At 64.7% G+C, this 56154-nt stretch carries 57 protein-coding genes (1 of these 57 only partly in view); 20 read left to right on the forward strand and 37 right to left on the reverse strand.

Annotated elements, in window-relative coordinates; translation table 11 throughout:
- Positions 1-40: 40 nt before the first annotated feature.
- The 8 genes from B597_RS23940 to B597_RS23975 form a co-directional block, all read right to left on the reverse strand.
- On the reverse strand, positions 41-2395 hold the full coding sequence (locus tag B597_RS23940) for an efflux RND transporter permease subunit (protein WP_003296852.1): 2355 nt from the start codon (positions 2393-2395) through the stop codon (positions 41-43).
- 16 nt (positions 2396-2411) lie between these two features.
- Positions 2412-3410, reverse strand: coding sequence for a WD40/YVTN/BNR-like repeat-containing protein (locus B597_RS23945; RefSeq protein WP_031323169.1), 999 nt, complete (start codon positions 3408-3410; stop codon positions 2412-2414).
- Between the two features lie 437 nt (positions 3411-3847).
- A complete protein-coding gene (gene pepN / locus B597_RS23950; RefSeq protein ID WP_003296855.1) occupies positions 3848-6508 on the reverse strand; it encodes an aminopeptidase N in 2661 nt (886 codons plus the stop codon).
- Positions 6509-6731: 223 nt separating this feature from the next.
- Positions 6732-7565: a DUF2797 domain-containing protein gene (locus tag B597_RS23955; RefSeq protein WP_024161540.1), complete on the reverse strand. Its 834-nt coding sequence runs from the start codon at positions 7563-7565 to the stop codon at positions 6732-6734.
- On the reverse strand, positions 7565-7843 hold the full coding sequence (locus B597_RS23960) for a YeaC family protein (RefSeq protein ID WP_003296859.1): 279 nt from the start codon (positions 7841-7843) through the stop codon (positions 7565-7567). Before B597_RS23960 ends, B597_RS23955 begins: the two co-directional genes overlap by 1 nt.
- A gap of 630 nt (positions 7844-8473) precedes the next feature.
- Positions 8474-9343, reverse strand: a complete 870-nt coding sequence (locus B597_RS23965) for a rhomboid family intramembrane serine protease (RefSeq protein WP_024161541.1) — start codon at positions 9341-9343, stop codon at positions 8474-8476.
- Positions 9340-10308 (reverse strand): metallophosphoesterase, encoded by a 969-nt coding sequence (locus B597_RS23970; protein ID WP_003296151.1) that lies wholly within the window; start codon positions 10306-10308, stop codon positions 9340-9342. Before B597_RS23970 ends, B597_RS23965 begins: the two co-directional genes overlap by 4 nt.
- Positions 10308-11195: an NAD(+) kinase gene (locus tag B597_RS23975; RefSeq protein WP_003280695.1), complete on the reverse strand. Its 888-nt coding sequence runs from the start codon at positions 11193-11195 to the stop codon at positions 10308-10310. Before B597_RS23975 ends, B597_RS23970 begins: the two co-directional genes overlap by 1 nt.
- Positions 11196-11419: 224 nt before the next feature.
- Here B597_RS23975 and B597_RS23980 point away from each other — a divergent pair, with 224 nt between their 5' ends.
- Positions 11420-12385 (forward strand): DUF1853 family protein, encoded by a 966-nt coding sequence (locus B597_RS23980; protein ID WP_003296150.1) that lies wholly within the window; start codon positions 11420-11422, stop codon positions 12383-12385.
- Positions 12386-12447: 62 nt separating this feature from the next.
- Positions 12448-13665: a chromate efflux transporter gene (gene chrA, locus B597_RS23985; protein ID WP_003296148.1), complete on the forward strand. Its 1218-nt coding sequence runs from the start codon at positions 12448-12450 to the stop codon at positions 13663-13665.
- A 6-nt stretch (positions 13666-13671) separates the two neighbouring features.
- On the opposite strand, the gene B597_RS23990 is transcribed toward chrA, so the two are convergent.
- The gene (locus B597_RS23990; protein WP_003296146.1) at positions 13672-14424 is read right to left on the reverse strand and encodes a sulfite exporter TauE/SafE family protein; all 753 of its coding nucleotides are present in this window, start codon (positions 14422-14424) and stop codon (positions 13672-13674) included.
- Positions 14425-14535: 111 nt separating this feature from the next.
- Here B597_RS23990 and B597_RS23995 point away from each other — a divergent pair, with 111 nt between their 5' ends.
- Complete coding sequence (locus B597_RS23995; RefSeq protein WP_003296144.1) at positions 14536-15492, forward strand: LysR family transcriptional regulator; 957 nt, start codon at positions 14536-14538, stop codon at positions 15490-15492.
- Positions 15493-15598: 106 nt separating this feature from the next.
- On the opposite strand, the gene B597_RS24000 is transcribed toward B597_RS23995, so the two are convergent.
- From B597_RS24000 to B597_RS24020, 5 genes are all read right to left on the reverse strand, one after another.
- The gene (locus tag B597_RS24000; protein ID WP_003296143.1) at positions 15599-15940 is read right to left on the reverse strand and encodes a ribonuclease E inhibitor RraB; all 342 of its coding nucleotides are present in this window, start codon (positions 15938-15940) and stop codon (positions 15599-15601) included.
- 206 nt (positions 15941-16146) lie between these two features.
- Positions 16147-16881: a proteasome-type protease gene (locus B597_RS24005; RefSeq protein ID WP_003296141.1), complete on the reverse strand. Its 735-nt coding sequence runs from the start codon at positions 16879-16881 to the stop codon at positions 16147-16149.
- 93 nt (positions 16882-16974) lie between these two features.
- Positions 16975-17769: a transglutaminase family protein gene (locus tag B597_RS24010; RefSeq protein ID WP_003296140.1), complete on the reverse strand. Its 795-nt coding sequence runs from the start codon at positions 17767-17769 to the stop codon at positions 16975-16977.
- Positions 17766-18716: an alpha-E domain-containing protein gene (locus B597_RS24015; protein ID WP_003296139.1), complete on the reverse strand. Its 951-nt coding sequence runs from the start codon at positions 18714-18716 to the stop codon at positions 17766-17768. Before B597_RS24015 ends, B597_RS24010 begins: the two co-directional genes overlap by 4 nt.
- Positions 18717-20129 carry a circularly permuted type 2 ATP-grasp protein gene (locus tag B597_RS24020; protein ID WP_003296137.1) on the reverse strand — a complete coding sequence of 471 codons (1413 nt, stop codon included), beginning with the start codon at positions 20127-20129 and terminating at the stop codon, positions 18717-18719.
- Between the two features lie 299 nt (positions 20130-20428).
- Here B597_RS24020 and B597_RS24025 point away from each other — a divergent pair, with 299 nt between their 5' ends.
- Complete coding sequence (locus tag B597_RS24025; protein WP_003296136.1) at positions 20429-21304, forward strand: DNA-3-methyladenine glycosylase family protein; 876 nt, start codon at positions 20429-20431, stop codon at positions 21302-21304.
- A gap of 115 nt (positions 21305-21419) precedes the next feature.
- Here B597_RS24025 and B597_RS24030 read toward each other — a convergent pair whose 3' ends face one another.
- The 6 genes from B597_RS24030 to aroC all read right to left on the reverse strand — a co-directional run bounded on the left by B597_RS24030 (position 21420) and on the right by aroC (position 25144).
- The gene (locus B597_RS24030; protein WP_003296135.1) at positions 21420-21611 is read right to left on the reverse strand and encodes a PLDc N-terminal domain-containing protein; all 192 of its coding nucleotides are present in this window, start codon (positions 21609-21611) and stop codon (positions 21420-21422) included.
- A gap of 3 nt (positions 21612-21614) precedes the next feature.
- The gene (locus B597_RS24035; protein ID WP_003296134.1) at positions 21615-21824 is read right to left on the reverse strand and encodes a PLD nuclease N-terminal domain-containing protein; all 210 of its coding nucleotides are present in this window, start codon (positions 21822-21824) and stop codon (positions 21615-21617) included.
- Between the two features lie 70 nt (positions 21825-21894).
- Complete coding sequence (locus B597_RS47225; protein WP_024161542.1) at positions 21895-22071, reverse strand: hypothetical protein; 177 nt, start codon at positions 22069-22071, stop codon at positions 21895-21897.
- Between the two features lies 1 nt (position 22072).
- Positions 22073-22618, reverse strand: coding sequence for a 1,2-dihydroxy-3-keto-5-methylthiopentene dioxygenase (locus B597_RS24040; RefSeq protein ID WP_003296132.1), 546 nt, complete (start codon positions 22616-22618; stop codon positions 22073-22075).
- A 187-nt stretch (positions 22619-22805) separates the two neighbouring features.
- Complete coding sequence (locus tag B597_RS24045) at positions 22806-23978, reverse strand: MFS transporter (RefSeq protein WP_003296130.1); 1173 nt, start codon at positions 23976-23978, stop codon at positions 22806-22808.
- Positions 23979-24052: 74 nt separating this feature from the next.
- Complete coding sequence (gene aroC, locus B597_RS24050; RefSeq protein ID WP_003296128.1) at positions 24053-25144, reverse strand: chorismate synthase; 1092 nt, start codon at positions 25142-25144, stop codon at positions 24053-24055.
- A 156-nt stretch (positions 25145-25300) separates the two neighbouring features.
- Between aroC and B597_RS24055 the strand changes: the two genes are divergently transcribed.
- Together B597_RS24055 and B597_RS24060 are read left to right on the forward strand one after the other, a co-directional pair.
- Positions 25301-26263, forward strand: a complete 963-nt coding sequence (locus B597_RS24055; protein WP_003296127.1) for an alpha/beta hydrolase — start codon at positions 25301-25303, stop codon at positions 26261-26263.
- An 81-nt stretch (positions 26264-26344) separates the two neighbouring features.
- Complete coding sequence (locus tag B597_RS24060) at positions 26345-27124, forward strand: hypothetical protein (RefSeq protein WP_003296125.1); 780 nt, start codon at positions 26345-26347, stop codon at positions 27122-27124.
- Between the two features lie 100 nt (positions 27125-27224).
- Here the strand turns inward: B597_RS24060 and B597_RS24065 are convergent, their stop codons facing one another.
- The 7 genes from B597_RS24065 to B597_RS24095 all read right to left on the reverse strand — a co-directional run bounded on the left by B597_RS24065 (position 27225) and on the right by B597_RS24095 (position 34582).
- Positions 27225-28187 carry a glucokinase gene (locus B597_RS24065; RefSeq protein ID WP_024161543.1) on the reverse strand — a complete coding sequence of 321 codons (963 nt, stop codon included), beginning with the start codon at positions 28185-28187 and terminating at the stop codon, positions 27225-27227.
- Positions 28184-30013, reverse strand: a complete 1830-nt coding sequence (gene edd / locus B597_RS24070) for a phosphogluconate dehydratase (protein WP_003296123.1) — start codon at positions 30011-30013, stop codon at positions 28184-28186. Before edd ends, B597_RS24065 begins: the two co-directional genes overlap by 4 nt.
- 154 nt (positions 30014-30167) lie before the next feature.
- Positions 30168-30929 (reverse strand): SMC-Scp complex subunit ScpB, encoded by a 762-nt coding sequence (gene scpB / locus B597_RS24075; RefSeq protein WP_024161544.1) that lies wholly within the window; start codon positions 30927-30929, stop codon positions 30168-30170.
- A gap of 19 nt (positions 30930-30948) precedes the next feature.
- Positions 30949-31770, reverse strand: a complete 822-nt coding sequence (locus B597_RS24080) for a segregation and condensation protein A (RefSeq protein ID WP_003294259.1) — start codon at positions 31768-31770, stop codon at positions 30949-30951.
- Between the two features lie 30 nt (positions 31771-31800).
- On the reverse strand, positions 31801-33006 hold the full coding sequence (locus tag B597_RS24085; protein WP_192939372.1) for a tryptophan--tRNA ligase: 1206 nt from the start codon (positions 33004-33006) through the stop codon (positions 31801-31803).
- Positions 33007-33078: 72 nt separating this feature from the next.
- Positions 33079-33702 carry an L-threonylcarbamoyladenylate synthase gene (locus tag B597_RS24090; protein ID WP_003294263.1) on the reverse strand — a complete coding sequence of 208 codons (624 nt, stop codon included), beginning with the start codon at positions 33700-33702 and terminating at the stop codon, positions 33079-33081.
- A gap of 13 nt (positions 33703-33715) precedes the next feature.
- Complete coding sequence (locus B597_RS24095; protein ID WP_003294264.1) at positions 33716-34582, reverse strand: PHP domain-containing protein; 867 nt, start codon at positions 34580-34582, stop codon at positions 33716-33718.
- 381 nt (positions 34583-34963) lie between these two features.
- Between B597_RS24095 and B597_RS24100 the strand changes: the two genes are divergently transcribed.
- From B597_RS24100 to B597_RS24120, 5 genes are all read left to right on the forward strand, one after another.
- Positions 34964-35263, forward strand: coding sequence for a YciI family protein (locus tag B597_RS24100; protein WP_003294265.1), 300 nt, complete (start codon positions 34964-34966; stop codon positions 35261-35263).
- A 73-nt stretch (positions 35264-35336) separates the two neighbouring features.
- Positions 35337-35714 (forward strand): SH3 domain-containing protein, encoded by a 378-nt coding sequence (locus B597_RS24105; protein ID WP_003294266.1) that lies wholly within the window; start codon positions 35337-35339, stop codon positions 35712-35714.
- A gap of 13 nt (positions 35715-35727) precedes the next feature.
- Entirely contained in the window at positions 35728-36405 is a 678-nt protein-coding gene (locus B597_RS24110; protein ID WP_003294267.1) for a response regulator transcription factor, read from the forward strand.
- Positions 36406-36550: 145 nt separating this feature from the next.
- Positions 36551-36964 (forward strand): Spy/CpxP family protein refolding chaperone, encoded by a 414-nt coding sequence (locus tag B597_RS24115; RefSeq protein ID WP_003294269.1) that lies wholly within the window; start codon positions 36551-36553, stop codon positions 36962-36964.
- Positions 36965-37060: 96 nt separating this feature from the next.
- Positions 37061-38419, forward strand: coding sequence for a sensor histidine kinase (locus tag B597_RS24120; RefSeq protein ID WP_003294270.1), 1359 nt, complete (start codon positions 37061-37063; stop codon positions 38417-38419).
- Here the strand turns inward: B597_RS24120 and B597_RS24125 are convergent.
- Complete coding sequence (locus B597_RS24125) at positions 38413-38976, reverse strand: NAD(P)H nitroreductase (RefSeq protein WP_003294271.1); 564 nt, start codon at positions 38974-38976, stop codon at positions 38413-38415. The two genes, B597_RS24120 and B597_RS24125, sit on opposite strands and share 7 nt — an antisense overlap.
- Before the next feature lie 84 nt (positions 38977-39060).
- Entirely contained in the window at positions 39061-39432 is a 372-nt protein-coding gene (locus B597_RS24130) for a YkgJ family cysteine cluster protein (RefSeq protein WP_024161545.1), read from the reverse strand.
- Between the two features lie 187 nt (positions 39433-39619).
- Here B597_RS24130 and B597_RS24135 point away from each other — a divergent pair, with 187 nt between their 5' ends.
- A complete protein-coding gene (locus tag B597_RS24135) occupies positions 39620-41071 on the forward strand; it encodes a TrkH family potassium uptake protein (protein ID WP_003294273.1) in 1452 nt (483 codons plus the stop codon).
- Here B597_RS24135 and B597_RS24140 read toward each other — a convergent pair whose 3' ends face one another.
- Together B597_RS24140 and B597_RS24145 are read right to left on the reverse strand one after the other, a co-directional pair.
- Positions 41072-42007 carry a DUF808 domain-containing protein gene (locus B597_RS24140; protein ID WP_003294275.1) on the reverse strand — a complete coding sequence of 312 codons (936 nt, stop codon included), beginning with the start codon at positions 42005-42007 and terminating at the stop codon, positions 41072-41074. It lies immediately after the preceding gene.
- Positions 42008-42085: 78 nt separating this feature from the next.
- Positions 42086-43099, reverse strand: coding sequence for an AraC family transcriptional regulator (locus B597_RS24145; RefSeq protein ID WP_003294277.1), 1014 nt, complete (start codon positions 43097-43099; stop codon positions 42086-42088).
- A 125-nt stretch (positions 43100-43224) separates the two neighbouring features.
- On the opposite strand from B597_RS24145, the gene B597_RS24150 reads away from it, so the two are divergent.
- The 4 genes from B597_RS24150 to B597_RS24165 all read left to right on the forward strand — a co-directional run bounded on the left by B597_RS24150 (position 43225) and on the right by B597_RS24165 (position 47020).
- Positions 43225-43542 (forward strand): Mpo1-like protein, encoded by a 318-nt coding sequence (locus tag B597_RS24150; RefSeq protein WP_003294279.1) that lies wholly within the window; start codon positions 43225-43227, stop codon positions 43540-43542.
- A gap of 251 nt (positions 43543-43793) precedes the next feature.
- On the forward strand, positions 43794-45182 hold the full coding sequence (locus tag B597_RS24155; protein ID WP_003294280.1) for an adenylate/guanylate cyclase domain-containing protein: 1389 nt from the start codon (positions 43794-43796) through the stop codon (positions 45180-45182).
- A gap of 81 nt (positions 45183-45263) precedes the next feature.
- Positions 45264-46022: a helix-turn-helix transcriptional regulator gene (locus B597_RS24160; RefSeq protein ID WP_003294281.1), complete on the forward strand. Its 759-nt coding sequence runs from the start codon at positions 45264-45266 to the stop codon at positions 46020-46022.
- A gap of 119 nt (positions 46023-46141) precedes the next feature.
- Positions 46142-47020 carry a DMT family transporter gene (locus B597_RS24165; RefSeq protein WP_003294282.1) on the forward strand — a complete coding sequence of 293 codons (879 nt, stop codon included), beginning with the start codon at positions 46142-46144 and terminating at the stop codon, positions 47018-47020.
- 3 nt (positions 47021-47023) lie between these two features.
- On the opposite strand, the gene B597_RS24170 is transcribed toward B597_RS24165, so the two are convergent.
- Positions 47024-47305, reverse strand: a complete 282-nt coding sequence (locus B597_RS24170) for an Rdx family protein (protein ID WP_003294284.1) — start codon at positions 47303-47305, stop codon at positions 47024-47026.
- A 70-nt stretch (positions 47306-47375) separates the two neighbouring features.
- Here B597_RS24170 and B597_RS24175 point away from each other — a divergent pair, with 70 nt between their 5' ends.
- Complete coding sequence (locus B597_RS24175; protein WP_003294286.1) at positions 47376-49562, forward strand: patatin-like phospholipase family protein; 2187 nt, start codon at positions 47376-47378, stop codon at positions 49560-49562.
- A 163-nt stretch (positions 49563-49725) separates the two neighbouring features.
- On the opposite strand, the gene B597_RS24180 is transcribed toward B597_RS24175, so the two are convergent.
- The gene (locus tag B597_RS24180; protein ID WP_003294287.1) at positions 49726-50157 is read right to left on the reverse strand and encodes a MarR family transcriptional regulator; all 432 of its coding nucleotides are present in this window, start codon (positions 50155-50157) and stop codon (positions 49726-49728) included.
- Between the two features lie 181 nt (positions 50158-50338).
- Positions 50339-52462: a DNA helicase RecQ gene (gene recQ / locus B597_RS24185; RefSeq protein ID WP_003294288.1), complete on the reverse strand. Its 2124-nt coding sequence runs from the start codon at positions 52460-52462 to the stop codon at positions 50339-50341.
- Positions 52463-52637: 175 nt separating this feature from the next.
- Between recQ and B597_RS24190 the strand changes: the two genes are divergently transcribed.
- The gene (locus tag B597_RS24190; RefSeq protein WP_003294290.1) at positions 52638-53225 is read left to right on the forward strand and encodes a UPF0149 family protein; all 588 of its coding nucleotides are present in this window, start codon (positions 52638-52640) and stop codon (positions 53223-53225) included.
- A 245-nt stretch (positions 53226-53470) separates the two neighbouring features.
- Positions 53471-53890, forward strand: a complete 420-nt coding sequence (locus tag B597_RS24195; protein WP_003294292.1) for a YbaN family protein — start codon at positions 53471-53473, stop codon at positions 53888-53890.
- A 42-nt stretch (positions 53891-53932) separates the two neighbouring features.
- On the opposite strand, the gene B597_RS24200 is transcribed toward B597_RS24195, so the two are convergent.
- The gene (locus B597_RS24200) at positions 53933-54517 is read right to left on the reverse strand and encodes a tRNA-uridine aminocarboxypropyltransferase (protein WP_003294293.1); all 585 of its coding nucleotides are present in this window, start codon (positions 54515-54517) and stop codon (positions 53933-53935) included.
- Positions 54518-54604: 87 nt separating this feature from the next.
- Between B597_RS24200 and B597_RS24205 the strand changes: the two genes are divergently transcribed.
- A complete protein-coding gene (locus B597_RS24205) occupies positions 54605-55276 on the forward strand; it encodes a glutathione S-transferase (protein ID WP_003294295.1) in 672 nt (223 codons plus the stop codon).
- A 15-nt stretch (positions 55277-55291) separates the two neighbouring features.
- Here B597_RS24205 and B597_RS47810 read toward each other — a convergent pair whose 3' ends face one another.
- Both B597_RS47810 and aceK read right to left on the reverse strand, forming a co-directional pair.
- The gene (locus tag B597_RS47810) at positions 55292-55417 is read right to left on the reverse strand and encodes a PA1414 family protein (protein ID WP_256380730.1); all 126 of its coding nucleotides are present in this window, start codon (positions 55415-55417) and stop codon (positions 55292-55294) included.
- A 214-nt stretch (positions 55418-55631) separates the two neighbouring features.
- On the reverse strand, positions 55632-56154 hold the final stretch of the coding sequence (aceK, locus tag B597_RS24210) for a bifunctional isocitrate dehydrogenase kinase/phosphatase (protein WP_003294296.1). It continues 1199 nt past the right edge of the window; 523 of the gene's 1722 nt are visible here — the last part of the coding sequence; its start codon lies beyond the right edge, outside the window; its stop codon occupies positions 55632-55634.

The raw sequence follows: 56154 nt of genomic DNA on the forward strand, positions 1-56154 counted from the left end.
CCGCGACCCCAGGGCCGCGGTTTTCGTTACTGCGTGCTCATCACGCCTGCTGACGCAGCTTCTCCGGCTTGATCAGGAAGCGTGCCAGGGCCGGCAGCAGCCAGATCGCGCCAACCATGTTCCAGAGGAACATGAAGGTCAGCATCAGGCCCATGTCGGCCTGGAACTTGATCGCCGAGAACACCCAGGTGACCACACCGATCGCCAGGCAGATACCGGTGAAGACCACCGCCTTGCCGGTGGATTTCAATGTCTGGTAGTAGGCTTCCTGCAGGGTCATGCCCTGGCGCAGGAAGGTTTCCAGGCGGCTGTAGATATAGATGCCGTAATCGACACCGATGCCCACGCCCAGCGCGATCACCGGCAGCGTGGCGACCTTCACGCCAATACCCATGAAGGCCATCAGCGCGTTACCGAGAATCGACGTCAGCACCAACGGCAGGATCACGCACAGCGTTGCCGCCAGCGAGCGGAAGGTCAGCAGACACATGATGCTCACCGCCAGGTAGACGGCGATCAGCATGGTGGTTTCCGACGCGGCGATGACCTCGTTGGTGGCCGCCTCAATGCCGGCATTGCCCGCCGCCAGCACGAACTCCAACCCTTCGCGATTGTTCTCCTCGGCAAAATCCTTGGCCGCGGCGACCACATGCTCCAGGGTTTCGGCCTTGTGGTCGTTGAGGAACACCAGCACCGGGGCCAGCGAGCAATCGCTGTTGTACATGCCTTCGGCGCGGGCGATGGAATTGTTCAGCACGTGCTGGTTACGCGACAGCGTTTCCCACTTCAGGCTGCCCTCGTTCATGCCCTTGATGCCCTGGCGCGCCACGGTGACCATCGACACCGCCGACTGCACGCCCTCGGTGTTCTGCATCTTCCACATCAGCTCGTCCATGGCGGCCAGCGTGTCGTAGTGCGAGCAGCCTTCCGGCGCGGTCTTGACCATCACCACCAGCACGTCGGAACTGGTCGAGTAGTTGCGGATGACGAAGTCGTTGTCCAGGTTGTAGCGCGAATCCGGGTGCAACTCCGGCGCGCCCTGATCGAGATCGCCGATTTTCAGGTTCTGCCCATACCAGAGCCCCCCGGCCAGTGCCAGCACGGCGACGATGATGGAGATCGGCGCCACGCCCGGGCTGGCAAACTTGGACAGCAGACGCCAGAACGGATGGTCGCGCGAGGCCTCTTCGCGTGCCTGCTTGATCGCCTTCTGGCTGATGCCCATGTAGGAAATCGCCACCGGCAGCAGGATCAGGTTGGTGAGGATGATCACCGCTACGCCCAGCGAAGCGCCAATCGCCAGCTCGCGGATCACGCCGATGTCGATCAGCAGCAGGGTGACGAAGCCCACCGCATCCGACAGCAGCGCCACCATTCCCGGGATGAACAGCTGACGAAATGCCATGCGTGCCGCCGACACCGGGTCCTCGGTATAGCCGGATGCCATTGCGATGCCATTGATCTTCTGCACGCCGTGGGAAATACCGATGGCGAACACCAGGAACGGCACCAGCATCGAATACGGATCGAGCCCGAAGCCCAGGGTGTGCAGCAAGCCGAGCTGCCAGGTCACGGCAATCAGCGTGGTGATCAGCACCGCGATGGTGCTCTTCAGGCAGCGGGTGAACCACAGCAACAGGGCAAAGGTGATGCCGATGGCGACGATGAAGAACAGCGCCACGCCGACCAGCCCGTCGATCAGGTCACCGACCTTCTTGGCGAAGCCGATGATGTGCACCTTCACGTTCGGATTCTGTGCCTGGTACTTCTCGCGGATCTTCTCTTCCAGTTCGTGGGAGAACTGCTGGTAGTCCAGCTTGATCTGTCGGCTCTGGTCTTCCGGGTCCGGGTAGGACTCCAGCAGCGGAACGTCGATGATGCTGGACTTGAAGTTGTTGGCCACCAGGCGGCCGATCTGGCCGGACTTGAGAATGTTGTCGCGCAGGTCATCGAGACTCTCGGGCGAGCCGTCGTAGGTCTGCGGGATCACCTCGCCACCGGCGAAGCCTTCCTCGGTGACCTCGGTCCAGCGCACGCTCGGGCTCCACAGCGACTTCATGTTCGAGCGGTCGACGCCGTGGATGTAGAACACCTCGTCATGGATCTGCCGCAGCGTCTCCATGTATTCCTTGGAGAAGATGTCGCCGTCCACGGCCTCCACGGAAATCCGTACGGTGTTGCCGAGGTTGGCCAGATCGTTCTGGTGCTCGAGCATCTTCTGGATGTATGGATGCCCCAGCGGAATCATCTTCTCGAAGCTGGTCTGCGGCCGAACCTGCGCCGCCTGATAGAAGAGAAACGCGCTGATCAGCAGGCAGAGGATCACCACTGCCGGCCGGTTATTGAAGATCAGGCGTTCGAGGAACGACGCCGGCTTCTGTTGGTGCTTGGTCATGCAGACTCTCCCGGCTTTATTGTTTTGGGGCCAGATCCGCACCCGATGGCGAGGTGATGCGAACACCACCCTGCCCTACCAGGATCAGGTTGCCTTGGGAATCGGAGGTAACGCCCGACAGCGAACGGCGATCGGGACGGCTGTAGAGCTCGAAGCTGCGGCCCTGGTCGGAGCTGGTCAGCACGCTGCCGCCATGCCCGACGACGACGATGCGTCCATCGCCCAGCAGGCTGCCGGCCGCCAGCCCGGACTCCAGCGCCTGGCCATCGCCGTCGCCAAGCTCGATGGTTTCCCAGCTATCGCCAAAGTCGGTGGAGCGGAACAGGTGACCACGCAGGCCGAAGGCAATCACAAAGCCCGGCTCCGAGCCACCGACCACACCGAAGAACGAGCCCTGGTAGGGCGATTCGACGCGTTCCCAGGTTGCGCCCAGATCGGCAGAGCGGAACATGCCGCCCATTTCGCCGACCAGGAACAGCCCGGCGCCTTCGATATGGGCAATGGCATTGAGGTGGAAGCCATCCTCGTTGTCGAGTCGCTCGCTGATGTCGTCCCAGCTCTGGCCACCGTCGACAGTTTCGATCAGCGCGCCATAGGCACCGACGGCGATACCGTGCCGGGTATCTTCGAACCAGACGTCCAGCAGCGGCGCCTCGCGCTCACGGTCCTCGTACTGGACCGACCAGCTTTCGCCACCATCGGCAGTGGCCAGGACCAGCGCATCGTGGCCGACCGCCCAGCCATGCTTGTCATCGACGAAGTCGATGGCGGTCAGCATCTGGCGGGTGGGCACCTTGGCCTGGGTCCAGCTGTCCGCCTGATCGTCGGAATACAGGATGTGCCCGCGATCGCCGGCAACGACCAGTCGATCACCGGCCCGGGTGATATCGAGAAGAAGATTGGAAACCGCCTTGGCCGACTCGATGGAGTAACGAGCCTGGCTGTCGGTGGCAGCCTGAGCGGGTGCCGCAGCTGTCAACAACAGCACCGAAAAGGCGCCACATAGCGAGAGCACGCCGGCAACCGATGAGTGAAAACGCGACGCCTTCGCCTGGCATGGAACCGCGGCGCGGCCGAACAGTGTGCGCCGCTGAACGGGCTCACTCATACATACCCCCTTTATTCTTATTAGGTAAGGCCTGCTGTACAGGCGCAGCCATCCTAGCCAGCTTGCGCAGGCAGGCACAATTGGCCGGACGTTATGAATTGTTAACTCTTACCCAATGATTGACGCGTGATCACCCAGGTTGATGGGCCAATATGGCGGCCCGACTGATTCGGTATGGCGTGGAGGATCGGACGCAGTGTGCCAGAGGATGGTCACGGTGCGGGACAGAGAGTGCCTCGCCCTGCATGCGCTGAAGTAGTTAGCGCTCGCTTGGTGGGCTGAAGCCCACCCTACGATTTGAGGCCGAGGGAAAGGCCGATCGTTTGCGCAATCGGCCTTCGGAGTCAGGCGAGGCTCTTGCTCACCACTTCGTAGACATCGCTGGAAAGCTCGCCCGAAGCCAGGATGCGTTCCAGCTCCGCCTTCATCAGCGCCTGCCGCGCGCTGTCGTACTTGCGCCAGCGGGTCAGCGGCGCCAGCAGGCGCGAGGCGATCTGCGGGTTCAGCGCGTTGAGAGTGATCACCTGATCGGCGAGGAAGCGATAGCCGGCGCCATCGGCGCGATGGAAATTCACCAGGTTCTGGTTGGCGAAGGCACCGATCAGCGCACGTATCTTGTTCGGGTTCTTCAGGGTGAACGCCGGGTGCTGCATTAGCTGCTGCACGCGCTCCAGCCCGCCGGGCAGCGGGCTGCCGGCCTGCACGCTGAACCACTGGTCCATCACCAGCGGGTTGTCCTTGAAGTGCTCGGCAAAGCTCTGCAGCGCCTGGTCGCGCTCGGTCGTGAATGGCGAGTTGACCAGCACGGCGAGTGCAGTAAGGCGCTCGGTCATGTTGTCGGCCTGTTCGAATTGCTCCAGGCAGGCTTCGACGACCTCGGCCTTCTCGCTCAGCATCAGGTACGACAATGCGATGTTCTGCAGCGCGCGACGGGCGAAATGTTCGGCCGAGGCGACATAGGGCGTGCTGCGCGAGGTTTCGCGATTGGCCTGGTAGCGCTGCCACAGCGGCTCGAACAGTGCGTCGGCGATGCGCTGGCGGGCGAATTCGCGCGCGGCATGGATGGCATCGACATCGGCTACCTCACTGATTTCGGTCAGGTAGGCCTCGCCCGGCAGCGAAAGCATCTCGGCGACCATCGCCGCGTCCAGCGCCTCATTCTGCAGCAGGGTGCGCAGCGCCGTTATCAGACGCTCGTCCATCGCCAGCGCCTCGCCGCGCTGATGCTGGCCGATCAGCTCCTGCAACACCTGCACCGACAGCTGCTGGCCCGCTTCCCAACGGTTGAAGCCGTCGGAGTCGTGCTGCATGAGGAACATCAGCTGATCGCGGCTGTACGGGTAATCCAGCTTCACCGGCGCGGAGAAGCCACGCAGCAGCGATGGCTGCGGACGCTCGGCGACATCGACGAAAGTGAAGGTCTGTTCGGCCTCGGTCACCGCCAGCACACGGCTGGTTCCAGCCGCGGAGGCTTCGCCGTCCAGACGCAGTGGCATGTCCGAACCATCGGCGGCGAGCAGGCCCAGCGCCACCGGGATCACGAACGGCACCTTGCTCGGCTGGCCCGGCGTCGGCGGGCAACTCTGGCGGAAGGTCAGGCGATAGGTTTTCGCCGTCTCGTCGTACTGCTCACTGACCGCCAGGCGCGGCGTGCCGGACTGGCTGTACCAGCGCTTGAACTGGGTCAGGTCCGCACCGTTGGCATCCTCCATCGCCTTGACGAAATCGTCGACCGTTACGGCCTGGCCGTCATGCCGTTCGAAGTAGAGGTCGCTGCCCTTGCGGAAGCCTTCTTCGCCCAGCAGCGTCTGGATCATGCGCACCACTTCGGCCCCCTTCTCGTAGACGGTCAGGGTGTAGAAGTTGGAAATCTCGATAAAGGATTCCGGGCGCACCGAGTGGGCCATGGGGCCGGCATCCTCGGCAAACTGGTGGGTGCGCAGATAGGCGACATCCTCGATGCGCTTGACCGTCGCCGAGTTCATGTCGGCGCTGAACTGCGAATCGCGGAAGACAGTGAAGCCTTCCTTGAGCGACAGCTGGAACCAGTCGCGGCAGGTCACGCGATTGCCTGACCAGTTGTGGAAATACTCGTGGGCCACGATCGCCTCGACTCGCTGGTGCGCGGCATCGGTGGCGGTTTCGGCACGGGCCAGTACGGCGCTGGAGTTGAAGATGTTGAGACCCTTGTTCTCCATGGCGCCCATGTTGAAGTCGTTGACCGCGACGATCATGAAGATGTCCAGGTCGTACTCGCGGCCGTAGGCATCCTCGTCCCACTTCATGGACTTCTTCAGGCTGTCCATGGCGTGCTGGCACTTGTCGATATTTTCCGGCTCGACGTAGATGCGCAGCGCCACGTTGCGCCCGCTCATGGTGGTGAAGCTGTCCTCGACGCACCAGAGGTCACCCGCCACCAGCGCGAACAGGTAGGCCGGCTTCTTGAACGGATCTTCCCAGGTCGCCCAGTGGCGCCCGTCATCCTCGCTGCCGCTGGCGATCGGGTTGCCGTTGGACAGCAGCACCGGATAGGCCTTCTGCTCGGCACTGACGGTGGTGGTGAACTTGCTCATCACGTCCGGGCGGTCGAGGTAGTAGGTGATCTTGCGGAAGCCCTCGGCCTCGCACTGGGTACAGAACATGCTGCCGGACTTGTACAGCCCTTCCAGCGCAGTGTTGCTTTCCGGATGGATCACCACCGAGCTGTCGATGACGAAGGCATCGCTGTCCGGCTGCAGGGTCAGGCAATCCTCACTGACCTGGTAGTCGCCCAGGCCGAGTACGCGGTCGTTCAGCGCAATGGACAGCAGCTCGAGTTCCTGCCCGTGCAGTTCCAGCGGCGGCAGCTTGCCGGTCGGGCGCTCCGGATTGCGGCGCATCACCAGTTGGGCATGCACCAGGGTGCGGTCCTCGTACAGTTCGAAGGTCAGATGGGTTTCATCGATCAGGTACTCCGGGGCCTGGTAATCCTTCAGATGAATGACTTTCGGTTGTTCGGTACGCATGGAAACCTCGTCGGCTGAGCTTCAAGCGGCTAGCTTCAAGCGAAATGTGCGATGGATTGCAGCCCCTACGGGCTGCGGATGAGTTCGAGCTTAGCGTCTGTCGCTGCGGACTTGTAGGGTGGAAAACGGCGCAGCCTTTTCAAGCGATATCTCCGGCTGTTCATCCCTGAACCTGCGGTTGGCAGGCGTGGACCATCGGTGGATAAGCGGAGCGTTATCCACCCTACGCCGTAGCGCTGGCGGCGACCTGATAAGCGGTGAACTTGCGGATATTGATCACGCCGGTGTCGAGGATCAGGTACTGCCCCTTGATGCCCTTGAGCGTGCCTTCGACGACGGGCGTCTTCTCCAGATCGAGGCTGACCACCTTGCTCGGGTAGGCCTCGACCGGATAGCGAATTTCCAGCACCTCGGCATCGGCCACCGGCTGGATCGCCTGCAGGCCGTAGCGCTGCTGCAAGCCACGCAGCCCCTCGGCACAGGCATCGAAGATCTGCTCACGCATCGCGATCAGATCAATGGGTTCGGCATCACCCTTGAGCAGTGCACGCCAGTTGGTGCGATCGGCGACCTGGCTGCGCAGCAGGTCTTCGACCATGCCGGACTGCTGGCGCGTGGCGACGCGCATGATCGGCAGTGCCTGGCTCGCGCCCTGGTCGAGCCAGCGCGTCGGCAGCTGGGTGGCGCGGGTGATGCCGACCTTGATCCCCGACGAGTTGGCCAGGTAGACGACGTGATCGGTCATGCAGAAGTCCATGCCCCACTGTGGATCGCGGCAGGTGCCTAAGTCATGGTGGCATTTTTCCGGGCTCATGATGCAGACGTCGCACTGCGGCAGCTTCTTGAAACAGGGATAGCAGTAGCCCTGGCTGAAGCTCTTGTTGGTCTTGCGCCCGCAATGGGTGCAATTGATGGCGCCGAGGTACTCCAGGCGCAGGGTCTTGCCGATCAGCGGATTGACCGGCACCCGCTCGTCATCCAGCCGAAAGGAATATTGCGCCAGCGCCCCCAGCTCAATGGACATTTTGCTCAGCGCGCCGCGTCCGAGTTCCTGCATCAGTGACGCGTTCCGGAGGCCGGTGCGAACAGGCTGGTATCGATCGCTGCCTCGGCCTTCTTGCTCTTGGAACCGCATTCCTGTCCGCCCATGTAGCCGGTGCGTTGCTCTTCAGGAAGGTTCTTCATTTCCCAGGCAATGATCGCCTGCATGCAGGTTTCCTTCTGCTCGGGGGTCAGCTTGCGGCCGTCAGCCCATTTGCCGAGCTCGATGGCCTGCTTGAGGCTCGCGTAGATTTCCGGGGTGATGTTTTCGGCGGTTTGGATAAAGGTCGACATGGCCAGCTCCGAGGGAAACGAGCCGGCATTCTAGCGGAAAAGGCTGCAGGCTCTAAGCGGGAAAGCAGCGAGCGGTGCTGCAGCGAAGATCAGAAGCATCGCCCCGAGGGCGGGCCTCCCACGAAAGCAGCAGAAGCACACCGGACCAGCAAGCGCGCCCACAAAAGCAGCAGGTGCAGGCCGGACCCGTGGGAGGCGCGCCCTCGCGGCGATGGCAGGCCACAAGCCTGCCCGAAGCCAGCAGCGCTGCGGCGGGCAGAGCGTCGCGGACGCCTACCGCCCGCTCGCCTTGCCAGTAGCCCACCAGCATCAGCAACACCGTCAGGAAGACTTACCCCACGAAAGCAGCAGATTCAAACCGGACCCGTGGGAGGCGCGCCCTCGCGGCGATGGCAGGCCACAGGCCTGCCCGAAGCCAGCAGCACTGCCGGCGGGCAGAGCGTCGCGGACGCCTACCGTCCGCTCGCCTTGCCAGGAGCCCGCCAGCATCAGCAACACCGTCAGGAAGACTTACCCCACGAAATTAGCAGATTCAAACCGGACCCGTGGGAGGCGCGCCCTCGCGGCGATGGCAGGTCGCAGGCCTGCCCGAAGCCAGCAGCGCTGCGGCGGGCAGAGCGTCGCGGACGCCTACCGCCCGCTCGCCTTGCGCGCCAGCAGCCCGCCAATAACCCCCGTTACGCATCCGCCGACCAGCCCCCCGACATGCGCGGCATTGGCGATCGCCAGCGCGCCGAAGCTGAGCACTTCGATCACACCGGTCAGGCACACCACCAGCCAAGCCAGCATCAGCACCACCACTCCGGGTGGCAGGCGGTAGGCATCGTTCGGCGCGAGCTTCTGATACAGCCAGCAGTGTCCGAGCAGGCCGTACAGCACGCCGGACAGTCCGCCGAAGATGCCTGGCCCGCCGAACAGGTACTGGGCGAAGTTCGAAACCAGCCCGAACAGCAGCGTCAGCGCCAGGAGCATCCAGGCGCGTTGATGCGACTCGATGCGCCGCCCGAGTTCCCAGTACCACATGCTGTTCATGGCCAGATGCAGGATGCCGAAGTGCACGAAGATCGGCGTGACCAGCCGCCACCATTGCCCTGCCGCAAGGCTCTGCTCCAGCGTGGCGAAATAGGCGTATTCGCCATCGATGCGAAAGTCGACGAAGTTCAGCCAGCGGATCGCCGCGAAGTTCTCGCCGAGCAGGGTGATCGCCGCAGCGACCAGGGTGATCAGCAGCACCGCCGCGGTCAGCGGGCTGGCGCGCAAGGCTGCGACGAAACCGCCGCGCCGGCGGGGCTGCTCGATGACCACACTGTCATCGCCGTGCGGATAACGCGCATACAGGTCGCGCACCTGCTCGACCACCTCGGCCGGCACGCGCAGAACCTGCTGGTCGCCCTCCTCCGAAACCCGGCACGGCACGCGCAGGCGCCGTAACAGGGAGATGAAGCCCGTCAGGTCTTCCGACAGCGGCAGGCGCAGGGCTTCGGCAGCGGACAGGCTCATCGGAATACCGCCTGCACGTCGACCCAGGCGAACTTGGCCGGATCCAGCCGGGTCTCTCGATCCAGCCGGTACGCCACCAGCTTGCCATTCTTCACCGCGCTGTAATCCAGGCAGGCGAGATTGTCACGTATCGGCCCCGGCCGGCCGCGCCGCCAGTAGTGGCCGACGAACAGCAACGGCTCGTCCGGCCCGTACAGGAACAGGCGATTCTTCTGCTGTTGCGAAAGCGGCATGCGTGCCGCGTGGTCCGGTAAGCCGTCAGGCTGGAAAACCACGTCCCCGTAGGTCTGGGGGTTCTCCTCCCAGAACTTGGTACGAAAAAAGGTCCGCACGAAGCCCTCCTCGCTGGTCAGCGTCATGCCCTCCGGCAGCGGCATGTCGGTGCCGCGTAGCAGACGGTCCAGTGCCTGGCAGATGAAGGTCCCCGGCAGACCGGCCTCGCGCAGGAGCGCCGGATTGATGCAGGCGTCGCTCAGCAACGGGCGAAGCCGCGCGATCACGCTGCTGTCCCAGCAAGCGTGGACGACACGGAAGCGCTCGCTCTCGAGAAACAGCGGCATGCCGTAGAACCATTCGCGAAAGGCTTTCCACTCGTCCGGGTAGTGTTCGAACTGCTGAAAGGTTTCCTGCAGCAGCCGGGCGAAACGCGGCGAGTGCTCGCGCACGAAGTCGCGACCGCTGCCCGGCGGGGCCGGCATGTACCAGCCCAGCGCATTGAACTCGTGGTTGCCCATGATGCAGTGGGCCTGCCCGCGGTCGACCATGTCGTAGACCAGGTGCAGCGCCTCGCGGATATGCGGTCCGCGGTCGATGATGTCGCCGAGGAAGATCACCAGCCGGCGAGGATGACGCCAGACGCCGCCCTGGAAATGGTAGCCCAGCGAGTCGAGCAGACGCGCCAGGGCACGGCCGCAGCCATGCACATCGCCGATCAGGTCGTAGCCGCGCTCGGGATCAAGCTGCATCAATCGCCTCCGCCGAGGCGACTGCCCCAGCCAAGCTTGGTCCGGCACACCTCGTAGTAGTTGTGATCCAGTGGGTGGATCAGGTGCAGCTTCTGCGGCTTCTTGCGCACGGTCACGGTATCGCCCGGCGCGCAGGTGAAGTGGTTCTGGCCGTCGCAGGACACCTGCGGATAGATCTGCATGTTCGGCGACACCACGATCTTCAGTTCACTGTTGCCATCGACCACGATCGGGCGGCTCGACAGGGTATGCGGATACATGGGCACGACGACGATGGCGTCCAGACGCGGATGCATGATCGGCCCGCCCGCCGACAGCGAATAGGCGGTGGAACCGGTCGGGGTCGCCACGATCAGGCCGTCGGCCTTCTGGCTGCAGACGAACTGGCCATCGATGTACAGCTCGAATTCGATCATCCGTGTGGACTTACCCGGATGCAGCACCACGTCGTTGAGCGCATCGCCCTCGCCGATCGGCTCGTCGAACCGCCGCGCCTGCGCTTCGAGCAGGAAGCGGTTTTCCAGCGTGTACTGCCCGTTGAGCACCTCGGCGACCTTTTCCTCCAGCTCGTCGGGGCGGATATCGGTGAGAAACCCGAGGCTGCCGCGGTTGATGCCGAGGACCGGCACCCTGTGCTTGGCCATCGCCCGGGCGGCACCCAGCAGGCTGCCGTCGCCACCGACCACGATCACCAGGTCACAGGATTCACCCAGTCGCTGCCGTGACGAGGTCTGCATGCCATGTCCAGGCAGCACCTCGGCGATGTTCTCTTCGAGAATCACATGCAGATGGCGCTCGACGAGAAATCGCTTGAGCCGGCGGATGGTATCCAGCACCTGGGAGCTACCCAGGCGGCCGATGATGCCGATATTGCGGAATTGCTCCATTGACGCTCCCTGGTGTGGCTGGGCAGAAGGTTGCGGGCAGTCGCAACGCTCGAAAGTAACATGCAGCGCGCCGGCGGGGCAGCCGCGATCGCCGGTAAGGGATCTGCGATACGCCTGGGTTTCATGAGCAGGCGTTAGAGCCTCTGGCCGGCACCGGTGTTCGGCGGCAACGGATTATCGGCGAAACGCCGGACCATCGGCAAACGGACGGCTATGCTGCAGCCATGAGCCTTCGCAGTCTTGCCGACCTTCCCGACCGCCTCCTGCATCCGCAGGTGCGCGACCTCGCCTGGACGATGCTCGCGCCACCCTTGCTGAGCGAAGCGCCGCAACGCCAACGCCATCCACTGATTGCTAGTCGCTGGCACAGCGAGCCCGGCCTGCTGGCCGACTGGCTGCTGTGCCAGGATAACGACCCGTCCATCCTCCAGGCCTGGCTGTCACTGCACAGCATCCGGAGGCTGGGCCTGTATTACGAGCGGCTGTGGCAGTACGCACTCTCCCACGCGCCCGACATCCAGTTGCTCGCGGCCAACCTGCCGATCAGGCAAAACGGCAGCACCCTTGGCGAACTGGACCTGCTGTTCGGCGACGATGAGGGTGTGCACCACCTGGAGCTGGCGGTGAAGTTCTACCTCGGGCTCGGGCAAAGTGACGGCAGTCAGCACGCGCACTGGCTTGGCCCGGGAAGCCATGACCGGCTCGACCTCAAGCTCGCCCATATGTGCCAGCACCAGCTACCGCTTTGCAGCCAGCCGGCGACGCTGGCCGTGCTCGCCGAACTCACCGGTCGGCCGGTACAGAGCAGCTTCTGGCTCGGCGGTTACCTGTTCCAGCCCTGGCCACAAGGCTGCTCGCTCCCACTCGGCGCCAATCCAGGTCATCTGCGCGGGCGATGGCTGCGGCAGGCTGACTGGCCACGCTATCAGGCAGAAAAACCCGCAGCGGTCTGGCAGCCCATCGCACGCGCCGCCTGGCTGGCGGCAGCGCGCATCCCGGCTGCGGAGCTATGGGAAGCGCGGCGTTTCAGTGCCTGGCTGGATGCCGGCCCGGCAGCCACGCGAGCGCAGTTGCTGGCCCGTCTCGAACCGGACGCATCCGGCGACTGGCTGGAGCAGGAACGGCTTTTTCTCGTCGCCGATGATTGGCCGCGGAACGGTACTCCGGCGCGGCGCGCGTCATCCGCCTGACACGAATGGCGGCTAGACTTGGCGTCCGACTGTGCCTTTAGACCGACACCGAACGGACGCGCATGCCCATCGAACCACACCGCACCCCTGCAACCAGCCGACTCGCGCCCTGGACGATTTTCCTGGTATTCCTGCGCCTCGGCCTGACTTCATTTGGCGGCCCGGTGGCTCATCTGGGCTATTTCCGCACCGAGTTCGTTGAACGACGCCGCTGGCTGGACGAACGCAGCTACGCCGAACTGGTTGCGCTCTGCCAGTTCCTCCCCGGTCCGGCCAGTAGCCAGGTCGGCCTGGCCATCGGCCTGCTGCAGGGGGGTTACCGCGGCTCGCTGGCGGCGTGGGCCGGCTTCACCCTGCCATCGGCCATTGCGCTGACGCTCTTCGCCCTGGGGCTTGCGCATTGGGGCAGCGCGCTGCCGGGCGGAGTCCTCCAGGGTTTGAAGATCGTCGCCGTAGCGGTGGTTGCCCAGGCCGTCTGGGGCATGGCACGGAACCTGTGTAGCGACGGCCCGCGAATAGCCATCACGCTGGCATCAACGGGTGCCGTGCTGCTGGTTCCTTTCGTCTGGGCTCAGGTCGGCGTCATCGCCGCCGCCGGGCTGATCGGGCTGCTGATATTCCGTCCAGCCAGCGTCGACGCGCCCACCCTGCCGGTTGCCGTAACGGGACGGGCCGCGTTGGCTGCACTGGTGCTGTTCTTCACACTGCTCGCGCTGCTGCCGCTGCTTGCCAGTGGCAGCGACAGCCCGGCCCTGGCTCAATTCGATGCGTTCTTCAGAGCCGGTGCGCTGGTATTCGGTGGCGGTCACGTGGTGCTGCCGCTGTTGCAGGCCGAGGTGGTACCGCCAGGCTGGGTGGACAACGACGTGTTCCTGGCCGGCTACGGCGCGGCCCAGGCCGTACCAGGGCCGCTGTTCACCTTCGCCGCCTTCCTCGGCGCGTCGATGAATGTCATACCCAGCGGCTGGCCGGGTGCGGTGCTCTGTCTGGTAGCGGTGTTCGCGCCTTCGTTCCTGCTGGTGATCGGAGTGCTGCCCTTCTGGGAGCGCCTACGCAGCAACCGGCGTACTCAGGCGGCGCTCGCAGGGATCAATGCCGCCGTGGTCGGGTTGTTGCTGGCAGCACTGTACGATCCGGTCTGGACCAGCGCGATCAGGGCGCCGGAGCATTTCGTCCTTGCTCTGCTGCTGCTTGTCGCATTGATGTACTGGAAGCTCCCGCCCTGGCTCGTGGTCATTGCCGGGGCAACCGGCGGCGGCCTGCTCGGCCTGGCAGGTTGAAATAAATCAGCTTTCCAGCGCCAGCAGCACTGCACTGGCCACCAGAAAACAGCTGAACAGAAGCCGCAACAGACGCTCGGGCAAGGCATGGGCGAGCCGGACACCCAGGCTGATGCTGAGCAGCCCGCCTACCGCAAGCGGCAGTCCAAGCAGCCAGTTGACCTGATGATGCATGGCATAAGTGGCCAGCGTGACACCGGTGCTCGGTGCCGCGAGCGCCAGCGACAGGCCCTGGGCAACCACCTGCGAGGTGCCGAACACACTGGTCAGGATCGGCGTGGCGATGACGGCGCCACCTACGCCGAACAGGCCGCCGAGCGCTCCGGCACCCGCCCCGAGCACGCCGAGCCACGGCCAGGGATGACGCAACTGACCGTCGCCAGGCGCCGGACGCAGGAAAACCCGCAACAGCGTGTACGCCGCCAGCACCAGGAGGAAACCGACGAAAGCCATACGCATGCGCCCGGCATCCAGCGACACGGCAACGGCCGCACCGAAGATCGCGAAGAGGAAACTGGCGCTGGCCAGCGCCGCCGCATGGCGCCAGTCGATGCGATTGCGCTGGTGGTAACGCCAGATGGCGAGCAGCACGTTGGGCACGACCATCACCAGCGCCGTTCCCTGCGCCAATTGCTGGTCAAGACCGAACAGAACGCCCACGACCGGAATCGCGATCAGCCCGCCGCCGATACCGAACAATCCGCCGAGCGTGCCCAGCGCCAGCCCCAGCAGTACGTTCAATCCGATGTCCAGCAGCATCCGCCCGCGCTCCATTTGCAATGAGGCGCTCATGCTACGCGCCCATGGCTAGCATCGATACGCACAGCCGCGCAAAATGGCTTTGCCTATTTCGCACAAGCAGAAACGCAGATGCTGCCAGATCCCCTTTCCACCCAGCTGGGCCTGTTCATCGATGTCTTCGAGTCCGGCAGCTTCTCCGCCGCGGCCCGGCGCCATGGTCTAACGCCCTCGGCCGTGGCACGCCGCATCGATGCGCTGGAGCAGGCGCTCGGCTGTCAGCTGTTCAGTCGCAGCACCCATGCCGTCCGGGCAATGCCTGCGGCACTGGCGTTTGCCGAACGCGCCCGGCGAATCGTTCAGGAACTGCATCTGGCTCGCGCGGAAGCGAGCTCATTGAACAGCGCCCCGGAGGGCCGCATCCGCATCGATGCGCCCGCTCCGTTCGGGCGCCGTCACCTGGCGCCGGCATTGGCCGGATTTCTTCAGGCCTATCCCGGCGTGGACATCCAGCTGCGGCTGATCGACAGCTTCGTCGACCTGCACGGTGAACATCTAGGTGAAGTCGATCTGGTGCTGCGTATCGGCCCGCTAGCCGACACGCGACTGGTCGCCACACCGCTGGCGCCGATGGTGCGCATCGTCTGCGCCAGCCCGGCTTATCTGGAGCGCCGTGGCGTACCGCTGCAGCCCGAAGAGCTGCCCGAGCACGATGGACTGGACTGGGACGCCCTGGGGCCGCCACATGCCTGGCGCTTCGAGCACAACGGCCGCCCGCAACTGCTGCGTCCAGGACGAATGCGGATGGTCGCCAACAATGCCGAAGCGCTGCTGGCCGGGGCGTTGGCAGGGCTCGGCATCGCACATCTGCCCACCTGGCTGATCAGCGATCACCTGCTGCGCGGCGAGCTGCTGCCGCTGTTCTGTGCGGGGGGCCTGCCGCCACCGGAAGCCAGCGGCATCTATGCGCTGCGCCTGACACGCGAGGCCGATTCTCGCAGCCGTTTGCTGCTGGAGTTCCTGAAAGCCCGCTTCGGCCCGGTCCCGCCCTGGGACCAGGCATTGCAAAGCGGTTTCAAGAGGGATTGAACGGAGGGGGTTGGCCAATACCCGAGCGCGGCGGGCAGGCTGGCGCTGACGTTGCGCAGCCCAACAGGCCTTGCATGCAGGTCGGTCTGGCGCCCCCCGGGACGCCTTACGGACTATGCTCTTCGATTTCCTGGGTGACGCCCCAGCCATCGAGCACACCGCCGAGGGGTTCGACGAGATCTTCCAGATCCTGCTCGAAATCACCGATACCATCGAACGTTGCGTACATCACCTTGCTTACCTGCAGATTCCAGCTTCCGTCCTCACGCGGAAACACCTGGGTATTGATGGTTTCGCCGCGAAAATTCTGTGCGGCCTTGCGGGCACGATCCTGCTCCGGGAAGACCGCATAGAACTCGATGGGGTGCACACGGGCGAAATCGAAACCGCCCTCCTTCATCCGGCGCAGAACAGTGCTGCTGACATCCTCGTGGAAGGTGGTACTCATGAATTCAACCTCCTCTCAAGCGTGGATGGATTCGCCCCGCTCCGTCGGGACAGGCTCATGGAGCGCGGGCAAACGGGTCACGACTGCGTGAAGTGTAACGGTACGGGCATCCTCCATGCCGACGATGACAAGCTAGCAGGCTGCCAGCCCGGATGCACGAACACACTGAATGCTCGCTGCGTCGGCGGTCGCCATGAGGCAGCCTGTCAATCCAGATAGAACCCCGGTGCCGCCGGCAGTTCAACCAGCATGCGGCGCAGGTTGCTGCACCATTGTCCGCGGATGTCTTCGTAGTAGGCGTCGCCTTCCTCCACCCGATAACCTTCAGGTATCGACAGGCTGTCCTTGCGATAGACCAGTACATCCAGCGGCATGCCTACCGAGAGATTGCTGCGAATGGTCGAGTCGAAGGAAATCAGCGCACAGCGCAGGGCCTGCTCCAGAGCCGTCGTGTGGGATAGCGCGCGATCGAGGATAGGCTTGCCGTACTTGCTCTCGCCGATCTGGAAATAGGGCGTGTCGACCGTCGCGCAGATGAAGTTGCCCTGCGGGTAGAGGTTGTAAAGCTGCGGCTCCTCGCCCGCGATCTGCCCGCCGACCAGAAAGGAGCTGCTCATGTCGATTCCCGACGCCATGCTCGGCGACGCATCGTGTTCGACCACTTCGCGCAGCGTCTCGCCCACCAGGCGCGCCGCGGCGAACATCGTCGGCACGTTGTGCAGGTTCGCGCCCTCGCCCTGCAGGCGCTGCCGCAACAGGCTGACCACAGCCTGCGAGGTGGCCAGGTTGCCGGCCGTCTGCAGCACGATCAGCCGCTCGCCGGGGATGCCGAAGCGGTAGAGCTTGCGGAAGGTAGCGATGTGATCGACGCCCGCGTTGGTCCGCGAATCGGAGACGAACACCAGCCCTTCGGCCAGGTTCATGGCGACACAGTAGGTCATGGCTCGTGTGACTCTAGTGGATGAGGAGCTGCCGCAAACGGCGCGCGGATGGTAACCCAACCGCCGCGCGCTGCAAGCCGGGGCTATGCATGATCATTGTTGGCCCATCTGCATCGGCATGACCTGCACCCGGGCGTGCATCGACTCGCTGCCGCCGCCACGCCGCATGCCGCGCACCGGGCAGGCATCGAGATAATCCAGGCCCACCGCCAGTTTCAGGTGCCGATCCGGCAGCAGCAGCCGGTTGGAGACGTCGAAGCTGTACCACTGCCCGTCGATCCAGGCCTCGGCCCAGGCATGGCTGGCCAGGTGATCGCTGTCGTCGGCCAGCAGATAGCCGGAAACGTAGCGCGCCGGGATGCCCAGGCTGCGGGCGCAGGCGACGAAGGCATGGCTATGATCCTGGCAGACCCCGGCGCCACCGGCGAAGGCCTGCGCCGCCGTGCTTTCCACCTGGGTCGCGCCCGGCGTGTAGGCCATGTGGTCGGCCAGCGCGTGCATCAGCTCGGCCAGGGCGTCGCGCTCGCGGCGAGTGCCGCACTGGCGGTGGGCGAAGTCGATCAGGGCATCGTCGGCCTGAGTCAGCGGACTGGAACGCAGGAACGGTAGCGGCGAGGCGCTTTCGGTCTCGCATTCGCAGGCTTCGTCGATCTCCACCTGGCCGCGGGCACGGATGACGATCTCGTCATGCGGTTCGTCCAGGGTCAGTACGTGGAGCACATTGCCATAGGGATCGCGCTGCGCGCGCGCCGGCCGCGGCAGTTCCAGCTCCCAGCTATACACGTGCTGACGCTGGCTCTGCTGGGGTGTCAGGCGCAGGTACTGGATGCTCGCGCGGACCTGATCCTGGTAGCGGTAGCTGGTGTCATGGGCGATGGAAAGTTTCATGCGGCCTCCAGGTAGGAAGAGTGAATGGCGCTGCCCAGCCGGCCGATCTGCTCGACATAGGCGGTGATCCAGTCGTGCAGGCCGATTTCCAGCACTTCGTCGATGCTGGTGTAGCGCAACCCCGCGTCCAGTTCGGAGGCCAGGCGCTGTGCCGGCCGGCCGTTTTCTCCCGGCAGGCTGGCAAGTATCCCTTGCAGCTCCACCAGGCAGGCGCGCAGCGAACGCGGCACGTCGGCGCGGAGCAGCAACAGCTCGGCAACCTTGGCCGTGCGCGGCGAGCCGCGGTAGATCTCGGCGAAGGCTTCGAACGAGGACAGTGCGCGCAGCAGCGCACTCCATTGGTAATAGGCGCGCGCCGAGCGGTCGTCGAGGTTCTCGCTTTCCTCGCCGAGCAGTTCGTGGCGGGCATCGAGCAGACGCAGGGTGTTGTCGGCGCGTTCGATGAAGGTTCCCAGGCGGATGAAGCGGTAGGCGTCGCTGCGCATGATGGTGCCCACGGTGGCGCCGCGGAACAGATGCGAGCGCTCCTTGACCCACTCGCAGAAACGGCTGATGCCGTAACGCCCCAGGCCCTGCGCGGCGATGCCGCGCATCTCCAGCCAGGCGGCGTTGATGTTTTCCCACATGTCCGAGGTGATGCGACCGCGCACGGCATGGGCATTGCTGCGCGCCAGGCGCAGGCAGTTGTACAGGCTGGCGGAGTTGCCTTCATCGAGGGCGAAGAAGTGCAGCATGCGCTCGGCGTTGAGCTGGCCATGGCAGGCCAGGTAATGCTCCAGCGTGCCGGTGATCAGCAGCGGCATGGCCAGTTCGTCGAGGCCGTCGCCACGGCCGTCCTGCGGCATCAGCGACAGCGAATAACTGACGTCCAGCATGCGCGCCATGTTTTCGGCGCGCTCCAGATAGCGGGACATCCAGTACAGATCGGCAGCGGTTCTACTCAGCATTCAACAATCCTCAACGATCCAGGTGTCCTTGGTGCCGCCGCCCTGCGACGAGTTGACCACCAGCGAGCCCTCGCGCAGCGCCACGCGGGTCAGGCCTCCGGGCACCAGGCGGGTTTCCCGGCCACTGAGCACGAACGGCCGCAGGTCGATGTGGCGCGGGGCAATGCCGTTCTCGACGAAGGTCGGGCAGGTCGACAGGCTCAGGGTCGGCTGGGCGATATAGGCGCCGGGATTGGCCTTCAGGCGGGCACGGAAGGCCTCGATCTCTGCGGCACTGGCTGCCGGGCCGACCAGCATGCCGTAGCCGCCGGAGCCCTGGGTTTCCTTGACCACCAGCTCCGGCAGGTGCGCCAGCACGTGGGACAGTTCGTCCGGCTTGCGACATTGCCAGGTCGGCACATTGGCGAGGATCGGCTCTTCGTCCAGATAGAAGCGGATCATGTCCGGCACGAACGGGTAGATCGACTTGTCATCCGCCACGCCAGTACCGATGGCATTGGCCAGCACCAGATTGCCCGCCCGATAGGCCGACAACAGGCCGGGCACGCCCAGCGCCGAATCCGGGTTGAACGCCAGCGGATCGAGGAAGGCATCGTCGAGCCGGCGATAGATCACATCGACCCGGCGCGCGCCGGCGGTGGTGCGCATGTAGAGGTGCTCGTCGCGCACGAACAGGTCCGCTCCCTCGACCAGCTCCACGCCCATCTCTCGAGCGAGAAAGGCATGCTCGAAGAAAGCGCTGTTGAAGCGCCCCGGCGTCATCACCACGACGCAGGGATTGTCCAGCGGGCTCGAGTGCTTGAGCGTTTCCAGCAACAGGTTGGGGTAGTGGTTGATCGGCGCGATGCGCTGGGCGGCGAACAGCTCGGGGAACAGCCGCATCATCATCTTGCGGTCTTCGAGCATGTAGCTGACGCCGCTGGGTGTGCGCAGGTTGTCCTCGAGCACGTAGTAGGTGCCATCGCCGTCGCGCACCAGGTCGACCCCGGCGATGTGCGCATAGGTGTCGCGGTGCAGGTTCAGCCCCTGCATCGCCGGTTGGTAGCCCTCGTTGGCCAGCACCTGCTCCGGCGGGATGACGCCGGCCTTGAGGATGCGCTGCTCGTGGTAGAGGTCGGCGAGAAACAGGTTGAGTGCCTGCACCCGCTGGATGCAGCCCCGCTCCACGGTGCGCCATTCGCTCATCGGGATCGAGCGCGGAATGGTGTCGAAGGGGATCAGCCGTTCGGTGCCCTGCTCGTCGCCATACAGGGTGAAGGTGATGCCGGCGCGGTGGAACAGCAGGTCCGCCTCGCGTCGACGCTGCGCCAGCACGTCGGCCGGCGTGTCGGAAAGCCAGGCCGAGAAGGCTTGGTAATGCGGGCGGCATGCGCCGCGTGCGTCGTGCATCTCATCGTAGAAAACGCGGTCCATGCGGAGCCCTCGAACAGTAACCTGCCCAACGACAGTGCAAAGCCCGCGCCACGCTGAATAACGTTGTAGAACAAGGCTTTTGCAGGCAAAGCGACAGCACAGCGCACCGTTTCCGGGCGGGCAGCGCGGCCAGGAACGCTCGACGCCCCGTTATGAGACGACCACGCCGTTCATGCAGCCCGCGCCAGCGCCAGGCGCATGACAGGGGCAAGCCACGTGCTGCAAAGGCACACTTCGGGACGACAACCTGGCTCTTACGCGCTAGGGTCCCTCGACGATTCAACCGCACAGGCCCGGCCATGAGCGAAACCTTGCACCTGCCGTACCTGGAACCCTGGGACTGGCAGCAATTCCACCGTCATTTCACACTGCGTCTGCTGCCGGGCGTGGAGCGGCTGGAGCCGCACGGCTACAGTCGCACGCTGCGTAACGGCGAAGCCCGCGGCTGGCTCAGCGTACGCGTACTGAACGAACGCCCGGCGCTCGAACTGACCCTCAGCGACTCGCTGCAACAGGCCACCCAGGCGCTGGTCGGCAAGGTGCGCAAGATGTTCGACCTGGATGCCGACCCACAGGCGATAGCGGCGCACTTCGCCCGCGACCCGGCATTGGCTGCACTGACCGCCGCGCATCCCGGCTTGCGCCTGCCGGCCGCCTACGACCCGTTCGAACAGGCTGTGCGGGCGGTGGTCGGCCAGCAGGTCACGGTCAAGGCCGCGGTGACCATCACCCGACGCTTGGTGGAGCGCCTCGGCGAGCCGCTGGGCGACGGCCCGGCAGGCCTGGAACTGCTGTTCCCTACCGCCCAGGCGATCGCCGAGGACCCGCTGGAGAATATTGGTATGCCGGCCAAACGCGCACTGGCGCTGCGCCGGCTGGCCGCGGCGGTGGCCGAAGGTGCACTGCGACTTCACGTCGACGATGGCGCCGACGCGCTTGTCCGTCGACTGTGCGAATTGCCGGGTATCGGCCCGTGGACCGCCGAGTACATCGCCTTGAGGGGATTTGGCGTCGCGGATGCCTTTCCCGCGGCCGATCTTGGCTTGCTGAAGGCACCGTTGTGGGGAGCCGAAGGCATCAGCACCAAGGCGCTGACGGCACGAGCCGAAGCATGGCGACCCTGGCGCGCGTACGCAGCCATCCACCTCTGGGACAACTACGCCGCAGGGCGTTAGCGGCCCGGCACCGCCGCCAGTGCAGCCCCGCCCCTGCGGATGCCTCCATCCTGCGTTGAGGTCGGTCAGCCGACCATCGCCGCTGCGGCATTGCCGGGCGCGCGCCCTGCTGGCATCAGAGTCGCGCCTTGCCGAAGGGTCCTGCGGCGACGGCCCACATGACCAGGCCGACCACCGGTAACAACAGGATGACCAGCGACCAGATCAGCTTGCGGCCGACCTCAATGGAGCTCTGCCAGACATGCGCGATGGCCAGTATGTCCAGCACCAGCACGACGATGGCCAGTGGTGCGCTGAAGCTTTCCATGGCTTATGGCCGGTGAGCTCCCGTATCGGGGCGGTTGCCACGCGGCCCCATGATGCCCCAGAGGATCAGCCCGAGTACTGGCAGGATGACGATCAGGAGTACCCAGAGCACTTTCTTGCCGCTGGTGCTGTCGCTGCGAATAACGCTGATGATCGCCCAGATATCCAGTGCCAGGATGATCAGGCCGAAAATACCGCCGAAGGCGTCCGTCATGGGTACGCTCCTGTTTGGGTGAGTACTCAATCTAGGATGCCAGCGCGGCGGCAGGGTTCAGTGCGGTCTTTCAGGGCGGGGCGATCGAGGCGACACGGGGAATGCCGTCCATGCCAACCGAGGATGCCACTGACGCGGATCGCGGCCGTGACGCATCGCCCATATTAATCTGCGTGGCCACTTCGACGACGAGACCGATCGCGCGGGTGCTGCCTTCGATGCCGGCGAGGACGGTCTCGACCGTCACGTCAATCCTCCAGCCGTGGGAACCGATCGGCGATGCTATCGCCGGTAAACTGCGCGACCCAGCCTTCCGCGTTGCTGAACAGGCGGATGGCGACGAAGTGCGGATTCTCGCCCATGTCGAACCAGTGGCGGGCTCCGGCCGGCACCGAGATCAGGTCGTTCTTCTCGCACAGCACGGCGTAGACCATGTCCTCGATATGCAGAGTGAACAGTCCATGGCCAGCGACGAAGAAGCGCACCTCGTCCTCGGCGTGGCGGTGCTCGTCGAGGAACTTCGCACGCAACTCGGCCTTCTGCGGATGGTCGCTGGTCACACTGAGGACATCGACGGTGACGTAGCCGCGCTCAGCCATCAGCCTGTCGATCTGTGGCCGATAGGCGGCGATCACCTCGTCCGGGCTGGCACCGGCGGTTATCGGCGTGCCGGCTTCCCAGCGCTCGAGGTGCACGCCGACTTCCGCCAGTGTCGCGGCGATGTCTTCGACGTGGGTCAGCACCTTGAGCGGCTGGTCGGAATGGGTTTCGTGATAGACGCTGAGGACACTCATGTTCGGCTCTCCGGATGGTCGTCTGGCTGTGGATCACCAGCCAGTCAGGAAATTTTTATCGGGGCTGCAAGGCAAGGCTTCCAAAGCTCGTAAGCGTCGAGCACCGTGACGTTCGGACGGTGCCTGCTGGTCGGCGACGACCAGCCACGAGCGCAAGACAGGCGTCCGGCACCGGTGATCGTCTGGCTCAGCTGTTGGCACGTGGCAGGCATGCCCGGTCCTCCTGCAAACGCAGAGCAATGATAACGGCTGCAGCCAGCGCCGCCAGACTGGCGATGGCGAACGACCAGCCCGGCCCCAGGCCGGACCAGGCATAACCGGCATACAGCGCACCCAGCGCACCGCCGATGCCGGACAGACTGGCATACAGCGCCTGCCCCTGGCCCTGCTGGCGGTGGCCGAAACTGCGCTGGACGAAGTGAATGGCGGCGGCGTGGAAACTGCCGAAGGTCGCCGCGTGCATCAGCTGCGCGATCAGCAGCACGGTCAGGTGCTCGGCGAACTGCCCGAGCAATACCCAGCGCAGGGCGGCGATCAGGAAGCTGGCCAGCAGCACCTGGCGCAGCGAGAAGCGCTCGAGCAGGCGCGCCATGACCAGGAACAGCAGGATTTCCGCCACAACGCCCAGCGCCCACATCAGCCCGATGAAGCTGCGGCTGTAACCGAGCGCCTCCAGGTGGATGCTGAAGAAGGTGTAGTACGGCCCATGGGCCAGCTGCATCAGCGCCACGCAGCCGTAGAAGGCCAGCACGCCAGGCCGCCGCAATTGAGCGAGAAAACCGCCCTCGCCGGCCACTTCGCTGCGTTGCCGCGGATGCGCGTTGGGCACCCAGGCGCTGCTCAGCACGATGCCCGCCATCACAGCGGCGACCGCAATCGGGTAAAGATCCAGACTCAGCCGCTGGAACAGCAGCCCGAGCCCTACCACCGCGACGATGAAACCGATGCTGCCCCACAGGCGGACCTGGCTGTAGCGCTCGGTCTGCTCATGCAGATGGGCCAGGGTGATGACCTCGAACTGCGGCAGCACTGCGTGCCAGAAGAACGCATGCAGCGCCATCACCAGCGCCAGCCAGGCGAAGCTCTTGTCGAAAAAGATCAGGCCGAATGACAGCAAGGTGCACAACGCGCCGAGTCGAACGATTTCCAGGCGGCGGCCGGTGGCATCGCCCAGCCAGCCCCAGAGGTTCGGCGCCAGGCAACGCATCAGCATGGGAATGGCGATCAGCTCGCCGATCCGTTCCGGCGAGAAGCCCAGATGATCGAAGTACAGACCGAGAAACGGCGCCGTGGAGCCGAGCAGGGCGAAGTAGAAAAAATAGAAGCCGGACAGGCGCCAGTACGGCAGCGGAGCATTCATGAGTGGAGGAATTCAGGCCGCAAGCGGAGGCGTCGAGGCCAACCGCGTGCGGCTCGCGACATGTCGGTCGGCGCTCAAAGCTGGCCCAGCACCGGCGTCGTCACCTGCACATCGGTGTTCTGTCCGCGATGACGCAACAGGTGATCGAGCAGCACGATGGCCATCATCGCTTCGGCGATCGGCGTCGCGCGGATGCCCACGCAGGGGTCGTGGCGGCCCTTGGTGATGACGTCGACCGCCTCGCCGTTGACATCGATGGAACGACCCGGGGTGGTGATGCTGGATGTCGGCTTGAGCGCCAGGTGCGCGACGATCGGCTGGCCGCTGGAAATGCCGCCGAGAATGCCGCCGGCATTGTTGCTCAGGAAACCCTGCGGGGTCAGCTCGTCGCGGTGCTCGGTGCCACGCTGGGCTACCGAAGCGAAACCGGCGCCGATCTCCACGCCCTTGACCGCGTTGATGCTCATCAACGCGTGGGCCAGTTCGGCGTCGAGGCGATCGAAGATCGGCTCGCCAAGGCCCGGCGGCACGCCTTCGGCGACCACGGTGATCTTCGCGCCGACCGAATCCTGATCGCGACGCAGCTGGTCCATGTAGGCTTCCAGTTCCGCCACCTTGTCCGGGTCGGGGCTGAAGAAGGCATTCTGCTCGACGCTGTCCCAGGTCTTGAACGGAATCTCGATCGGCCCGAGCTGGCTCATGTAGCCACGCACCTGGATGCCCAGCGTCGCCAGGTATTTCTTGGCGATGGCGCCCGCGGCGACGCGCATGGCGGTTTCGCGCGCCGAGCTGCGGCCGCCACCACGGTAGTCACGGATGCCGTACTTGTGGTGATAGGTGTAGTCGGCATGGGCCGGACGGAACAGGTCCTTGATCGCCGAATAGTCCTTGGACTTCTGGTCGGTGTTGCGGATCAGTAGGCCGATCGGGCAACCGGTGGTCTTGCCCTCGAACACGCCGGAGAGGATTTCCACCTCGTCGGCTTCCTGGCGTTGCGTGGTGTGCCGGCTGGTGCCTGGCTTGCGACGGTCGAGGTCGCGCTGCAGATCCTCCAGCGACAGCTCCAGCCCGGGCGGGCAGCCATCGACGATGGCCACCAGCGCGGGACCATGGCTTTCGCCGGCAGTGGTGACGGTGAACAGCTTGCCGTAGGTATTGCCGGACATGCAGGACGCTCCGCGATCGACCGAAAAACAGGGGCCGGAAGTATACCTGAGGCCGCTGCGGTTTCATCGCTTCTCTTCCGCGCGCATACTGACGGCACGACGAACCCCGCACGGAACATGGCGTCCAACCCGCTCCGTAACCAGCGAAATCCTCCCATGCGTGCCCTGCTGATCGTGTTGCTGCTGACCATGCCGACCTCCTTCACGCAAGCCCGGACCCTGCTCAACCAGACGCTGAATCTGGACACCGGCAGTGGCGTGCTGCAGGGCAGTCTGCTGCTGCCGAAAAGCGATCGCCCGGTGCCGGTAGCGCTGCTGATCGCCGGTTCCGGCCCGACCGATCGCAACGGCAACAATCCGGGCGGACGCAACGATAGCCTCAAGCGCCTGGCCCAGGCCCTGGCCAGACAAGGCGTGGCCAGCCTGCGCTACGACAAGCGCGGTATCGGCGCCAGCCACGCGGCGGCAGCGGACGAGCGCGAGCTCAGCGTCGAGGCCTATGTCAACGATGCGCTGGCCTGGAGCGACCGGCTCAGGCACGACTCACGCTTCAGCAAGCTGATCCTCATCGGCCACAGTGAAGGCGCGCTGATCGCCAGCCTCGCCGCTCCGCGATCGGCAGCGGCGGCATTGATCAGCATTGCGGGCAGCGGCCGGCCGATCGACGCAGTGCTGCGTGAACAACTGCAGGGGCGTCTGCCACCGGCACTGCTCGCCACCAGCCAGTTCCTGATCGATGAGCTCAAGGCTGGCCGCACCCATGCCGGGGTACCCGAGCCGCTAAGAGTGCTGTTCAGGCCCAGCGTGCAGCCATACCTGATCTCGCTGTTCGCCTACGACCCGGCAGATGCCTTCGCCGCCGTCGAGATGCCCGCGCTGATCGTGCAGGGCCGGCATGACATTCAGGTCAGCGTCGAGGATGCCAGGGCCTTGCAGCGCGCAAAGCCCGATGCCGAGCTGGCGCTGATCGACGGGATGAACCACATCTTGCGCATCGTTCCGGCCGATATCCGCCAGCTGGCCTCCTACGACGACCCGGACCTGCCTCTGGCGCGGGCCGTGTCGGACCGTATCCATCAATTCCTGCGGACCTATGGCATCCTGCCAGCCTCCAGTTAGCCGTCGCGCTGCCGATAGCGGAATGACAAGGGCCCGATTCGGCTCCAGAACGAGCCGCCGCGCAAGCCCAGGAACGCGCAGATGACCGATACCGAAAACGAAACCAGCCAGAGCAGCGAAAGCGACCAGCCAGTAGCGCACCCGTGGGACGAACTCAGACCTGACCGTTTCCGCCTGCTGCGCCTGGCGCCATTGCCTACCGAGCGCGACGGCGGCGTGCGCCCGCTGCGCTTCGTCGAGCTTGCTCAACTGGAGCGGCATACGCCCGAGCAGAGCCTGCTGCGGCTGTTCGTCAATATTCCCGGACAGATGCGCGCTGGCAAATACAACGTGCTGGAAGTCTGGGCAGACCATCGCAGCAAGGCACTGCGCTTCGGGCCTGATGCCGGCCTGCACCTGGAGCCGGCGAATCGCGGGCTCGGCCGTTTCCTGTTGGCACAAGGCGTGGCATGGGCGCAGAAGCGCTGGGGTCACTACCTGGTCGAGGGCGGTTCGCTCCCCAGGCAGCTGTCGAGCGACGACCAGCGCCTGCGCCGTGACCACTGCCTGCGCACCCAGGGTTTCGATGTCGTCTACGCCAAGGAGCAGACCCTCCAGTCGACCTACGGCGCATCACGCGTCAGCGCCCTGCGCCCCGACTGGAACAGCGAAAAGGTTCAGATCGTCGAACTGCAGGACGCCGCGGCAATGCTGGAGCAGGCCGACCGCAACCTGCAGGCCCAGGACAACCAGATCCGCGAGTTGCAGGAGCGCATTGCCCACTTCCGGCGCGAGGACGGCTCGCTGCGCTTCACCATCGTCTGCCTGATAGCCCTGACGCTGTTCCAGGCCGGCCTGCTGATCTGGATCGCGACCCGCTGAGCCGTGGTTCATGCCTGCCGCCATCCACTGGACGACGCCCTCGGTCCGCCCCACGTGGACGTGGGTTGGCGCTGAGCGCAGCGAAGCCCAGCAACCGCCCTTAGCTATCCTCCAGCAGCGCCCGCAACGCCACGCCGGCGCCCTCCAGTCCGGGATACGGCGCCGTCACCAGCCATACCGGCACGCGCTCGAAGTAACCACTCATCTGGCCCTTCTCGCACAGCGCCTCGAAAAAGCTGCTGCGCATGAAGAACTCGGCAAAGCGAGGCAATACGCCACCGACGAGATACACGCCGCCGCGGGCACCGAGGGTCAGCACATTGTCGCCAACGGTACGCCCCAGCCAGCAGCAGAACTGTTCCAGCACCGCCACGGCGTAGGGCTCGCCGGCCAGCGCAGCCCTGGTCACCTCGGCCGGCGAGCCGAAGGCGGGGGACCGGCCATCCAGCGCGCAGCAGGCGCGATAGAGCGTCAGCAATCCCGGGCCGCTGAGCACTGCCTCGGCATTCACGTGGCCGAGCGAGCGATGCAGGTGCGACCAGATCGCTGCCTCGCGGTCACTGCCGATCGGCAGGCAGATGTGTCCGCCCTCTCCCGGCAGGGCACGCCAGCCGCCACCGGACAACGGCAGTAGCCCGGCGACCCCGAGCCCGGTACCGGGACCTATCACCAGCCGCGGCCGCCCCGCTTCAGGTTCGCCCTCGCGGACCGTGATGCGCTCGTCGTCGCGCAAGCGGGTCATGCCGAGTGCCATGGCGGTGAAGTCGTTGATCAGCAGCAACCGCTTCACGCCCAGCTCACGACGGAACGCCTGGCGACTGAGCTGCCAGTGGTTGTTGGTGAAGCGGAAAAAGTCGCCATCCACCGGGCCGGCGCAGGCCAGGCAGACCGCTTCGAGCGTCTCCAGCGGCTGGCCGATCTCGTTCAGATAGGCGCGGATGGCTAGCTCCGGCCGGGCATGCTCTGCGGTGGAGAGGACGCGAATCTGCTCGATGCGCTGATCACGCCAGAGGGCGAAACGGGCATTGGTACCGCCGATGTCTCCAACCAGCGCCGTCTTCACTTGAGCGCCTCCAGGCTCTCGGTGAAGGCACTGGCGCCCTGCTCTGCCGTGCTGAACGAGGCGCGCATGAAGGCAAAGAGCTCCCGACCGCAGCCGATGCCCATGTCTTCGGGCCGAACTGCCGGTGCCCGCGCATCCCACTCGACGGGATCGACCAGCGCCCGCAGTTCGCCGTTCTCGCCGTCGACGCGGAGGATGTCGCCGTCGCGCACCCGCGCCAGCGGCCCGCCGTCCAGCGCCTCCGGGCAAACATGAATGGCCGCCGGCACCTTCCCCGAGGCGCCAGACATGCGCCCGTCGGTGACCAGCGCGACCTTGTAGCCGCGATCCTGCAGCACGCCGAGAAAGGGCGTGAGCTTGTGCAGCTCCGGCATGCCGTTGGCTTTCGGACCCTGGAAGCGCACCACGGCGATGAAGTCGCGCTCCAGCTCGCCGGTCTTGAACGCCGCCGCCAGCTCGCTCTGATCGATGAATACCCGCGCCGGCGCCTCGACAAAGCGGTGCTCGGGCGCCACGGCAGAAATCTTCGTCACGCCGCGGCCGAGGTTGCCTTCCAGCACGCGCAGCCCGCCCTCCGGCGAGAACGGCCGCTCGGCCGGACGCAGGATGGCTTCGTCCAGGCTCTGCGCCGGGCCGTCGCGCCAGACCAGCTTGTCACCGTCGAGGAACGGCTCCTGGATGTAGCGCCGCAGGCCCTTGCCGACGACCGTATGCACGTCCTCGTGCAACAGACCGGCGTCGAGCAGCGTGCGCACCATGAACGGCACCCCGCCACAGGCGTGGAAATGGTTCACGTCGGCCTGGCCGTTGGGGTAGACCTTGGCCAGGGTCGGCACCACCTCGGAGAGATCGGCCATGTCCTGCCAGGTCAGCTGGATTCCGGCAGCGCGGGCGAATGCCGGGATATGCAGGGTGTGGTTGGTCGAACCGCCAGTGGCGTTGAGCGCAACCACCGAGTTGACGATGGACTTCTCATCGACCACCCGGCACAGCGGCGTGTAGTTGCCTGCCTGATGGGTCAGCCGCGTCACCTGGTGCGCAGCTTCCCGGGTCAGTGCGTCGCGCAGCGGCGTGTACGGGTTGACGAACGATGAGCCCGGAAGATGCAGGCCCATGATTTCCATCACCACCTGATTGGTGTTGGCCGTGCCGTAGAAGGTGCAGGTGCCGGGGCTGTGATAGGACTTCATCTCCGACTCCAGCAGCTCCTCGCGGCTGGCCTTGCCCTCTGCGTAACGCTGGCGCACCTCGGCCTTCGCCTTGTTCGGGATGCCCGAGGGCATCGGCCCGCCCGGCACGAAGATCGTCGGCAGATGGCCGAAACGCAGCGCGCCGATCATCAGGCCCGGCACGATCTTGTCGCAGATGCCGAGCATCAGCGCCGCGTCGAACATGTTGTGCGACAGGGCCACCGCCGTGCTCATGGCGATCACTTCACGACTGGCCAGGCTCATTTCCATCCCCGCCTCGCCCTGGGTCACACCATCGCACATCGCCGGAACACCGCCAGCGTACTGGCCGACCGAGCCGATCTCACGCAGCGCCTGGCGGATGAGCTCGGGAAAGTGCTCGTAGGGCTGATGCGCCGAGAGCATGTCGTTGTAGGCTGATACGATGGCCACATTGGCCGCGTTCATCAGGCGCAGACTCTGCTTGTCCTCGCCGGAATGGCAGCCGGCGACACCGTGGGCGAAGTTGGCGCATTGCAACTTGCCGCGTTGCGGGCCGTCGCTGTCGGCGGCAGCCATCATCGCCAGATAACGTTCACGGGTCTTGCGGCTACGTTCGACCAGGCGCTCGGTGACTTCCAGAACTCGCGGGTGCATGCCTTACTCCTGCTGCAAAATTCAACGGTCGTTGAACGATTCAACGTTTGGTTGAAGGTTCAGACAACCATAAACCATCCAGGGTCGGTTGGCGTTCCGGCGCGCGTTCGCGCCCATCGGGGGCAAGGCTTCGCCGTGACCAGGCAAGCATCGGTCATTGCGCCGGCTTGTCATCCTCCGGCGAAGCATCGGCTTCCAACAGGTCGTCGAAATCCGTCTTGAGCCCCTGCTCCATGCCATCGAGTTCGGCCAACAGGCTGCGAAAGCTGGTCTGCTCGCGGGCCGGCGCCTGCGGCTCGTCCGCGGCCAGGTCGGCGCGCGCCTGCAACGCCGCGGGCACGGCCGCGTCCTCTTCGTCGAGCACGGGACGTAGTTCCGGCTCCATCTCGCGCAACACGGCCAGCGGCGGCAGTTCGTCGAGGCTCTTCAGATTGAAATGGTCGAGGAACTGGCGGGTGGTGGCGAACATCGCCGGACGTCCCGGCACATCACGATGGCCGACCACGCGAATCCACTCACGCTCCTGCAGCGTCTTGACGATCTGGCTGTTCACCGCGACGCCACGGATATCCTCGATCTCGCCGCGGGTGATCGGCTGGCGATAGGCGATCAGCGCAAGGGTCTCCAGCAGTGCACGGGAGTAGCGCTGCGGGCGCTCCTCCCACAACCGGCCGACCCAGGGCGAAAAACGCTGACGCACCTGCAGCCGGTAACCGCTGGCGACTTCCCTGAGCTCGAAAGCCCGGCCCTTGCAGGACTTGTCCAGCACCTCGAGGGCCTTCTTCAGTTGTGCCGACGAGGGCCGTTCGTACTCCTCGAAGAGTTCGCCGAGGCGCTCCAGGGACAGCGGCTTGCCGGACGCGAGCAGAAAGGCTTCGAGCAGCGAAGCGAGATCCTTGGGATCGGTCAGGTCCACGATTGACTCCTGCAAATGCCTATTCGGTACGACTGCGCACATGGATCGGCGCGAAGGGCTCATTCTGCACCAGCTCGACCAGCGACTCCTTGATCAGCTCGAGCACGGCCATGAAGGTCACCACCACGCCGAGGCGCCCCTCCTCGACGCGGAACAGCGCCACGAAGGGCACGAAGCCACCATCCTTCAGCCGCTCGAGCACCTCGCTCATGCGTTCGCGGGTCGACAGGGCTTCGCGGGTCACCTGGTGGCTCTCGAACATGTCGGCACGGCGCAGCACTTCGGCCATCGACACCAGCAATTCCTCAAGGCTCACATCCGGCAGCAGCTTGCGCGCACGCGCCTCGGGTGCATCGAGGCGCGGCACCTGCAGATCGCGGCCGACGCGTGGCAGCTCGTCGATGTCTTCGGCCGCGGCCTTGAAGCGCTCGTACTCCTGCAGCCGGCGGATCAACTCGGCACGCGGGTCGTCTTCTTCCTCGGCGACCTCCGCCGAGCGCGGCAGCAGCATGCGCGATTTGATCTCGGCAAGCATCGCGGCCATCACCAGGTACTCGGCGGCCAGCTCCAGGCGCACCGACTTCATCAGCTCGACGTAGCCCATGTACTGCCGGGTGATCTCTGCCACCGGGATGTGCAGGATGTCGATGTTCTGCTTGCGGATCAGGTAGAGCAGCAGGTCCAGCGGGCCTTCGAAGGCTTCGAGAAAGACTTCCAGCGCGTCCGGCGGGATGTACAGATCCAGCGGCAGCTCGGTCACCGCCTCGCCATAGACCAGCGCCAGGCGCAGCTGCTCGCCGGGCTGGATCGCTTCGCCGCTCTGCAATTCGGTCTGCTGCATGGACGTCCTCAAAGGCTGCGCGGGCGACCGTCAGCGGTGGTTCAGGCCCATGGCCTGGCGTACTTCGATCAGCGTCTCGCGGGCTTCGTCACGGGCATGTTCGGCGCCTTCGGCGAGGATGCTGCGGACCAGGTCTGGATTCTGCTCGTAGTCCAGCGCGCGCTCCTGCAGGGGCGCCAGATCGGCCTTGATCGCATCGATCAGCGGACCCTTGCATTCCACGCAGCCGATGCCGGCACTGCGACAACCCTGCTCGGCCCACTGGCAGACGGCGTCTTCGGAGTGCACCAGATGCATCTGCCACACCGGACAGCGCGTCGGCTCGCCGGGGTCATCGCGATGCACGCGCGCCGGATCGGTGGGCATGCGGCGGATCTTCTCCTCGATCTCGTTCGGCGTGTCGCGCAGGTAGATGGCGTTGCTGTTGGACTTGGCCATCTTGCCGCCGTCGAGCCCGGAAATCTTCGGTGACTCGCCGAGCAGTGCCTGTGGCTCGGGCAACAGCAGCTTGCCGCAGCCTTCCAGGTAGCCATAAAGCCGCTCCTGGTCGCCGATGGTGATGGTCTGCTGTTCCTTGATGACGGCACGGGCGGTATTCAGCGCATCGACGTCGCCCTGCTCCCGATAGCTCTTGCGCAGGCTGACGTAGAGCTTGGAGGTCTTCTTGCCGAGCTTGCGGATCGCCGCCTCGGCCTTGTCCTCGAAGTCATCCTCGCGGCCATAGAGATGATTGAAGCGCCGCGCCACGTCACGAGCGAATTCGATGTGCGGCAGCTGGTCGGCACCGACCGGCACCTGGCCAGCGCGGTAGAGCAGGATGTCCGCCGCCTGCAGCAGCGGGTAGCCGAGAAAGCCGTAGGTATCCAGATCCTTGTGCTGCAGGCTCTGCCGCAGCTCCTTGTAGGACGGCACCCGTTCCAGCCAGCCCAGCGGACAGATCATCGACAGCAGCAGGTGCAGCTCGGCATGCTCGGGCACCTGGGACTGGATGAACAGCGTTGCCGAACTCGGGCTGACCCCGGCGGCCAGCCAGTCGACCGCCATATCCATGATGTTCTGCGAGATTTCACCGGAGTTCTCGTAGTCGGTGGTCAGCGCATGCCAGTCGACGATGCAGAAAAAGCATTCGTACTCGTGCTGCAGCCTGACCCAGTTCTTCAGTACACCGTGATAGTGACCGAGGTGGAGCCGGCCGCTCGGACGCATGCCGGAAACCACGCGACGCTGTGAATCCATGGAGCTCAAAAGGGTGTCCTTGATTAATTGGCCTGTTTGGTAAGTTCAGTTGGTCAAGTTCGCCATCCAGGCTCAGGCCATGAAGGGTTCGGGGTCGCCGCAACCGACTCGAACCACTTCAGGCCGATCGTCGACCAGACTGACCACGGTCGAAGCCTCGAGGCCACCGTACCCGCCATCGATGATCAGGTCTACCTGATGCTCCAGCGCGTCGCGCATTTCGTAGGGGTCGCTCATCGGCAGGTCTTCACCGGGGAGGATCAGGCTGACGCTCATCAGCGGCTCACCGAGTTCTTCCAGCAGCGCCTGGGCGATCGGCTGCGCCGGCACACGCAGGCCGATGGTGCGGCGCTTGGGATGCAGCAGCATGCGCGGCACTTCGCGGGTGGCCGAAAGGATGATCGTGTAGGGCCCGGGCAGATGGGCCTTGAGCAGACGGAAGGCCGCGGTATCGACCTTGGCGAACAGGCCCAGCTGCGACAGGTCGCGGCAGGCCAGCGTGAAGTTGTGCTTGTCGTCGAGCTGGCGCAGGCGACGGATGCGTTCGATGCCGGCCTTGTTACCGATCGAGCAGCCGACGGCATAACTGGAGTCGGTCGGATAGACCACTACCCCGCCCTTGCGAATGATTTCCACGGCCTGCTTGATCAGGCGCGGCTGCGGGTTATCCGGGTGAATCTGAAAGAACTGGCTCATGGAAACTCCCTGTTCAGCTGGCAGCAGATAGGCGGCGCTCATGATCGAAATGTCTCCAAAGCGGCGACAGGTCCTCCGGCAGGCTGCGATACAAGCCCAGTTCCGACCAGTCGCCGGGCGCATGGAAGTCGCTGCCCACGGTGGCCATCAGACCGAACTCGCGCACCAGATTCGACAGGCCGCCAACCTGCTCCAGCGGCTGCATGCCGTTGACTACTTCCAGCGCATGGCCGCCAGCCTGAGCGAAATCGACGATCAGGCGGCGCCGCTTGCTGCGGGTGAAATCGTACTGCCATGGATGCGCCAGGCTGATCCAGGCGCCGGCGTCACGCAACGTCTCGACCGTCTGCTCCAGGCTCGGCCAATGCTGCTTCACATCGCCCAGCTTGCCCGAGCCCAGCCACTTGCGGAACGCCTCGGCACGGTCGCGTACATGACCGGCGCGCACCAGGAACTCCGCGAAATGCGGACGAGCCGGCGCGTTGCCGCTGTCACCCAGCTCCCGCTGAACGGCGCGAGCGCCGTCAAGCGCGCCAGGCATGCCCTTGGCCTCGAGCCGCTGCGCGATCAGCTCGGCGCGGCGCCAGCGACCTTCGTGTAGCTGGCCAATCGCCTGCTGCAACGCGGGCGCCTCGGCTTCGAAGGCATAACCCAGTACATGAATGGTAGCCCCGTTCCACAGGCACGAAAGCTCGATACCGTTCACCAGCCGCATACCCAGCGCCCCTGCTGCCACCCGCGCTTCGGCGAGGCCGTCGATCGTGTCATGGTCGGTGAGCGCCAGCAATTCGATACCACGCGCATGGGCACGCTCCACCAGCCTGGCGGGCGCCAGCACGCCATCCGACGCGGTACTGTGGCAATGCAGATCGACAATCATCTAGTAACGCACTCCAGTGAGGTGCCGGCACCTCGCGAAAAAACCGAAAGCCCCGCAGCGATGGTCTTCGCCGAGGCAGGCGGCCGGCTAGTCTAACCCCGCGCCAGGGCTTTGGCTCGCACTGCCGCCAGACATCTTTCCCGCGATCTCGGCGGAAAAACCGTTCCCGCTTCGACCGCCAATCCCGGCCGCAGTGCAGTCGCGCATGCAGCCGTATCAGCGCAGCGGTTTCGCCACGAGCGCGGTTTGCTATGATGCGGCGCCGCGTGACCGGATGGTGCGTGGCGAGGGGCCTCGGCAAGCGTCCGCCAGCCGTGAACATGCATGCCCTGGGCTTTCAATTTTCGTTTACCGAACAACCTACGCGACCGAGGACCGACCATGCTGTACGCCGTTATCGCTACCGACGCACCGAACTCCCTGCAGGACCGTCTCGCCACTCGCCCGGCTCACTTGGCGCGACTGGAGCAACTCAAGAACGAAGGTCGCCTGGTGCTCGCCGGTCCACACCCGGCCATCGACAGCAATGACCCGGGCGAAGCCGGCTTCAGCGGCAGCCTGGTAGTCGCCGAGTTCGATTCCCTGGAAGCGGCGCAGCAGTGGGCGGACGCCGACCCCTACAAGGCCGCCGGCGTCTACGTGAACGTGGTGGTCAAGCCCTTCAAGAAAGTGCTGCCCTGAGCCGACACAGCGGGGATTGCAAATCTGCCCGGCCGATGGCGTTCCACGGCCTCGTAAGGAAATAGGAGTTCCGATGCGTCAACCACAGCTTCCCCTGCTGCTGGCCCTGATCCTGCTGGCACCGATGCTACATGCCCAGGATGCGACAACAGAGGATTACCCTGCGCTGGCCGAAGCCGGCGAATCCGTTCAAGTCGAAACGCTGGATACGGCAAGCGAACTACAGGCCGCGCGATTGCCAGGCGATACCACCGAGGCATTGCTGCTGCGCCTGCGCGAGGAAAACAGGCGCCTGCGCCTGCAACTGCAGACGGAGCAGGCGAAACTCCTGCCGCTGATGCTGAACGAGCAGCAGCAGTGGTTCGCGGTTGGCGGTGCCGTCGGGGTCATCAGTTTCACCCTTGGCCTGCTGGTGACGCGCAGCCGTCGCCGACGCCAGTGGATCAACTGAGTATCGCGCTGAAATGAGTGATCTGCTGCTTATCGATGACGACCAGGAACTGTGCGAGCTGCTGCTCAGTTGGCTCGCACAGGAAGGTTTCGTCGGCCGCGCCTGCCATGATGGCCAAAGCGCACGACAGGCGCTGGCGCAGCATCAACCGGCAGCGGTCATCCTCGACGTGATGCTCCCCGACGGCAGTGGCCTGGAACTGCTCAAGCAACTGCGCAGCGAACACCCCGAGCTGCCGGTGCTGATGCTGTCTGGACGAGGCGAACCACTGGACCGCATTCTCGGCCTCGAACTCGGCGCCGACGATTACCTGGCCAAACCCTGCGATCCGCGAGAACTCACGGCACGCTTGCGTGCCGTGCTGCGCCGTAGCCAGCCAACCGCGACGCCCAGCCAGCTCGAGCTCGGCGATCTCAACTACAGCCCGGCCCGCGGCATCGCCAGCGTTGCCGGCCACGACGTCAGCCTGACGCTGTCGGAGGGTCGTATCCTCGAAGCGCTGCTGGCCCAGCCAGGCGAGCCGATCGAAAAACAGGCACTGGCCCAGCATGCGCTGGGGCGCAAACTGACCCTCTACGACCGCAGCCTGGACATGCATGTCAGCAACCTGCGGCGCAAGCTCGGCCCGCATGCCGATGGCAGCCAGCGGATCGTCGCGCTGCGCAGCCGTGGCTACCTTTACGCGGTGTGACCCTCTTTACCGAGGCTTTACCCTGGGCTGACAGCCGTTGACCTTGCCCTGCGTAGACTGAACTCATCCGGTCACAAACCCTGCAGGCGACCCTCTGGAATGCACTGCAGTACGGCCGGTTTCCCTACACAGGAGAGTTTTCATCATGCGCAAATCACTCGTAGCCCTGCTGTTCGCCGCCGCCCTGCCCACCCTCGCCTTCGCCATGCCCGGAGGTATGCACGACGCTCCTCATGGCGGCAAGAAAGCCCCGCACATGTTCCCCGAACTGGACCTGACCAGGGAACAGCAGCGCGAAATGCGCAAGCTGATGGGCGAGCAGATGAGGCAACGCCAGGAAATCACCCAGCGCTACCTCGACAAGCTGCCGGAAAGCGAGCGCAAGGCCATGCAGAAGGATCTGGATGCCAGCCGCGAAAAGACCCACCAGGGCATGCGGGCCCTGCTCAAGCCCGAACAGCAGAAAGCCTTCGACGAAGGCCTGAAGAAGATGGAAGAAAAGCGCGCCGAACGCGCCGAGTTCCTCAAGTGGAAGGCCGAACGCGATCAGCAGGACTGATCCATCGGCCATTGGAAAAGCCTGCCCGGCAGCGACCTGCCCGCCATCCCCGATGGCGGTGCATGGCGCGCCGGGCTTTTGCCGTGGAGAAATCCGGTGCGATCACTGTTCTGGCGCATACTCGCGACCTTCTGGCTGGCCATTGCGCTGGTCGCCGGCCTGGCCATGCTGCTCGGCCATGCCCTGAATCAGGATGCCTGGATTCTGGGGCGCCACCCGGCCTTGCAGGGCCTCGCCGAAACCTGGACCGAGGTCTACGAACGGCAAGGCCCGATGGCCGCCCAACGATGGCTCGAACAGCACCGCCATCGCTCACGGGTCGATGTACAGGTTCTGGCGGAGAACGGCCAGCCGGTCATCCGCGGAACCTTTCCGGCGCGCGCCGCAGCGCTCGAGGCTCGCCACCAGAATCGTCAACGCCAGTTACCCTGGAGGCGCCTGACCGATGACTACACCAGCCCCGTCACCGGCGAAACCTACCTGTTCATCTACCGCATTCCGCTCCCGGAATTGCAGGCCTGGCACCGCGGCAGCCTGGCCTGGCCACTCAGCGCACTGGGCATCGCCCTGGTCGTGCTGACCGGTTTCAGCCTGCTGCTGACGCTCTCGATTACCCGCCCCCTGGACCGTCTGCGGCGTGCGGTACATGACCTGGGCCAGGCAACCTATCAGCAGCAGTCACTGGCTCGCCTGGCCACCCGCCGCGACGAACTCGGCGTGCTGGCCAAGGATTTCAACCGTATGGGCGCACGCCTGCAGGCGCTGATCGGCAGCCAGCGCCAGTTGCTGCGTGACGTTTCCCACGAGCTTCGCTCACCCTTGGCGCGCCTGCGCATCGCCCTCGGCCTGGCCGAACGCGCCAGCCCCAGCGAGAGAGAAGTGATCTGGCCACGGCTGGCCAAGGAATGTGATCGACTGGAGGCGTTGATCAGCGAGATCCTCGAGCTCTCGCGGCTGGATGCCGAGCCCGGCGTCGTTGGCGATGTCGACCTGCCGACCATGTTCGAGCAGTTGAAAGACAACGCCCGCATCATGGCCCCCGGGCAACGTATCGACAGCCGGGTGGAACCCGGCATCCGGCTCACAGGCTGGGCAGAAATGCTCGAACGCGCACTGGACAATCTGTTGCGCAACGCCCTGCGCTTCAACCCCGAAGGCATGCCGGTCGAGCTGCGCGCGCAACGCGACGGTGACGAGCTGATCCTCAGCGTCCGCGACCATGGCCCGGGCGTGGCGCACGAGCACCTGCCGCAGTTGAGCGAGCCGTTCTTCCGCGCCCCGGGCCAGACGGCAGCCGGACATGGCCTGGGCCTGGCGATCGCACGCCGCGCTGCCGAACGCCACGGCGGGCATCTGCAACTGGCCAACCATCCGGATGGAGGATTCGTCGCCAGCCTGCGCCTGCCCCTCACTGGCACCCCGAGCGAGGCATCAGGCCCCGCGCAACCTCACTGATTGCCCCACGCCGCCACGAATGCCTCAGGCTCGAGCACCGGAGCGGTTCGTACACGCCCCTCCGGCGTACCCAGGTAGATGAACCCCAGCAGATGATCCTGCTCGGTCAAGCCAAGCCCTTGCAGCACGTGCTGATCGTAGGAGAATTCACCGGTGCGCCATACGGCTCCAAGTCCCTGGGCGTGCGCGGCCAGCAGCAGGCCATGGGCGGCGCAACCAGCGGCGAGCAGCTGCTCGCTTTGCGGCACCTTCGGATGCGTCTTCACGCTGGCGATCACCACGATCAGCAGCGGCGCCCGCAACGGCATGTTGCGGGCCTTCTGCAAGGCCTCGTCGGAGGCATCCGGCTGCCGCAGCTGCAGTGCCGAGGCGAACAACTCGCCGAGCCGATGACGGGCGTCGCCCTCGATGGTCAGAAAGCGCCAGGGGCGGAGCTGCCCGTGATCCGGAGCACGCAGTCCGGCGCGGAACATCATGTCCAGTTGCGCGGCACTCGGCGCCGGCTCGCACAGGCGAGTGACAGAAACGCGGTTGAGCAGCAGATCCAGAGCGTCCATTCATTACCTCCTGAAAGGGTCGGACATTCTAGGGGACTTGCGGGTACACCGCGAGTGATGGCAGCCCTCACAGCGACATGCGCCTCAGGCCACCCGGTCCGGTGAAAGCTGCGGCTGCAGTGGCGGCACCAGCGGAGGCAGCCCGTGCGCCGCCCGCGCTGCGTCGCAGTGAGGATTGTGCTCACCGTTCTCCCAGGACGCCTCGAACTCGCGACAGCTGCTCGAGCGCTGCTCGTACATGCTGCAACGAACCCCGCAGCCGACATCACCCAGCAGGCCGACACAGCGCGCAGGCTTGCTGTCGGTGCCGAGCATGGCCACATGGAAAGGCGATACCTGCACCGTCAGTTGGTCAGGAACCACACCTCCGGCCGACACGCATTCACCAAAATAGAAGGACACACGAAAGTACGCGCAGCAGGCGCCGCACGTTAGACAGGGATTGTTGATGGACATGGCAGGTGAATACCCAGAGACCGGAATGGGCCGGCGCCCGGGCGGCTATTCTATTGATGCCGTTGCACTTTGGAAGGGGCTCTGCGGCTGCCGCGAAAACATTTTTCAAGCAGCCGCCGAGCGGTTTACTGCCCTGCCGACACGAGTAGAATGTGCGCCCTCTTCTACCGTGCCGAGCACCTTTTAAATGGCCCTGCCGACCCTGCGCATCATCGGTTTCATTCTCGGCATTTTCCTGATCACCCTGGCCGTCAGCATGATCATCCCCATGTTGACGCTGCTCGCGCTCGAGCGCACCGATGACCTGCAGGCGTTCATCTGGGGAAGCCTGATCACCTTTTCCTGCGGCTTCGCCCTGGTTGCCCCGGGCAAACCGGCCAATACCAACCTGCGGCCGCGCGACATGTACTTCCTGACGACGATCAGCTGGGTAGTGGTCTGCTGCTTCGCCGCGCTGCCGCTGATGCTGATCCAGCACATCAGCTATTCGGACGCCTTCTTCGAGACCATGTCAGGCATCACCACCACCGGCGCCACCGTGATCTCGGGGCTGGACAGCGCATCGCCCGGCCTGCTGATGTGGCGCTCGCTGCTGCACTGGCTCGGCGGCATCGGCTTCATCGGCATGGCGATCGCGATCCTGCCGCTGCTGCGGATCGGTGGCATGCGGCTGTTCCAGACCGAATCCTCGGACTGGTCGGAGAAGGTCATGCCGCGCTCGCATGTGGCCGGCCAGTATCTGCTGGCTATCTACGTGGCGTTCACGGTGGCGGCCTTCGTGGCATTCATGCTGACCGGCATGAGCGCCTTCGACGCCATCAACCATGCGATGTCGACCGTCTCGACAGGCGGCTTCTCCACCTCGGATGCCTCGATGGGCAAGTTCGGTCCATCGTCGCACTGGGTGGCAGTCTTCTTCATGCTGCTCGGCAGCCTGCCGTTTACCCTGTACGTAATGACGCTACGCGGCCACCGGATGGCGCTGCTCAAGGACCAGCAGGTCCGTGGCTTCATACTCATGCTGACCATCACCAGCCTGCTGTTCAGCGGCTGGTACTGGCTGAACAATGAAATCGACCCGCTGGATGCGCTGCGCATCGTGACCTTCAGCGTGGTTTCGGTGGTGACCACCACCGGCTTCGCGGTGGACGACTACACCCAGTGGGGCGGCTTCGCGGTCATGGCGTTCTTCTACCTTACCTTCGTCGGCGGCTGCTCCGGGTCGACGTCGGGCGGGCTGAAGATGTTCCGCTTTCAGGTGGCCTATTCGCTGCTTCGCGCCAACTTCAAGCAGCTGATTCACCCGCGCGCGGTGATCCGCCAGCAGTACAACGGGCACAACCTCGACGAGGAAATCGTCCGTTCGATCCTGACCTTTTCCTTCTTCATCACCATGACCATCGGCGTGCTGGCGCTCTGCCTGGCGCTGCTCGGCCTGGACCCCATCACCGCCCTGACGGGCGCGGCGACCGCCGTGTGCAACGTGGGTCCCGGACTGGGCGAGATCATTGGCCCGGCGGGCAATTTCTCGACCTTGCCGGACACGGCCAAATGGCTGCTCTCGATAGGCATGCTGCTCGGGCGACTGGAAATCATCACCGTCCTGGTGCTGTTGACTCCGGCCTTCTGGCGGCACTGATCAGGTCGCGGCGCCAGAGCCGCGCTTGAACAGCCGGCCGCCCAGGCTGACCACTGCCAGCACGACGCCACCGGCCATGATGCCGAACGCCGCATCCAGCAGCGTCGGCAGCAGTCCACCCAGCACCGCGCCCACGTACGGCAACCCGAGGGCGTCATGGGCCCTGCTCTCGATGAAATGATGCACGGCGCGAATACCGTGGGTCAGAATGCCACCGCCGACCATGAACATCGCAGCGGTGCCTACCACCGACAGCGACTTCATGAGCCAGGGCGCAACCTTGAGGATGCCGCGGCCCAGCGCACTGACCAGGCTGCCGGCCTTCTTGCTCAGGGCCAGCCCGAGATCGTCCAGCTTGACGATGGCGGCGACCAGCCCATAGACGCCAAGCGTCATGACGATGGCGATACCCACCAGTACCAGCACCTGCTGAGTGAACGAGGCCGCCGCGACCGTACCCAGGGTAATCGCGATGATTTCGGCCGAAAGGATGAAATCGGTACGCACCGCACCACTGATCTTGCGCTTCTCGAACGCGACGATATCCACCGCAGGGTCGGCGAGCGCCTTTACCGTCTCGGCGTGCTCTGCCCGATCGTCGTGATGCAGGAAACGATGCGCCAGCTTTTCGAAGCCTTCATAGCAAAGAAACGCACCACCGAGCATCAATAGCGGCGTGATCGCCCAGGGAATGAACGCGCTGATCAGCAAGGCCGCAGGCACCAGGATCGCCTTGTTGCGAAACGAGCCCTTGGCCACCGCCCAGACCACCGGCAGTTCGCGGTCGGCCTTCACCCCGGTCACCTGCTGAGCGTTCAGTGCGAGGTCATCGCCCAGTACGCCTGCGGTCTTCTTCGCCGCGACCTTGGTCATCAGCGAAACGTCGTCCAGCACGGTGGCAATATCATCGATGAGCGCGAGCAGGCTGGTGGCCAATTTGAATCTCCAGTGGTGAAAGGTGCACGGATATATCGTTCTGCTGTAGCTAAGGCTATGCCGGACGGGCCTGGGTTCCTATGAGCGGACCCGCGCAGCCAGGCGGTACTCCCCCGGTGTCAGGCCAAACCAGCGCTTGAACGCCCGATAGAAATTGCTCGGGTCGGCAAAACCGAGCAGGTAGGCGATCTCCAGCGGAGCCAGGTCAGGCTGGGAAAGGTACTGGACGGCCAGGTCGCGCCGGGTATCGTCGAGCAGTTGCTGAAAACTGCTGCCCTCCTCCTGCAGCCGCCGCTGCAGGGTCCGCTCGGACAGCAGCAGCGCTTGCGCCACCGTCTCGCGTCTCGGCTCGCCCTGCGGCAGCATCCGGCAGAGCGTCTGCCGCGCCCGGTGCATCACCCGCGAGTCGGCGAAGCGAGAAAGGTATTCCCCGGCAAAGCGGTCATGCAGCTGCGCAAGGGCTTCGTTGGCGGTCGGCAACGCCGTTTCGACATCTTCCCGGCGAAACAGCAGCGCGTAACGTGACGCTGCGAAGCGCAACGGCGCCTGGAACAGCTGACGATAAGGCCGCAAGTCATCCGGTGGCGCCCCCTGAAAACTCACCTCCAGCGGTTGCACTGCCGTGCCGGTCAACCAGCGACAAAATGCCAGGCATCCGGCCAGCGAACCCTCGGCGCTTTGCCGGGCAGGTGGCAGGCGATCGCCATGGATCGTCAGGCTGAGTCGATAGCCCTGCTCGCAGGGCTGAAAATCCAGGTCGGCGCCCTCGGCAATGATTCGCTGATAGCGTACCAGCCGGGCGAAACCCTCCTTCAGGTTGCGGCTGGACATCAGTGCATAGCCCACCACGTTCAGCGCGGCCGGCCGCGCCTGGCGGGCCATGTCCAGGCCGATGGCCGGATTCCCCGATACGTCCACGGCGCGCTGCCACAGGCGGGTCATGTCGTCCTGGGCGAAACGCGCGTCGGCATCGCCGAGCGCCGCGTAGTCCAGACCCAACTCGCGGAACAACTGGCGGCAGTCGATGCCTGCCGATTCCAGGGTCTGGACAATCCCCTGCGCCCAGCTGGATGAAGTCGTGCGTTCGGTCATGATGCTTGTTGTTCTTCGAATGATCGGGCAGTGGAGCCCAAGGCTACTAAACTGGCCCTGATTGTCACTGACCCGCAGGGCAAGGCACGGCTAAGCTGGCCGACGACAATAACAGGAGGTACGCCATGAAAACGCAAACCGCCGAGCGCTTCACCCGCTTTGCCGATTTTTACCCCTTCTATCTCGCCGAGCACAGCAACCCCACCTGCCGCCGGCTGCACTTCATCGGCAGCCTGCTGGTACTGATGATACTTGGCTATGCGCTGTTCACCCGGCAATGGGCGTGGCTACTGGCGATGCCGCTGGCTGGTTACGGCTTTGCCTGGATCGGGCACTTCATCTTCGAGAAGAATCGCCCGGCGACATTCCAGTATCCGCTCTACAGCTTTCTCGGCGACTGGGTCATGTTCAAGGACATGCTGAGCGGTCGTATCCGCTTCTGAGTAGCCAGGAGCTGCGCTGGCGCTGGCGCAGCCATTCTTTTCGAGCTCTGGTTTGGCGATCAAGCGCCGCTTGGTTATGATCACCCGGCTGATGCGCGGCCGGCTATCGCCGAGCAGGCGACGCAATCGCGAGACTGAACGCTGAGGACCCGAGCCGTCCATCGTCCCCGCGACGAGCCCAGCCGAAACCAGCGGCAGCCTGAAGGGCGCAGAAAAAGGCGCCGACCAACTACCAGGAACCGTACGCACAGATGACTTCCAGCACGCTTGAGCGCCGCAACGGTCTCGCCACCCGGCCGCTGCGCGAGTACTACTCCCGCGTGCTCGCTTACCTGACCGGGGCCGCCACGCTTGCTGCCGGCACCTATTCGCACTATTTCTCGCTGGACCTGCTGTGGATGGTGCCGTACGCGCTGCTTTATCCGCATCTGGCCTATCATCTGAGCTATCGCTTCAAGCGCGACCACCCCGAACGTACTTCGCAGCTGCTGCTCTGCCTGGATGCGCTCAACGCCGGGGCCGGGATATTCCTGCTCGGTTTCTCGCTGGTGCCCAGCCTGATGTTTCTGCTTACGCTCAGCTTCAGCGCGCTGGTCATCGGCAGCCTGCGTAATCTGGCGCTGGTCTTGGCCTGTGTGGTCCTCGGCCTCGGCCTGGGGTTCCAACTGGTGCCGCTGAAATACCAGGGCGCGGCACCTGCACTGGTGTCGCTGATCAGCATCCTTTTCACGACGTTCTACATCTGCGCAACCGCCTACTTCGTTCACCAGCAGGGCCAGCGCCTTGCCCTGGCACGCAAGGAGATCGAAGCGGAACAGGCCAAGGCGGCACGCCTTGCACGCAATCTCGCGAAGTACCTGTCGCCGCAGGTCTGGGAATCGATTTTCACCGGCAAGCGCAGCGTTCGCCTGGAGACCCAGCGCAAGCGCCTGACGGTGTTCTTCTCGGATATCAAGGGCTTTACCGAACTTTCCGAGGAACTCGAAGCGGAAGCCCTGACCGACCTGCTCAACAACTACCTCAACGAAATGTCGAAAATCGCCCTCAAGTACGGCGGCACCATCGACAAGTTCGTCGGGGACTGCGTGATGGTGTTCTTCGGCGACCCCACCAGCCAGGGCGCCAAAAAGGATGCGGTAGCCGCGGTGTCCATGGCCATCGCGATGCGCAAGCACATGAAGGTGCTGCGCCAGCAGTGGCGCGCTCAGGGCATCACCCGGCCGATGGAAATCCGCATGGGCATCAATACCGGCTACTGCACGGTCGGCAACTTCGGCGCCGATACGCGCATGGACTACACCATCATCGGCCGCGAGGTGAACCTCGCCAGTCGCCTGGAGAGCGCCGCCGAAGCCAGCGAGATACTGGTTTCCCACGAAACCTACTCGCTGATCAAGGATGTGATCATGTGTCGCGACAAGGGGCAGATAGCGGTCAAGGGATTTTCCCGCCCCGTGCAGATCTATCAGGTAGTCGACTTCCGCCGGGACCTAGGCGCCACCTACAGTTTCGTCGAACACGAGCTACCGGGATTCTCCATGTATCTGGACACCAACGGGGTGAAGAACTACGACAAGGAACGCGTGATCCAGGCCCTGCAACAGGCTGCCGAGAAACTTCGCGACAAGGTCATCCTCTGATTTTCCGAGCCGCTGGCCATCGGGCCGACGGCCCCCGGCCTATACCTGCCTCGCCGACGCCCGCCCACGAGACGCTGCCCGATGCTTTCGCTGCGCAATTATCGCCATGACCTCATCGCCCACAGTCACGACCATCCACAGCTGGTGTTTGGCCTGACCGGGCTGTTGGAGTTCGAGATCGCCGGCTGTGCCAGCCGTGTCGGCGAACAGGGCCTGGCAGTGATACCGTCGACCGTTCACCACACTTGCGCCAGCGCCAACGGCAGTCGCTGCCTGGTGCTGGACGTGCCGTCCGAGCAATGGGTGCGCGAGCACCTGGGGCATCACACGGAAGGCAGCCTGCGGCTACTGGACCGCCCGGACACGCTGCGCCTGGCGCCTGCCCAGCACAGCCTGGTGGCCTGGCTGGCCCGCAGCGCGACCAACGACTCGGTGATCGCCGAACAGGGCAGCGTGCTGTTGCTGGCCAGCCTGGCTGGCGAACACGATGCCCAGCGGAACGATCGGGCGCTGGCGCTGGCAGCGATCGATGCCTTCATCGACCGGCACCTGGCGCATCCGCTGCAGGTCGCCGACCTGGCGCGCCTAGCCGGATTGTCGGTCGCGCATCTGCATGCACGTTTGCTCGAGGAAACCGGGCTTACCCCCATGGAGTACGTGCGCCAGCGGCGCTTGCGTCACGCAGAAGCACTCTTGCAGGGCACCCGCCTGCCGGTCGGCGAGATCGCCGCACGGGTGGGCTATACCTCGCAAAGCGCCTTCACCGCAGCGCTAATGCGCCTGCGCGGATACACCCCGCGGACGCTGCGACGCGAGTCTCGCGACAAAAACGCAGAGTAATGCGACAGACCGCAGCGATGCCGTGATCTAGCATGGCGCCGATACGGCAATGTCGGGCAGCCCATGACCACTCCACACTATTTCTTCTTGCGCTCCATCGAGCTGCCGGCCGCTCAGCCATGACGCCGCGTAATGCCTTGCTGGCGATCCACCTCGGCGCGCTGATGTTCGGCCTTTCCGGCGTGCTCGGTAAGCTGGCCGACAGCTCGGCACTGATCATCACGTTCGGCCGGGCGCTGTTTGCCGTGCTCGCCCTGCTGCTCGTCACCCGGCTGTTGAGGCCCGGCGGGGCGCGGCCCAACTGGCAGCAACGTGGCAAACTGGCGCTTGGCGGCCTGCTGCTCGGCGCGCATTGGCTGACCTTTTTCGTGGCGGTGAAAATTGCCGGCGTCGGCATTGCCACACTGGGGTTTGCCAGCTTTCCGGCCTTCACCGTCCTGCTCGAGGGCGCACTGTTTCGCGAGCGCACGCGTGCCATGGAGTTCGCCATGGTCGGCCTGGTATGCGCCGGTCTGCTCCTGGTGGTACCCACGTTCGACCTCGCCAGCGGCGCGACCGCCGGCCTGCTTTTCGGTGTGTCGTCGGGGCTGCTGTTCGCACTGCTGTCGCTGCTCAACCGTGCCGTGACCCGCGGCCTGGACCCGGTGCAGTCGGCGCTGTGGCAGAACCTCGCCATCTTCGCCTGCCTGTTGCCCTTCAGCTGGTCGGGCATTGCTGCGGTGCCGTCACGAGACTGGCTCTGGCTGGCCCTGCTCGGCGTGCTCTGCACCGGGCTGGCGCACAGCCTGTTCGTCGCCAGCCTGCGGGTGCTGAAGGCTCGTACCACCTCGGTGATCTTCGCGCTGGAACCCGTCTACGGCATCGCCTTCGCCTGGTGGCTGTTCAACGAGCAGCCGACCCTGCGCATGCTGCTGGGCGGAGCCTTGATCATCGTCGCCAGCATCGTCACCAGCCGCCTGAAAAGCCCGCCAGGGCCGGCAGCCGAGCGGCCAGGCTGAAACTCAGCGATCGTTGTGACCCAGCGCCCGCCCCGGATCGATCCGGTCGCGCACGCGCTGCTTCAGCTCCTTGGCTTCCGGGAAGCCGCCGTCGCGCTTGCGTTCCCAGATCTGTTCGCCATCGCAGCTGATGTGAAAGGTGCCGCCAGTCGCGGGCACCAGGCAGACCCGCCCCAGGTCGTCGGCGAAGGTCGAAAGCAGCTCCTGGGCCAGCCAGGCGGCACGCAGCAGCCACTGGCACTGCGTGCAATAGGTGATGATTATTTCCGGCTTGGCTGGGGTCATTCGCGGCGTCTCCGATTGGTCTGCAGCGGCCTATAATAGCCGCCTCGTTCATACACACCCCGGTTCAGACATGCTTCGCCTGCTCACTGCCCTGTTCTTGCTATGTGCCCTGCCCCTGGCTGCGGCCGAATCGGCCCGACCGAAAACCGGCCTGGTCCTCTCGGGTGGCGCCGCCCGCGGCCTGGCGCATATCGGCGTGCTCAAGGCGCTGGAGGAGCAAGGCGTGCGCGTCGACGCCATTGCCGGCACCAGCATGGGGGCCGTGGTCGGCGGGCTGTATGCATCGGGCTACAGCGTGGCCGAGCTGGAGCGCCTGGCCCTGACACTCGACTGGCAGCAGGTACTCTCCGACGATCCGCCACGCCAGGACATTCCCTATCGACGCAAGCAGGACGACCGGGACTTCCTGATCAAACAGAAGCTCAGCTTTCGTGACGATGGCAGCCTCGGCCTGCCGCTGGGCGTGATCCAGGGACAGAACCTTTCGCTGCTGCTGGAGCGCCTGCTGGTGCATGCCAGCGACACGCGCGACTTCGACCAGTTGCCGATTCCCTTTCGCGCCGTCGCCACGGACATCGCCAACGACGAGAAGGTGATTTTCCGCCACGGTCACCTGCCCCAGGTCATTCGCGCGAGCATGTCGATTCCCGCCGTATTCGCCCCGGTGGAAATCGAAGACCGGCTGCTGGTGGACGGCGGCATGGTCGACAACATTCCGATGGATGTCGCACGCGACATGGGCGTCGACCGCCTGATCGTGGTGGACATCGGCACGCCGCTCAAGCCGCGCAAGGAGCTGTTGACCGTGGTCGACGTGCTCAATCAGACCACCACGATGATGACCCGCCGCAACTCCGAGGCGCAGTTGGCCACATTGCAACCCCAGGATCTGCTCATCCAGCCGCCTCTGGCCGCCTATGGTTCGACGGACTTCGATCGCGCCGAACAACTGGTCGATGCCGGCTACCGCGCCACTCTGGCCCTGGAGGGGCGGCTGGCCGAGCTGCGAACGACCTCAGGCGGCAATCCGGCGCTGAGCCTCGCCCGCTCGGGCGACCCGCGCACCCCGGTGATCACTGCGATCAGAGTTGAGAACGACTCCAAGGTCAGCGACGCCGTCATCCGCCGGCATATCCGCCAGCAGCTCGGTGAACCTTTGGACCTGGAAGACCTGCAGAAGGACATGGGCACGCTCTACGGCCTGGACTACTTCGAGCGCGTCGAGTATCGCGTGCAGCGTGCCAAGCTCGGCAATACCCTGGTCATCGATGCCCGCGAGAAGCGCACCGGCACGGACTATCTGCGCCTCGGCCTGAGCCTTTCCGACGACTTCCAGGGCGACAGCGTATTCAACCTCGGCGCCAGCTACCGCAAGAATGGCATCAACCAGCTTGGCGCCGAATGGCTCACCCGGCTTCAGCTGGGTGACCGCCAGGAGCTCTACAGCGAGTTCTATCAACCGCTGGATGCCGGTTCACGCTGGTTCGTCGCGCCGAATCTGTTCATCGAGGCGCAGAACGTGGAGGCGATACTCGACAACGATCCGATCGCCGAGTATCGCCTGCAACGCTACGGCTACGGCTTCAATCTGGGCCGGCAGATCGCCAACAACGGCGAGATCCGCTTCGGCATTGGCCAGGCCTGGGGCGAGGCGGATGTGCGAATCGGCGAGCGCGACCTGCCGGACTTCAGCTTCACCGAGGGCTACTATGAGCTGCAGTATTCCTTCGACACCCTGGACGATGTCGATTTCCCGCGCGAAGGCGAAGACATTCGCCTGACCCTGCGCCAGTACGACCCGAGTCTTCGCTCGGACCAGCGCTACCGGCAGTGGCACATCAAGCTGGACAAGGCGCTCAGCCACGATGCCAATACCTGGGTCCTCGGCGGGCGCTACGGGCGTACGCTGGACGACGCCGAAGTGGTGACCTCGAGCTTCCTGCTCGGCGGTGCGCGACAACTTTCGGGCTTTCGCCAGGATGCCCTGGCCGGCCAGAACATCAGCCTGGCACGCATGGTCTACTACCGCCGCATGACGCCACGCAGCTTTCTACCACTGGATTTTCCGGTCTATCTCGGGGGATCGCTGGAACGCGGCCGCGCCTGGAACAACGAAAATGCCTTCGATAGCGGATACATCAACGCCGCGAGCATTTTCCTGGGTTACGACACGCCACTGGGGCCGCTGAACTTCGGCTACGGGGTCAACGACGAGGACGAGCAGGCGCTCTACATGAATCTGGGCCGCAGCTTCTGATCAATACGGCCGGCTCGCCGAACGCAGCGAAACCAACGAGCCGAGCACCGACTCTCGCCAAAGGGCAAGTGTAGAACCTAACCTTGCGGCGAGTCGGACTTCCCTGCCGGAAGTCACGACGAAGCACCGCCCGCCCGCGTACCTTCCGGCGAGCCCTGCACGTTCAGCGCTTGCCCAGGTTGGCGAGGATTCGTGCATGGACCTGCTGGCACTTGCGCAGATCCTCCTCGTCGATACCGGCGAATGCCTCATGGCGAACCTGAGTGGAAATCGCCTCGATCTTCTCGATCAGCGGCCGCGCCGGTGCACCAAGGGATATGCGCTTGGCTCGCCGATCCTCGGCCGAAGCCGTGCGATGCACCAGCCCCTGGGCTTCGAGACTGTCGAGCAGTCGCGCCAGGGTCGGACCTTCTACCGCTACGCTCTGCGCCAGCTCGCGCTGGGTGGGCTCGTGATCGAAACGGGCAAGGTGCAGCAGCACCAGCCAGCGTGCCTGAGACAGCCCCAGATCGGCCAGACGTCGATCCAGTTCTGCGCGCCAGCCACGCGAGAGTTGCGCCAACTGCATGGCGAAGCGATGTTGCTCGGCGTACATGTACGGCCATTCCTGCAAAAACTAATTATTAGTTAGCTAACCACAGCTCCGAAAAGCAGGCAAGACGACCTTCGGCCGCTGATGGGCCAACCCAAGTCGAAATGATGGCAGCCGACTGGACCGCGGCCTGGCAGAGGCCGCCAGCACAGCAGTCCGGGTCTCGGCGCTCGGTTGTACCCGGTTACAATTCGAACTCGACCTGCAGCGCTGCACGTACGCAATGCAACACTTGTTCCGGCACCCGGCCAGCGAACTGTTGCGCCACCGCACTGACCGGCGGCAGCTCGCCTTCGCCATCGAGGAACGCCTCCTGGATTTCCCCGAGCAGGTCTTCGGGCAGGTCCAGGGCCTGCTCCAGACTCAACTGCTGCAGGCCGATGGCTTCGGCCAGCATGGTGTAGACGTTCTTTTCGCTGCAGTCGAGCTGGCGGGCGATCTGCGCGGGCGTCATGCCGGCACGCGCGAGGGTGATCAGCTCGTGACGCAGATCGGCCGGCGACCTGACGACCTGCGCATCGCCCTGCAATACCTCGAGGAAGGCCTGGCCATAGCGCTCCAGCTTGCGCGCCCCGACGCCGCTGATGCGCGCCATGTCGGAAAGCGACGCCGGCTGACTGCGCAACATTTCCAGCAAGGTGGCATCCGGGAAAATCACGTACGGCGGCACGCTGTGCTCTTCGGCCAGCTTGCGGCGCAGCGTGCGCAGTGCCTCCCAGGTTTCACGCTCCTCGCCGCGCACCAGTTGGCTGGCCGCGCTGGCGGCCGGTTTCGGCGTCTTGCTCGACAGATCGCGACGCAATTCCAGGCTGACATCGCCACGCAGTAGCGGGCGGCAGCTGTCGCTCAGGCGCAACCCGCCGAAGCCCTCCAGATCGACATCGGCCAACCCGCGCGCTACCAGCTGACGGAACAGCGACCGCCACTCCCCTTCCGACAACGCCTTGCCAACGCCGAAAACGGAAAGATGCTGATGACCGAGGCCACGCACCTTGTCGTTGTCGCGTCCCAGCAGGATGTCCACCAGGTGGCCGACGCCATAGCGCTGACCGCTGCGATAGATCGCCGAAAGCGCCTGGCGGGCGGGCTCGGTGGCATCCCAGGTCTGCACGCCATCGACGCAGTTGTCGCAATGTCCGCAGGGGTTGGCCAGCTCCTCGTCGAAGTAGGCCAGCAGGGCCTGGCGGCGGCAGCGGGTTTCCTCGCACAGGGCCAGCATGGCATCGAGCTTGTGCTGCTCGACGCGCTTGTGGCGCTCGTCTCCCTCGGAGTTGTTGAGCATCTGCTTGAGAAAGATCACATCCTGCAGGCCGTAGGCCATCCAGGCGTCCGCAGGTAATCCGTCACGTCCGGCGCGCCCGGTTTCCTGGTAGTAGGCTTCCAGGGACTTGGGCAGATCCAGGTGGGCGACGAAGCGCACGTTGGGCTTGTCGATGCCCATGCCGAAGGCAATGGTCGCCACCATGATCAGGCCCTCCTCGTTGAGGAAGCGCTTCTGGTGGTAGGCGCGCAGATCACTGGGCAAGCCGGCGTGATATGGCAGGGCCGGAAAGCCCTGCTCGGTGAGAAACGCGGCGAGGTCATCGACCTTCTTGCGCGACATGCAGTAGACGATGCCGGCATCGCCGCGGCGCTCGGCAAGAAAGCCGAGCAACTGCTTGCGCGGCTGCTCTTTCGGCACGATGCGATAGAAGATGTTCGGCCGGTCGAAACTGGAGAGAAAGCGCTCCGCGTTCTCCAGTTGCAGGCGCTGGACGATCTCTTCCCGGGTGCGCTTGTCCGCCGTGGCGGTGAGGGCGATGCGCGGCACGCCGGGGAACAGCTCGGCAAGCTGCCCCAACTGCATGTACTCGGGACGGAAATCGTGCCCCCACTGGGACACGCAATGCGCCTCGTCGATGGCGAACAAGGCGATTTCCAGGCGTTGCAGGAAGGCCAGCATGCGCGGCTGTACCAGTCGCTCCGGCGCGAGATAGAGCATCTTGATCTCGTTGCGCCGGATGCGTTCGGCGATGTCGCGCTGCTCATCGGCGCTGAGCGTCGAATTGAGCGCCACGGCTGACACGCCTAGTTCGTCGAGCGTCGCGACCTGATCGTCCATCAAGGCAATCAGTGGCGATACCACTACGGCCAGTCCCTCGCGCAGCAACGCCGGGACCTGGTAGCAAAGCGATTTGCCGCCACCGGTCGGCATCAGCACCAGTGCATCGCCACCGCTGCCGACACGCTCGATGATAGCGCCCTGGTTGCCCCGAAAGGCGTCATAGCCGAATACGTCTTTGAGGATGCGCTGTGCCTGGTCGAGCATGCCGGTCTCCGAAACAAGGCGCGCAGTATACGCGAGCGGGATCACGAGTTCAGGAACGCAAGCCGCTAACGGACGAGCCGCCATCCAGCAGCGCGCTCAGCGAAGGCTTGAGTAGCCTGCGCCCCGCGCCTCGTCTAGAATCCGGATTGTCTTCTCACCCCAAGGTAGTTTCCCGATGTCATTCGCCGAGCAACTCGCCCGCCTGCAAGTCTTTCTTGATGCCGATGACCTGCACGAGGAAGCACTGGATTACATCGCCGCCCATGGCTACCTGACGGCATTGTGCATCTGCTCCGAGCAGGTGCCCGAGCGCGAATGGATCGACGCGCTGTTCGCCGAGCCGCCAAAATACGAGGACGATACCGAGCGCGAAGCCATCGAGGCCACGCTGATCCAGCTCAAGGCCCACATCGCCCGCCAACTGGCCAGCGACGAGGACATGGAGCTGCCTTGCGAACTGGACCTGGGTGAAGAGCCGGACGAGTCCGACCTGCGCGGCTGGTGCATTGGATTCATGGAAGGGGTGTTCATGCGCGAGGCGGTCTGGTTCGAGGAAGCCGAAGAGGAAGTCAGCGAGTTGCTGCTGCCGATCATGGTCGGCTCGGGCCTGTTCGACGAACAGCCGGAGTTCGCCGACATCGCCGACAACCCCGATCTGGTCGACGAAATGGTGAGCCAGATTCCGGAGCTACTGACGGCGCTGTACCTGATCTGCCATGCCCCTGAAGAAAAGCCGGCGCTGCTCAAGCCGCGCCGCCACTGACGGGGCGCCCCGACCGGGTTGCGGGTCGGGCTTCAGCCCATCCGCGCCATGCCGGGCACTGTACTGAAACGCTGATCACGCCGCGTCTACCGTCAGATCTGTTTCGGCAGGCGCCTGGAGGGGGCCTGCTCAAGATGTCTGCGCACTCAAGTTTCCGGCTCCTGCGCATCGCCACCCAGCTGGACAACAGTCGGCATTGCCATGCACCTGATGGCCAGCCGGCAAGCGAAATCGGGTAGCCCCCTGTGTCCCATCGCGATATTCGGCAGCATCGCAACCCGCTGGTCCGTTCGCTCCTGCTGGCGATTGGCTGGCTCGCCGTAGCGCTGGGCGTCGTCGGCATCTTCCTGCCCGTCCTGCCCACCACGCCATTCCTGCTGCTGGCGGCAGCCTGCTTCGTGCGCAGCTCACGGCGATTCTACGACTGGCTGGTAGGCCATCCGCGCCTTGGGCCGTGGTTCCGCGACTATCTGGAAGGCAACGGCATCCCACTCAAGGGCAAGGTTTACGCCATCGCCACCATGTGGATCAGCATTGGCATATCCTGCTGGCTGGTTCCGCTGATCTGGGCCCGCATCGGCATGTTGCTGAGCGCGACGCTCGTGACCCTGTACATTCTCAGGCAGAAGACATTGCCGGCCCGCCACGAGACTGGCATCAGGTAAAGCGCATTCGCGCCGCTGCTGCTGCTTCGCTGGGACGCTCCCCTACGCTTCGGCGTGATTGCGTCGATATACCTCCTGCCCCATCGCATCGATCTGCCCTTCGATCAGCGCGTCGAACGGGCGGAGCAGAGCATCGAATCGCCTGGGGCTTTCCAGAATGTCGAGAGCAGCGACGATCGCCTCGATGGTCGACAAGGCACCCGGCATCGGCGCCTTGCGCAAGCGATAGCGGGACGTCAGCCCTGCCGGCAGGGCAACCCTCGGCAACGCGGCCAGCCATGGATTGACGTGCAGGATCTTGCGCGCCTTTCGCCAGGTGCCGTCCGGCACGATCAGGCGCACGGGCTGGGCGGTGCCGACCAGGTTACCGAGCGGCACGGCATCTTCGCCCGGAAACAGCAGATAGCTCGGCCGGGTGCCGTCGGCATCGTCCTCGAAGCATTCACCAACCCGCAGCTCTGCGTTGCGCAGCCCCAATGCCGCAAGGCGCGCCGTGTTCAGCGCGTGGCTCGCTTCGCTGGAATGCTGAAGGATGAGTATCTGGGTACGGTTATCCAGCGCCGGTATCAGTGTGCACAGGCACAGGGACGACGGGCGCAGGCAGCGCGGGCATCTTGGACGGGACATGTTTCACCTCGGCGGCGCAGTCTGCCATATCGGACAGTCATCTGCCGACCGGCTATGCTTGCGCCATCCCCTTCATCAGGAGCCGGCATGATCACCGTCCATCACTTGAACCACTCCCGCTCGCATCGCGTACTGTGGCTGCTGGAGGAACTGGAGCTGCCTTACGAGCTGAAGCGCTATGCGCGCGACCCGAAGACAATGCTCGCACCGGCCGAGCTGAAAGCCGTCCACCCATTGGGAAAGTCACCGGTGATCACCGATGACGAGCTGACGCTGGCCGAGTCTGCCGCCATCCTTGAATACTTGCTGGAACGCTATGGAAACGGACGACTGGCGCCGGAGAGCGGCACCCCGGAATTCCGTCGCATGCGCTACTGGATGCACTACGCCGAGGGCTCGGCGATGCCGCCGCTATTGCTGAAGCTGGTATTCGACCGAGTCGCGAACGGCCCGATGCCCTTCCTCGTCCGGCCGGTGGCGCGAGCCATCGCCAAGGGCGCCCAGCGGGCATTCATCGGCCCGCAACTGAAGACGCATCTCGACTACATGGAAGCGGAACTGGAGAAATCCACCTGGTTTGCCGGGGACACGTTCAGCGTGGCCGATATCCAGATGAGCTTTCCAATCGAAGCCGCGCACGCCAGAGCCGGCCTGGATGAAAGTCGCCCACGCCTGATGGAGTACCTGCATCGCATACGACAGCGACCCGCCTACCAGCGTGCGGTGGAACGCGGAGGCCCCGCCTTGCCGACTGCATGATTGCAGTCGGCGAACTCAGCGGGACGGGCGTCGGTCCTGCTCGCGGCGGGCGCGGACGGGAATGGGTTGCAGACGGGGCGGCTCGATCAGACCGAGAGCAACCGCCAATTTCCAGAACACTTCATTGAGCCTTGCTTTCATGGTCACACCCTCCTGCTAGATAACGGGCTACATCGGAGCCATGCGGGCTTCGTCATCAGCATAATCGAAGATCGACCCAGGCGCTCGTGTGCTTTGCAAGCACAAGCGCCTGGACTGCCAGCGCATTGTTACCGCGCTTTACAACTGCGACCGGGTCCGGAGGCAGGCGTTCAACGAACGGCGTCGGCGACCCGGGTCGCCGGCGTTGCCAGGCTTAGTTGCGTTCAGCCTTGCGCCGGTAAGGGAACACGTCGATCACCTTGCCGCCGCGAATCGCGTCCTGCAGCCCTTTCCAGTAGTCCGCGTCGTACAGTTCGCCATGCAGACTGGCAAAGAGCCGACGTTGCGCATGGTCGGCGAACAGAAAGCGCGGGAACTCTTCGGGAAACACATCATTCGGCCCCACCGAATACCAGGGCTCGGAGGCCATTTCGTCTTCGGGGTAGCGCGGCGGCGGAATATGGCGGAAGTTCACCTCGGTGAGAAAGCTGATTTCGTCGTAGTCGTAGAACACCACCCGGCCATGGCGCGTGACGCCAAAATTCTTCAGCAGCATGTCGCCGGGAAAGATATTGGCCGCCGCCAGTTGCTTGATCGCCAGACCATAGTCTTCCAGCACCTCGCGCACCTGCTGCTCGCTGGCGTGCTCCAGGTAAAGGTTCAGCGGCGTCATCCGCCGCTCGGTCCAGCAGTGGCGCACCAGCACGGTGTCACCCTGCACCTCGACCGTCGAAGGC

The organism is Stutzerimonas stutzeri KOS6, assembly GCF_000307775.2.
Classification (GTDB): Bacteria; Pseudomonadota; Gammaproteobacteria; order Pseudomonadales; family Pseudomonadaceae; genus Stutzerimonas; species Stutzerimonas stutzeri_B.

Bases quoted from the DNA above. Each gene is read 5' to 3' on its own strand.
- B597_RS23995 (WP_003296144.1), top strand. From the start codon at position 14,536: ATGCTGCCAGATCCCCTTTCCACCCAGCTGGGCCTGTTCATCGATGTC.
- aroC (WP_003296128.1), bottom strand. From the start codon at position 25,144: ATGTCCGGCAATACCTACGGCAAGCTGTTCACCGTCACCACTGCCGGC.
- B597_RS24095 (WP_003294264.1), bottom strand. From the start codon at position 34,582: ATGATTGTCGATCTGCATTGCCACAGTACCGCGTCGGATGGCGTGCTG.
- B597_RS23965 (WP_024161541.1), bottom strand. From the start codon at position 9,343: ATGAGCCTGTCCGCTGCCGAAGCCCTGCGCCTGCCGCTGTCGGAAGAC.
- B597_RS24145 (WP_003294277.1), bottom strand. From the start codon at position 43,099: ATGACCGAACGCACGACTTCATCCAGCTGGGCGCAGGGGATTGTCCAG.
- B597_RS24180 (WP_003294287.1), bottom strand. From the start codon at position 50,157: ATGTACGCCGAGCAACATCGCTTCGCCATGCAGTTGGCGCAACTCTCG.
- B597_RS24100 (WP_003294265.1), top strand. From the start codon at position 34,964: ATGCTGTACGCCGTTATCGCTACCGACGCACCGAACTCCCTGCAGGAC.
- B597_RS24055 (WP_003296127.1), top strand. From the start codon at position 25,301: ATGCGTGCCCTGCTGATCGTGTTGCTGCTGACCATGCCGACCTCCTTC.
- B597_RS23990 (WP_003296146.1), bottom strand. From the start codon at position 14,424: ATGCTGCTGGACATCGGATTGAACGTACTGCTGGGGCTGGCGCTGGGC.
- B597_RS23960 (WP_003296859.1), bottom strand. From the start codon at position 7,843: ATGTCGACCTTTATCCAAACCGCCGAAAACATCACCCCGGAAATCTAC.
- B597_RS24135 (WP_003294273.1), top strand. From the start codon at position 39,620: ATGGCCCTGCCGACCCTGCGCATCATCGGTTTCATTCTCGGCATTTTC.
- recQ (WP_003294288.1), bottom strand. From the start codon at position 52,462: ATGCTCGACCAGGCACAGCGCATCCTCAAAGACGTATTCGGCTATGAC.
- B597_RS24000 (WP_003296143.1), bottom strand. From the start codon at position 15,940: ATGAGTACCACCTTCCACGAGGATGTCAGCAGCACTGTTCTGCGCCGG.
- B597_RS47810 (WP_256380730.1), bottom strand. From the start codon at position 55,417: ATGAAAGCAAGGCTCAATGAAGTGTTCTGGAAATTGGCGGTTGCTCTC.
- B597_RS24035 (WP_003296134.1), bottom strand. From the start codon at position 21,824: ATGACGGACGCCTTCGGCGGTATTTTCGGCCTGATCATCCTGGCACTG.
- B597_RS24090 (WP_003294263.1), bottom strand. From the start codon at position 33,702: ATGAGCCAGTTCTTTCAGATTCACCCGGATAACCCGCAGCCGCGCCTG.
- B597_RS23975 (WP_003280695.1), bottom strand. From the start codon at position 11,195: ATGGAGCAATTCCGCAATATCGGCATCATCGGCCGCCTGGGTAGCTCC.
- B597_RS24010 (WP_003296140.1), bottom strand. From the start codon at position 17,769: ATGAAACTTTCCATCGCCCATGACACCAGCTACCGCTACCAGGATCAG.
- B597_RS24060 (WP_003296125.1), top strand. From the start codon at position 26,345: ATGACCGATACCGAAAACGAAACCAGCCAGAGCAGCGAAAGCGACCAG.
- B597_RS24190 (WP_003294290.1), top strand. From the start codon at position 52,638: ATGTCATTCGCCGAGCAACTCGCCCGCCTGCAAGTCTTTCTTGATGCC.
- B597_RS24005 (WP_003296141.1), bottom strand. From the start codon at position 16,881: ATGACCTACTGTGTCGCCATGAACCTGGCCGAAGGGCTGGTGTTCGTC.
- B597_RS24015 (WP_003296139.1), bottom strand. From the start codon at position 18,716: ATGCTGAGTAGAACCGCTGCCGATCTGTACTGGATGTCCCGCTATCTG.
- B597_RS23980 (WP_003296150.1), top strand. From the start codon at position 11,420: ATGAGCCTTCGCAGTCTTGCCGACCTTCCCGACCGCCTCCTGCATCCG.
- B597_RS24200 (WP_003294293.1), bottom strand. From the start codon at position 54,517: ATGTCCCGTCCAAGATGCCCGCGCTGCCTGCGCCCGTCGTCCCTGTGC.
- B597_RS24205 (WP_003294295.1), top strand. From the start codon at position 54,605: ATGATCACCGTCCATCACTTGAACCACTCCCGCTCGCATCGCGTACTG.
- B597_RS24150 (WP_003294279.1), top strand. From the start codon at position 43,225: ATGAAAACGCAAACCGCCGAGCGCTTCACCCGCTTTGCCGATTTTTAC.
- B597_RS23970 (WP_003296151.1), bottom strand. From the start codon at position 10,308: ATGCAGCTTGATCCCGAGCGCGGCTACGACCTGATCGGCGATGTGCAT.
- B597_RS24115 (WP_003294269.1), top strand. From the start codon at position 36,551: ATGCGCAAATCACTCGTAGCCCTGCTGTTCGCCGCCGCCCTGCCCACC.
- B597_RS24025 (WP_003296136.1), top strand. From the start codon at position 20,429: ATGAGCGAAACCTTGCACCTGCCGTACCTGGAACCCTGGGACTGGCAG.
- B597_RS24170 (WP_003294284.1), bottom strand. From the start codon at position 47,305: ATGACCCCAGCCAAGCCGGAAATAATCATCACCTATTGCACGCAGTGC.
- B597_RS24175 (WP_003294286.1), top strand. From the start codon at position 47,376: ATGCTTCGCCTGCTCACTGCCCTGTTCTTGCTATGTGCCCTGCCCCTG.
- B597_RS24085 (WP_192939372.1), bottom strand. From the start codon at position 33,006: ATGGATTCACAGCGTCGCGTGGTTTCCGGCATGCGTCCGAGCGGCCGG.
- B597_RS23955 (WP_024161540.1), bottom strand. From the start codon at position 7,565: ATGCAGGAACTCGGACGCGGCGCGCTGAGCAAAATGTCCATTGAGCTG.
- B597_RS24155 (WP_003294280.1), top strand. From the start codon at position 43,794: ATGACTTCCAGCACGCTTGAGCGCCGCAACGGTCTCGCCACCCGGCCG.
- B597_RS24110 (WP_003294267.1), top strand. From the start codon at position 35,728: ATGAGTGATCTGCTGCTTATCGATGACGACCAGGAACTGTGCGAGCTG.
- B597_RS24160 (WP_003294281.1), top strand. From the start codon at position 45,264: ATGCTTTCGCTGCGCAATTATCGCCATGACCTCATCGCCCACAGTCAC.
- B597_RS24080 (WP_003294259.1), bottom strand. From the start codon at position 31,770: ATGCAGCAGACCGAATTGCAGAGCGGCGAAGCGATCCAGCCCGGCGAG.
- B597_RS24165 (WP_003294282.1), top strand. From the start codon at position 46,142: ATGACGCCGCGTAATGCCTTGCTGGCGATCCACCTCGGCGCGCTGATG.
- B597_RS24040 (WP_003296132.1), bottom strand. From the start codon at position 22,618: ATGAGTGTCCTCAGCGTCTATCACGAAACCCATTCCGACCAGCCGCTC.
- edd (WP_003296123.1), bottom strand. From the start codon at position 30,013: ATGCACCCGCGAGTTCTGGAAGTCACCGAGCGCCTGGTCGAACGTAGC.
- chrA (WP_003296148.1), top strand. From the start codon at position 12,448: ATGCCCATCGAACCACACCGCACCCCTGCAACCAGCCGACTCGCGCCC.
- B597_RS24105 (WP_003294266.1), top strand. From the start codon at position 35,337: ATGCGTCAACCACAGCTTCCCCTGCTGCTGGCCCTGATCCTGCTGGCA.
- B597_RS24125 (WP_003294271.1), bottom strand. From the start codon at position 38,976: ATGGACGCTCTGGATCTGCTGCTCAACCGCGTTTCTGTCACTCGCCTG.
- pepN (WP_003296855.1), bottom strand. From the start codon at position 6,508: ATGCGTACCGAACAACCGAAAGTCATTCATCTGAAGGATTACCAGGCC.
- B597_RS24020 (WP_003296137.1), bottom strand. From the start codon at position 20,129: ATGGACCGCGTTTTCTACGATGAGATGCACGACGCACGCGGCGCATGC.
- B597_RS23940 (WP_003296852.1), bottom strand. From the start codon at position 2,395: ATGACCAAGCACCAACAGAAGCCGGCGTCGTTCCTCGAACGCCTGATC.
- B597_RS24030 (WP_003296135.1), bottom strand. From the start codon at position 21,611: ATGGAAAGCTTCAGCGCACCACTGGCCATCGTCGTGCTGGTGCTGGAC.
- B597_RS24045 (WP_003296130.1), bottom strand. From the start codon at position 23,978: ATGAATGCTCCGCTGCCGTACTGGCGCCTGTCCGGCTTCTATTTTTTC.
- B597_RS24130 (WP_024161545.1), bottom strand. From the start codon at position 39,432: ATGTCCATCAACAATCCCTGTCTAACGTGCGGCGCCTGCTGCGCGTAC.